Here is a 40,977-nt window from a genome sequence, read left to right on the forward strand (position 1 = left end):
CCACTCCCCACTCCCCACTCCCCATTAGGACTAAATTTGTGTTTACCATTGCAGTTCAACAGCAACAATACAAAACCTACATTCTTTCAGATGAAACCGCTAGTTCTCAACTGGAAGTTGTGCCAGAACGTGGTGGGATCATTACCCGTTGGCGCATACAAGGACAGGAAATTTTCTACTTAGACACTGAACGCTTTACTCATCCTGATTTGAGCGTTAGAGGTGGGAATCCGATTTTGTTTCCTATTTGCGGTAACTTACCGGATAATATTTACACCTACAATGGGCAACAGTATACGCTCAAACAACACGGCTTTGCCCGTGAGTTGCCTTGGGAAGCAACTGAGTCAAAGACTGAAGATAAAGCTAGTCTGACTGTTGTTCTAAATAGCAATGAGCAAACAAAGGCAGTTTATCCTTTTGATTTTCGGCTGGCTTTCACTTACGAACTCCAAGGAAATACCTTAGAAGTTCGTCAGAAGTATGAAAACTTGTCATCAACACCAATGCCGTTTTCGGCTGGTTTCCATCCCTATTTTTCGTGTGGTGATAAAACTCAGTTAAAGGTTAACATTCCATCTAGGCAATATCAGGACAATAAAACCAAGGAAATTCACTCCTTTGACGGCAATTTTGACTTTAGCCAAGATGAAATTGATTTTGTCTTTGGACAGCTAACTAGTCGGTCTGCTAGTGTAATCGATAACAGCCGCAAGTTAGAGCTTCACTTAGAATATGATGATTTTTCTACCTACCTGGTATTTTGGACGGTCAAGGGCAAAGAATTCTACTGCCTAGAGCCTTGGAGCGCCACCCGCAACTCCCTCAACACTGGTGAAAATCTGACTGTGTTAGAACCAGGAGCTAGTTACTCGGCATCTGTAAGATTAAGGGCAGATTTTTTCTAAAATGCTTTACAAATCTACAGATGCCTGTGCTATGATGGCAAAGTTGCAAAAAACAACGAAAGGGTCGCTAACTCAACGGTAGAGTACTCGGCTTTTAACCGATTAGTTCCGGGTTCGAATCCCGGGCGACCCATATAGACTTTTGTATTTGATCAACCGCAACTTAGATTAGTAGCTTGGCTAACAAAAAATTGAACTTTAGACTGGCGACAATTATTAAGTTCCAAGTCTACAATTAGTAAAATTGTGTATAGTGTCTACCGCCATGAAAGTATATGCGCGTTTCTTGCTGCCAGTTTTTTTACTGACCTTGGCAGCAGCCTGTAACCAGACTCGCGCCTTTTCAGATAATTCCATACCTTCTGCCCAATTGGCACAGAATCCCACACAGGCAAAAAATATTGTCCGCACTGAAGCACTTTCACCCACACCCATCCGAATCAATCTAAAGAATTTACCAGCACCCTTCGCAACAGAAAGTGCTTCTAAGCGACCTGATGTTGTGTCCATTCCACAAAACCCGGTCTTGCGCGTACCATCAGGCTTTACAGTTAATGTCTTTGCCGAAGGTCTAGATGCCCCACGCTGGCTAGCTTTAACTCCTAGTGGTGATGTATTAGTAACTGAAACTGGGCAAAACCGCATTCGTCTGTTGCGTGACAGCAACGGCGATAATATAGCCGATGTTAAAGAAACCTTTGCTAGTAGGGGCAACGGACTCAATAGACCCTTTGGTATGGCTTTTGCAGGTAATTCTTTTTTTCTGGGGAACACAGATGCTGTGATGCGTTTTCCTTATACTAAAGGTCAAAATCAGATTACAGATAAGGGGAAAAAAATCGCCGAATTGCCCGCTCAAGGTTATAACAACCATTGGACGCGGAATGTTGTTGTCTCGCCCGATGGCAATAAATTATATGTTTCAGTTGGTTCAGGAAGCAACGTTGACGAGGAACCCCTACCACGGGCTTCGGTACAGGTGATGGATTTGGATGGTTCCAAGCAGCAGACTTTTGCTTCTGGCTTGCGTAACCCTGTTGGTTTAGATTTTCATCCTGTAACTAAGGAACTTTACGCTACTGTCAACGAACGGGATGGAATCGGTGATGACTTGGTTCCAGACTATCTCACACGTGTTCAACAGGGGAAATTCTACGGGTGGCCTTATGCTTATCTGACACCGAGCAACCTTGACCCGCGCCAAACGACGGATGGGAAAAGTAAACGCCCCGACTTAGTAGCCCGTACCCAAAGGCCAGATGTGCTGTTTCAGGCGCATTCAGCAGCATTGGGTTTGCAGTTTTATGATGGGAAAACGTTTCCAGAAAAATACCGTAACGGTGCTTTTGCTGCTTTTCGTGGTTCTTGGAATCGCGATCGCGCCACTGGTTATAAAATTGTATTTGTTCCCTTCGATGGTAAAGGGCGATCGCTTGGATACTACGAAGACTTTCTCACAGGATTTTTACTAAATCCAACTGTACCAACCACTTGGGGAAGACCTGTAGGTTTACTTGTGTTACCAGATGGTAGTCTTTTAGTAACAGAAGAAGCCAATAATCGGATTTATCGGATTCAGTATACAGGGGAGTAAACAGTTCAAAATCACCCAAGCCTCTACTTAGACTTGTTTGGAACTAAGATAAACGTCTCCTGCTCTGCTCAAAATTTAAAAATTTAGGGATAGAATTTGTTACCTGGGGTAAAGTTAAAGCAGTTGTTATCCATAGAGATTTTGTGAGTGCATCTCCGTTATCCAGATTCATTCTATTTACAGTAAATTTTTAGAAATATTAATAATCATTGGGTTGAAAAATTAGTTATGACTCAGAATGAAAATAATACTCAGTCAAATATCAATGTATCTTCTGCACATTCGGGTACACGATACTGGGGTGAAGTGGAGGTGATTGAAGAGGGAGAAACCTATAGAATTAGTCGTGTTGAAATCAAGCCCAGGCACGGCATTAAACCACAAGTCCATTATCACCGCAATGAACATTGGGTTGTAGTTTCCGGTGTAGCAAAGGTGACTTGTGGAGAACAGGAAGTATTATTGAATCGAAACGAATCAACTTATGTTCCCGCAGCAACATTACATAAGGTAGAAAATCCTGGACATATTCCGCTAATTATTTTGGAAATTCAAAATGGTGAGTACTTGGGAGAAGATGATACGGAACGTCCCTATGAGCTAAATTTGGTCAAGTCTGTAGCTGAAACGGAGTGAGGGAGTGGGGAGTAAGAATTTTAGATTTTAGATTTTGGATTTTGGATTAAATTTCAATCTAAAATCCAAAATCCAAAATCCAAAATTGAATTGCCCAATCAAAACCACCCTTCTTGTTCCAAGGTTTCAATCAGCTGCAAGCCACGGGGATCACCTACTCCTAAAAGTGAGGCTTTAGCGTCTTCCCGTACTCCTAAATCTTGGTCTTCAGCAAAGGCTTGAATTAGGGCATCGATCGCAGTGGCATAAACTACATTAGAAGGTAGTTCACGGCACAGTTGACCAATTGCCCAAGCACTGTTACTCCTCACTGCTGCTACGGGATCTTGAACTAAGGCTTCAATTAATGGTGGTATTGCCCCTATAACTGCTTCATAACCCACTTCTGCCATCTGTGCTAGGGCGCTAGCAGCCCACAAACGCACTGCGGAAATGTCAGTTCTTAAGGCGTTTGCTAGGGGTGCTAAAGAACGGCGATCGCGACAGTTTCCTAAAGCCCAAACAACACCTTTACGCACGTAGCCATTCCAATCATTGTTTAGTTGAGCAATTAACGGACTCACTGCCTCTGAACTAGGATTGCGTCCTACACCATAGGCTGCACTTACCCGAACTAAGGGACAGGTATCGCTTAACAGGCGAATCAGATGGGGGGTAGCAGGCGCATATTCCATATCACAAAAAGTACGCGCCGCTAACATTCGTTGCTGGGGCTGGGGATTTTCTAGCAGGGCTAGCATCACTTCTGGATCAGGCTTTGCCACAACTGAATCGGCAGTTAGCGGCTCTATTTTATCTAAGGGGCTTTCTAGCTCCTCCTCAATATCGAGTAGGCTTAGATCATCTTCGTCATACATAATTTCATTTCAATCGCTTTTCGGGATCAACATAATAATCCCCTACACCAATAAGTTAAAACTTTATAAGTATTAGTTACGTTGTTATCCACTTTCCCTTCTTCCTCGTTGAGTTTTATCTAAACGAGAACTGCCATAACTCAGATGCTAAAGTATGTTACCCCTATCCTCTAGTTTATTTTTCTGCATTTAGGAATTTTACCATCCACAGGGATTGGGTTTGATAACCTAATTGATCGTAAAGATTTAATGCGGGTTTGTTTGATTGAAAAACTTGCAGTCCAATCTGGCGATCGCCTCTTTGAGTCGCCCAATTTTCCACATATCGCATCAAGGCTGTACCAATACCTCGCCGCCGATGTTCTGGCGCAACGTAGAGAATAAAGATGTGAGCATGACGATTACCATGCACTTGGTCTATTGCATTACCCACCCAAAGACAAGCAATGGTGGGTAGAGGGGTACAGAATAAAGATTCTTTATTACTCCCCTGCTCCCTCTCTTCTTCTACCCACCACAAAGGTGTATCGCTAGAAAAGTATTGCTTAACTGTTTGCTCTAGGTGAGAAAAATCCTCGTTGGGAAAGAGATCCTGGTAAGTTTGCTGCATGAATTTAAGCAGCAGCGATCGATCCAAAGTTGAGCCACGACGAATAATATATCCCGGTAGTAGTTGCTCAGACACTTCTGACGTTTATTAATTTAGCTAGCTGAGTTATACCAAACTGGAAAAGGATGTCTTGTTTGACTCCCACAGAGTAACGGACTCGAAACCTCTTGTATCAAACATTTATTCTGTGTATCCTAATTAGCGCGATGTGCGACTTATTCTTAAAACCCCTCTCCAAACCTCTCCCCGAAGCGGGGAGAGGCTTTAAGTCTTGCTCCCCTTCCCTTGTAGGGAAGGGGCTGGGGGTTAGGTTTGAGAGAAAGTTGCACACCGCGTTAATTACGAATTACGAATTACTCTGTGCTGCTGGTGGTAGATCAGTTGCAGTAGGTTGATAACTCACTTCTACCTCTTGAATTGGTGCGGGTGCTGCCATATCGGAAGGTAAAAAGATACGGGCGCTGACTGCCACTAGGGCAAAGAGAAATACCAATACCGCAAGAAGCGGAGCGATGTACTGACGAAATATAGCCATATTTAGATTGTAAATATCTAGGAACTTTTATGAGAACTTAGCTGAATATTTGTGAAGTATTCTTGATTGATTTTAGCGATTTTCTAGGTATGGGAATGGGGCATTGGAAAAATTCTCCCTACTCCCCACTCCCCCTGCTTCCGCAGAATTTATTGGCGATCGCGCTCCAAGTCCTTAAGCACTTTCTCGTAATACCAATTCTCCGCCTTACCAGGAGAAGTCTCCTTTGCCTGTTTAATTAACAGTTCGGCAGCAGCAGTATCACCAGATAACTTCTCGATTAGCTTTTCTTTGAGATAGCTGTCAGATAGACCTTCGTCTACCTGGCTTGGTATCCCTTCATCTATAGTTGATGGTCGGGACTGCTCTCTCCGTAATTGCCAAAATAAAACGTAATAAAGTGTACCAAAAATTAAAATTAGGCTGAGTGTTCCGAAAAAAGTTAGTAGGTTAAATGCTAGAAATCCCAAAACTAACTGCGAGAGAACATAGCCAAGTAATAAACCGGTGAGTAAGAGGATGAATGTGCCGACAGCGATTACTACTTGATTCCCCATATATCCTCTTCTTCGTCCTCAAGTCCTGGTCTAGATAATGCCACTGGCTGAGGGTTCCAGGGGGCAACTAAGGGTAAAAGTAGCAATCCAGGTAAGGCTGCTACTAGGGTTAGCAAGAAAAATGAAGGCCAGCCTGTGGCCTTAGCCCAATCTCCGGCAGGAGCGGAAAGAACATCTCTACTAATAGCCATTAAGCTAGAGAATAAAGCGAACTGAGTAGTTGTAAAGCGGTGGTTACAAAGGTTCATTAAAAATGCCACTGTAGCAACTGTGACTAATCCAGCACTGAAGTTTTCGATGTTCACTGCCAACACTAAAAGCGAATAATCTTTGCCAGCAACCGCTAACGCATAATAACCCAAGTTACTGAATAATTGCAGTATGCCAAATATCCATAAGCTTCGATTGAGGTTGATTCTAGTCATAATGACGCCACCAGCTAATACGCCGACTGTTGTCGCTAGAAAACCCATTCCGGCTTGAATTGTCCCAATCTCAGTTTTGGTAAAGCTGATTTCCCGCAGAAATAGATTCGCCGTGATTCCCACCAAGGAATCACCTAGCTTATACAGGACGATAAAAACTAGGATGACACTAGCTTGAGTCAGCCCAAATCGATGAAAAAATTCCTTGAATGGCAGAAAAATTGCTTCTTGTAAATTTTGGGGCGGACTATTTTCTCTTACCTCACCTAATAACTCTGTCGGTAATAATAAAGATGTGACTATCCAGGCTAATATCAAAGTTGCTAATAGCCAATAAAATACAGGTAGGGAGATAAAGCCGACAAATACACCTCCGATTAATCCAACTACCAACATAGTTATAAATAGCAGAAAAATGACATCTTTAAAAGATAGGGGCGGAGCTTTTTGGATGTTGTCGCGTACCTTTAGTTCCTGTGGTGCCCATAAGGTTGTGATTATACTCCCTGCCATTAAAGCTGCCATGAGTAAGTAAACACCATTCCAAGGGATGTGATCTGCTAAAACCAAAGCTAAGGAACTAGTAATAAATAGCGCTAGGCGATACCCTAGAACCCAAACTGATGCACCTGTTTTGGATTCTATTGGGTTTAAAATGTCAGTGCGGTAGGCATCACCGGCAATGTCCTGGGTGGCACTCAAAAAAGTGATGATTAGACAGTTGATTGCGAGTACTTGCAGTACTTGGTCATTTTGGGCAGGCTGTTGTAATGCCAGAAGTGCGATCGCTAATGTTAAACCCAGTTGTGTCAATACTAGCCAACCCCGCCGTCCTCCCAGAATTGGTGGTATAAATCTATCTAATAAAGGTGCCCATAAGAATTTCAGGGAATAGGGCAAAGCCAGCAGACCAAATAAAGTTATTTTCCCGATATCAACTTTGGCATCTTGCATCCAAACCTGCAACGTTCTACTAGTTAAGAACAACGGCAACCCAGATGCAAAACCTAGCAATAACAAAGCACCCATCTTACGACTTTGAACAGCGTGCCGCAGTGCTTGAACTTCTCTCATCGTTTAAACATTCCTTCTCACCTTGTACTTTGAGGGTTTGTAGTCTAATGGGTTCGGTTAAGGCAAGAGACGCGATAAATCGCCGTCTCTACAATAATCAATCTTTCGTCGTGACAGCGATTTATCGGGTCTTTCCGATTAAACTTGACAGATTACTAGTACGCAGTTCCTTAACTTTCTTGAATTGGATAAACCTGATGCCCTCTGATTTCTACCTCGTGTACGGCAAGGCATTTTTCCCAACCTTCACGAGTTCCGATGTCGCTTTTGTGCTTGAGCAATCCTAATTGGTCTTCTTGTTGGGTGAGTTTAACAAATTCTTCGTAGCGTGGGTATGTGCTGGTAATAAATGTTTCCTTACGGTGCAAAATTGGCGGATTTTCCCTATTTGCATAGTCTCGGTGAGTGACGACTAAGGTTTTTAAGTCAATATTTATACTAGCTTTTAACGCTGGGTGGGGATCATTGTCGAAGTCAGGGTAACACAGATAGGATATTTGCGGTTTATCAGTGTGATATTTGATTAATGTGGCTTCATCTACACGCCCAATGGTACGGCTAGCGCAACCTTCACAAATTCGCAGCAAGGGATCAAGTGCAGCAAGTGCCGAAACATGGACGTAAAGGGCACCGCGCGTATGTTTACCAATTTTGCTTTTTTCGCAAGCAGTTTTAATTACCCCAGGTTTGCCTAAGCTGAAAAGCTTTTGATCGGCTACTTGACAAGCTTCTTCGTAGCTACTAAAAAAGGCTTTGATGTCGTGACGCATTTGGGCTGCTAGCTTGTGCCATGCAGGGCGTTGATCAAAATGGGTCAAGGCGAGATAAACTTGGATATCTAGAGAACGACGGTAAGCGATCGCATCCCATTCAGCCTCATCGGTAGCTTGCAAAACTACACCAAAGGCGCGGCGAAAGTTCCCAAATTCGCTCAGTAATTCCTGTTCATTTTCCAATTCGCCTTTTACAGGTAGTCTACCGCGCTTGGTAAAAAAAGCCATGAGTGGTTGCAGTTGTTCTTGATAGTCTTCAAACCGCTTACTGGGGATGCGGACTCGTGGTGTAGAAGTGGTGGAAAAGAAGCGGATAGCTTTGAAACTTTCTTTTTGGGCGTCATCTCGAAAAACAAAGTAGACTCCTAACGCCACCGGGACTGCATCTACATTTAGCACCTGATCAATATAAGTTTTGAGTTCTTCTTGTTCGTAATATTTTTGAAAAGTGTTGCGGCGCGTCACAATGCCATCGTTGTAAGCAAGTTGGGTTTTGCTGGGAGCGTTAATCAGTATTTGAGCAGCGACAATTAAAACTTTGTGGGTGAGTTCCCAAGCTTGGATAAGGCTTTGACGGCGTTCTTCTGGATCTTCAATGACGTTGAGGATGTAACCCAAGTTCACTACATCGGCGGCAGTATGTAGTACATCGGGATAGTAGTAAGGGTCCCAGCCTGCACTGGTGTAGCCTAAGTTACTTACTCGTTGCACATCACCACCGTAGCCGCAACCGTAGTCAAAAAAAGTGGTGTCTTGATTTAGGATTGCCCATTCTATTGCCAATCGTACAGGGCGAGATAAATCAGTGCGAGCGATCGCAGCTCTGTGACGCTCGATTTCTAACGCTTCAGGCATAATACTAATTCGTAATTAAGACACCCAGCACCTAATATTCTTTCAAGGTTTAATGGCCAGTTCAATTAAATCTTCAATTTTCTTGATATTTGGATCACCTGCTAAGTAGCCAATACCGCGATGCAAATGTAAGCGGAATTGGGTGGCGAGGGTTTCTTTGTCGGTGGGATAACCGTCATTGTGACAGCGTTGCTTAAGGGCGAGGAGGAGAATATCGGACATTTCGCCACCAAAGACACGCCAAGTCATTTCGACATTGCTATCCTGAGGAATTGGGACGGGGGAAGGTGCGGTTGATTCTGCTAGGGAGCGACAAAATGCCCAACGGCATAAGATATTCCATTGGTCGATTTTGGTGTTGCGCTTAAGTTTGGTAAGTTGTTCTTTGGCTGTTTGGGAGAGTTTAATTCTTTCGATTGGGGATTCCATAATCTTTCTAAAAATTGAAGTAGTTTTTGCTTATAAACCCAAACAGTAGCGAACAGCAGTTTCAACTTCAAGCATCTTGGAGTCAGAAATTATGCCAACTGCGTCAGCAGGAAAACGATTTGGATCTAAAGAACGAATTTGAAAACATAAAAACACTGTTTCTATAAGCAATCCACTGTCACTTGCAGAAACTCGTATATTAGTTGGATAATCACGCTTAATATTTGTTCCTTTCGTACCTACAACTACAGTCACAACCAAAGGTAATTCATTGATAGTGTTTATAGATAATACTAAAACTGGTCGTGTACCTGCCTGTTCTCGTCCTTGCACTGGATTAAGATTGATAAAATAAATTTCCCCTCTCTCAATACTCACAACTTTTCTAAACTATCCATTTCTGTTACACCAAATTCATGATTGATCGAGGAAATTTCTGCCTGTATATCTAAATCACTAGCCATTGCAGCTAGTTGTCCCTTCATATATTTAACATCAGTAAAGTTATTTGATATTTGCTTTTTTTCTTGCACTTGTTTTGTCATAAGTTCTAAGAGCCATTCTAGTTCTTCTAATGACAAAGCACGTAGATCACGCTCTATTTTTAGTAAATGTGGTGAGTTCATCATTGCTTATCTACTTTACAAAGGTTGTTATATATATTGTAAATATCTTTTTTAGACAATATCTACTACCAAAAATATTGATTTTCTAGCACTGTCGTTTGGCGGGTGGAGGAATCGTATTTTAGGAGGTATTCACGAGCGATCGCTTCGTTTTCTCGCAGTGTTTCTACTTCTTTCTTTCCAATCTCCGTATCCGTAGAAAGCAAAATTACTTGATGACTGGCGGATGGGAAATAACGCTCAACTAAGTTACTGCGGTGAGAGGAGTCTAGTCTACCGAGTGGCGTGTCGATGGCTACTGGTAGGCGGTGTCCAGAGACTTTGGCTAAACCCCAGAGGAAGGCGATCGCAAGTAATTGTTTTTCGCCAGCCGAGAGGCGATGTTTAGGCACAGGTTTACCATTTAAATCGTAAAGCAAAAGGCTGAAAGTCTTAGTATCAATAGTGATGCGATGCACTAAGTCTGATTTATGGAGAAGATAAAGGAAGCAATTTTTAACTTCTTCTTCTAATTTATTGAGTTTTCGCAGAGTTAATTTTTCACGAAAAATCTTGAGTGTGTTTTGAACTTTAGCCGCAGAGTTAATAATATGTTCACTATTTTTATGTTTAATATTTTCTACAGTATAATCACTTAATTCCTTTTTTGATTTGGCAATAATAGTTTCTAACTCAGCTAAACGGCGGCGGATTGTTTCGTAATTTGCTTTAGCTTCAACAACTTGATTTTGTGCTGCTTCTAGTGCTTGACGCAGCTTTGTATAATCTTCTGGTGCTGCTGCTGTTTGCACCTGTCTTTCTAGAGTATGAATTTCTTCTTCTTTATTTTTGAGAATAGCTAATTTCTCTTTGGCAGAAAGTTGAGAATTTTGTAAGTGATAGATGAGATTATCTAGCTGACTTAAAGTTTCATCATCAGCTAATAGCCAAAGTGCTTCTATCTGGATAGTCTTTGCATATAAACTATCTACATCTTGGATTAAAAATGATTGAATTTTCTCAATTTCTATCGGAGAAATTTCTACTTGATTTAGCCAAGTGAGTAAACGCTGATCTCGTTCAATTAACAAATCTTTAGAAATTTGTACTTGTTGATGGCGAAATTCCTTTTCCCCCTGTGTCTGCGTCTGATTAAGCAAATTAGGAATTAATGCCAGAGGTAAAACATCAGCCGCCAATTCAGACATTGACTGACGCACTTGTTCAATTTCCGCAATTTTTGTATGCTGTTGTAATTCTAGTTGATTGCGTTCAGCTGCAATCTTCCCACCTTCAGAAATAAATTTATCAAAGGCTTCTTGCTGCTTTTGTTCTAACTCTTCTACCTGATTTTTGAGAATTTCTACTTTGTCTCCTGTTGTTTGATAATCTTCTTGCTGTTGGGTTAACCTAGCTTCAATTTCCTCTATATTTGCTAAGTCCTTACTATTACCAACTTCTTTAAGTTTACGGTTAACTAAAATATCTAAATCAACTGCTAAACGATCTGCTAACTCTAACCCTAAAAGTCCACGAATTGCATCTACTACAACTGGTGGTGGTGTTTCCTGTTCTGCAAGTTCTTTAACTTGTTCACCATCAAAGAGAAATAAGTTAGAAATTCCTAAAGGCAAAAGATTTTCAATATATTCATCCCAGATATTAACTAAAGCATCAGGCCAGGTATCACTGTCGCCTAAAATACCTAATGTATCTTTGCCATCTTTAGGATTTTTTACCCAACTACGGACAACACGGTATTTTATTGGTTTATCGTTTTCAATATGTTCAAAAAGCAACTCAATCCGGGTGTCTGCAACTGGATCAATTTTATTGTTAACACATTGATTGAGAAAATCACTATAACTTAAATTACCACGGGTAGAACATTGGGCGCGAGCGCCATAAAGGGCGAGACGAATGGCATCCATAAGGGTAGTTTTTCCGCCGCCATTCATCCCACCTAATAAGATAATTGGGCGTGAGGTTTCCTCATCAATTTTTGGGTTAAGGTTGATTACCTGTTTTCCACTGTAGGGGCCAAAGTTTTGTAGAACGAGTTCAAGAAATATCATTGATTTTTAAGATTAACATGAGTTCGACAGCGATCGCAGAAGCAGAAAGTTTGTGATGAAAGGGATCAGATAAAATTAATTAGATGGTTTTGTCTGACGCATTGAGAAAAAATATTGTCTATGAAATATAGATAATACCATCACTAACTGTTAAGAAATGCGATCGCATCTGTCTCGGTGTTGGTAAGCGTGGCTAGATTTGCACACCTCCAGCTTGAAAAATCTGTTCGGCGGTTAAATTAAATTCTGGGAAAGTAGGCGAGACAATATGGGTATCGCCTTTAAATTGAGTAACTTGGTACTCACCATCAATTAATTGATAAATAGATATAGTAGGCAGTTTAGGATTGCCAATAAACTTCCTAGCACCATAAGCCGCATAATCTATAATCCAATATTCGGGAATACCTATAGCTTCATAATCAGCTAATTTTTTGTAGTAATCATCCCGCCAATTAGTACTAACAACTTCAATAACTAAGGGAATAGATGCAGCTTGAGATACAGTTGATTCCCTTTTCCATAAAGGCTCATTCACTAAATTTGGTCGATTGATTATTAAGATATCTGGTGAATAAGCTGATTCACCTTCAAAGGGCTTGACTAATACAGTTTTTGGAATGTAATAAGGTAAATTTAAACGCTTGATATCAACCGATATTTCTAGTGCCAAAAAACCAACAACATCCTCATGATCTCCCACTGGTTGTGCCATTTCAACAATCACACCATCATGTAATTCGTATCTTCCACCCTCAGGCCGCCAAGCTGCAAAATCTTCAAAAGTTACTAATTTGTGTGTGGCTTGAATCATAGAACCTCGCTTATTTTAAGATAACCCAACTTTGTCAAGCGTTCTTTAAGTAGTTTGGTTGACTCACTTCTTCTATTATTCTGAGTTTTCCTTTTTAAATTTCATACTTGCCCAAGCTACCTGCTCATCGCTTTCAGCTTCATCTACTTCATTGATTGCTGCAACATCGCCTAAAGTCATCTGCTTGACTTTTGCAACGTCACCTTGACTAACTGCTTCGCTTAATTCGCGTTTCAAACGAGCATTTTTAATCGCATCTTCTGGAGAACGAGAACTCGTATTAAAACATTTTTCTAAAGTTTCGTATATTCCCACGCGACGAGTCTTTTTGCGATACTGGCGTTCTGTGTCTAACAATTTCGCCATGAGTTCCAAGTGCATCGCGTCACCTTCACAGATTTCTTCTAATACTATCCATTCATCACGGCCTAGTAGGCTATAGTCAGCACCAGGACGGGGGTCTTGAAATTCTTCACCTGTCACTTCTTGATAAATCCGGGGTAAGCTATCATCAAATTCGTGTTTTTCTTCTAGCCAAATGCGGCGGATTTCGCTCATTTCTTCTAAAGTAATTAGGGTGATATCGCGCATATTTTCTGGCGCTGTCCGACGGGTTTTTGTTTGCGCTTCTAATAATCGTCTCAGCCAATGTTCCCGCCAATATTTGGTATAGGGGCCAGGTATTGGTTCAATGGAGATTTCCCCGTTTTTATTTCGCTCAAAAAGCTGAACTTCTCCCCAAATTCTTCTAAAGTCTCTCTTGTCTCGGTCATCTTGAATATCTAGTTCATTACGAATATCTAATAGAGGCTGCATCCATTCTTTTTCTTCATCATTTTGGATCATCGCTTCCATTGATTTATCCTTATTCACTAGTGTGCAAACCCAGCAGCCAAATCGGGAATCACCACAACTAGGAGTAGAAGTATCAACAACTAGAGGACATTCATTATCGGCTGTAGCACCTCGATACATAGCAAATAATTCTTTATTGCTTTGTCCCCAAGGATTATCACATTGATTAAGGTATATCCAGACATCGTTATTACTCCAATCTTCTATAGGGGTATAGATTAGGGAGTTGGGTAGGCTGGCATTAGGACTTAGGCGATCGCGTACTCGATCGACTTGATGCTTTTTCATTGTGGCAGCACGTTTGGCGCTTTCTGCTTTGCGAGTACCCAATACAAGAATTGTTTCACCGTTAGCTCTAACTATTTCACGGATGAATTGATTAGCAGGATTAATTTTTAAGCGTGGTGTACACCAGCGAAACTGGTTACGAGGTGCTGGATATCCTTTACCAATAAGATTTACCCAAAATGTATCTTCAATTACTGGTTGTAGTAGATGTGGATCAATTGGCATCCCCTGTTTCTTAGCAGCTACCTTGAGATTCTGCATGGATTTGTGAACCCAAGCAGACACTACAGGATTTTCCACCTGAGTATCGGTTGTAATTACATATATAGTTTTAGTTCTTTTTTCTGGAGAAAGAGCAGCGATCGCATTCCATACAAGCTGCAATACTGTACTAGAATCTTTTCCCCAAGACACGCCTAAAACCCAAGGTATCTCATCTAAACAATACAATTCTTGAATTTCAGTGTTGAGAACTTGGATATAGTCCACTAACTCTGCTACAGTACGTGTTTGCTGAACTATTTTTTCTGGTTGTTGTGCTGTAGTCATTTCTCCTTCTCTCTGGAAACACTGGCGTAATATCTGGGCAAATAGAATTCACGTCTACATAGACAAAACCCGCCGACCTGGGTTGAAAAAAAGTTTTTAAAAACTTTACTACTAATATCCAAATTTTTGGATAATTAAACGACATAATCCTATTCTGTTTTTAAAATTTAACATGAAAGATAGTGCATCTGACCCAACGGCTGACATTGCTAGAGAGTACCTGGAACGAGAAAACAAGGAAAAACAGGTACTAGCTTTACTCCTAGAGAAGTTTGTAGGGAGAAAAGATCAGATTCTTGTTCAGAAAACCGAGATGGGTGGTACGGAGGCTTATGTTAGTTCTGTTACCTTGGAATGGTTTGCAGGTCGGGTTCACTTCGCCTCTGGCTTACCTCTGTTTCAAAAAAAGTATAATCCTGAAACTGATAATGTCGAGATTGACGCGGATAGTATTGATGAAATTCAGCAGCGTCCTCTTGATTGGTCACGTCAAGCACCTCTAGTGCAATATTTAGCGGCTCGACAAAATCATAAATTTCCGCCAGTGTTAGTAGTAATTAATCAACCGTGGGTGGATAATCCCAAAGCTGCTGAGTGGGATAGTGAAGGATGCGCCACAAAATCTACTACTGATTTCATCCCCCTAGATAAAGACGCTAAAGTAGGTCTGCTAAATATTTCTGAAGATGATGTAACTATTTATGCGTTAGATGGTCAACACCGATTAATGGGTGTACAGGGGTTGATGGAGTTAATTAAAACTCGTAAACTCCAGCGCTATAAAAAAGATAAAGGTGCTGATGACAGTTTTATTACAGTCAATGATTTGATAGAAAAGTATCAAGTAGACCTTGCTTACTTGCAAAATTTACCCAAGGAAAAAATTGGTATTGAGTTCATCTGTGCGGTAGCGGCTGGGGAAACTCGCACCCAGGCAAGGCGGAGAGTGAGATCGATTTTTGTTCATGTCAACCTGATGGCTGCACCCTTGACTAAAGGGCAGTTAACACAGTTAAATGAAGATGATGGTTTTGCGATCGTTGCGAGAAAAATTGCAGTTACACATCCACTATTAGAACAACGACAAGAGCGGAATCCTCGTGTTAATTGGAATAGTGCAACAGTGGCTTCCAATTCTACAGTTTTGACGACTTTGCAAGCTCTGCAAGATATGTCTGAGCGATATTTGGCTCAAAAGTTCCCTCATTGGAAACCCTTGGAGAAAGGTCTAATTCCAATGCGTCCAGAGGATGAAGAACTTGAGCAGGGAATTGAGGAATTTAGAAAGTTATTTGATTCTTTGGCTAGTCTTTCCAGTTATAAAATTTTAGAACACGAGGGTACACCAGCTTTACGGCGCTTCAGCTTTGAGAAGGATGGAGGTGAAGGAAATATGCTTTTCCGTCCAGTTGCTCAAGTTGCATTAGCGCAAGCTATCGGAATTTTGGTTTTTAAAAAAGGTTTCTCCCTGGCAGATATTTTTAAGAAACTGCGGAAGTTTGACCAGCAAGGTGGTTTTAGTGGTATGGAATATCCTCAATCTCTCTGGTATGGGGTTTTGTATGACCCAAATAAAAAGCGGGTGCAGGTTGCTGGACGAGATTTAGCGGCGAAATTATTGCTATATATCCTGGGTGGAATTCAGGAACAGATGGAACGTGCTGAACTTCGTAAGGCTTTGGCGGATGCTAGGACTGTGGAAGATAAAACTATAGGTTTTGATGGCAAGTTTGTTGATCCAAAAGCTGTAGGACTTCCACATATCCTGAATTAGCAAAGTTAAGTATAGATTTTTCAGTGTGGTTTTTACCGATGCTACAGTCCATAAGGGTTGTATATCATGTTTGCTAACATCTACTAATTTATATTAGGTATTTATATGACTCAACTAATTGAAGATGATAATAATAGTATTTCTCCTCAGATGAAAGCTCAGTTTAGCTCCTTTATTGAGCCATTTTTCTCACAATATCATCGTGATCGCTGCTATCCGGGGCTGATTTTTCAGCAGGGAAAGCGGACAATGCTGCAAATTAATGTACCTGCGAGTGACTTTTCTGGTCTTCTCCAAGCGAAACCATCCACTGGGAATGATCCTGATTCTGGTAAAAATCGTCCAGAGGTTAAAGGTCATGCTGATGAAATTAAAAAATATATTGTTGACCGTTCTCGAAAAGCAAAACCTTGGATTATAGGAACTCTGACTGCTAATGTAGCTCCAAAAGACATAACAATTCTTGAACTGGCTAGGGGTATTTGTCTAGTTGTTATTCGTCGTGGAGTCAAGTTGGATATAACTGATGGACAACATCGTAAACGTGCAATTCATGAATTAATAGAAAGTACTGAAAGCCACTTAATTAGTGATGATGATTTTGCAATTACTCTAGTTTTAGAGGGTGATTTTCAACAGTGTCAGGCAGATTTCAGAGACATGGCTCAAACAAAACAACTAGATAAATCATTGTTATTATCATTTGGTGAGTTCTCTGGTCGAGTTGGTATCACTAAAGAATTAATAAAACGAGTGCCAATGTTTCAGGGTAAAACGGAGAAGATTAAATCAAGTCCTGCAACCAAACAAAAGCTGATTTACACAACTAATTTTATAGCTAGGTTTGTAAGTTGTGTTTTTACGAACGATCCAAGTAATCAGCTTCGAGATTATGATGTTTATCAAGCATCTGATGCTTTGGTTATTTGTCTTAATAGATTTTTCTCAGAATGTAGTAACACTGAGTATATTGCTGATACGACTGTTGAAGAACTAACACCAGATCAAGTAGGCACATTTAAAGAAGATTGTATTCTAGGTATAAGTGTAGGGCTGGAAGTTTTAGGGCGTTTATTGCACTATATATATGATCCAGAAAACAATTATTTTAATGAAGACAAAATTTCACAACTAGCACAGTTAGATTGGTCAAGAGAAAACCAACTTTGGAAGGATAATGTAATTAGAATAGATGCCCAACCTAAAAATCCAGACAAGCCATATAGAATATCTGCTACTGTTAGTGCAGTAACAGATGCAGTCAAAACAGTAAAAATTACACTGGGGTGGATGTAAAGTTATTGCTTTTAACCATTGCTTAAAAATCAAGATAGGAATTTGCTTAGATCAAATTCCTCATCTTGCTGCTCTGCATTCGTTCTTTCATAACTAAGAATCAATAAAAGTCGCTCTGAATAGTCTACTGCTCCACGCAGTTCATTTTGTATAATCTCTAAACCAGCATTAGCATACTCTTCAAAAATGTGAATGCGTTGCTCGTCAGCTACATTATCATCACCTATAACCTTAATGTTTTCTGTTTCGGTGATAGCCAACAAATTAATTAATAGAGTGAAGCTGCTAGTAAAATAATCTTGTCGCAGTGGGGATAAATCTTTAGAAATTATGTCTAAAGGAATGCGCTTTTTATTTTTAACGCCTAATGCTGCTGCAAACACCATAACTTCTACATAAGTTTGAAAAGGCCCAGTTGTGTCTTTTGATGCTACTAGAGATTTCACCAACTCAGCCTTATCTTTAGCAACCCTGATTCTGTTTGCAGCCATTGTTCTAATATATACATTGTTGCTATATTAACCGAAAACGATGCCTACGGCGGGCTACGCCTACGCACTTATTACCGCATTATTTTATACTAGTATAGATGTGATCGCTTAAACAAACAAATTATCCACTAACATAGTCCATGCTGGCACTGTGGGTTCAGCATATTGGTATTTAATTTCTTGGCGTTCTTCCCATTCCAAATATTCCTCTCTTTTTCTCAACTGTAACTAAAAAACCTTTGCGTCTTTGCGCCTTTGCGTGAGACATTTACCCCTCCGTTCTCACCGTCAAAACCTGCGGCGGCCTAGAATCTGGAGGATACAAAAATTCCACTTGTACTTCTCGCTTCCCACCCCCCAACATCTTCAGCGTCACCAACGGTTCACCCATTTGTCCCCGACGCTGTACCAAATGCACATAGCGCGTCTTTTCCACACCATTATCATCGATGTAACGCACCCGCACCGTTCCCCGAAAGAATATCTGTTCTACATCTGGCTTTAAAAACAGCAATCTATCTGTTCCCCCTTCATCCTTCACAGGAGTCTGGATTGATACATTCACCGTCTGAGTTTGATTAGTAATATTTCTGAGGGGTAAAGTCAGATTGTATTCAACACCATAGTTACTGTGAGCAAAGTACGCCGTATCAGGATAGCGTTTTAACATGGCTGCACTTTGAATTTGTCCAGTGCTGAGAGTAATTAAATGTACAGTTCCCAAAGGATAAGAAAACGCCTTTCCTGGTTCGGGTATCGTTAACTCAGACACGTTGGGATTATCCGTAAGCCGTGTTTGCCATTGCGTTCCTTGGGAGACACCAGCGACGCGACTAAATACTGTTGGTTCTCTGGGAGGGTCGAGAGGTGTCGGAATGGGGTCACGCTTTCCTGCTAAACTGCCTGTATTCAGAAGCTTTTGCCACTCGGCTAAAGTGGGTGAAACATTACTATTTTTGACTAAATTTGCCAGATAAACTGGGCTACTACTTGCCAAGCGCATCATCGTAGTGCGACCGTTAGAAGCAGGAGCCTGTACGGGAATGAGTAAATTCGCTAAGATTTGAGTTTCTTTTGGTTTTATCACCAGCTTTTCAGGGAAAATTCCTTGCCTAACTCCCCGCAACACATCATTCATTGTGCGATCGCCTGGTCTAGAGTAAACTGTACCTTGGGGATTTTCCACCATATCAGGTAAAGCGATAAATGGCGCTTCTCTGGTGAGGTAACTAGCTGCTTGTAATACTTGCAGTGTGACAGGTTCATTCCCTGGATTATGTACAATTATCCCTTGGTAAACAGTGCGGCTTTGGGCTGGTGTTTCCGCCCTGACGATATGATGAGCAAATATATCAAATCTGCCTTGAAAGAGATAATTTAAATGTGCTTCCTGTACTTGTTTCCCATCTGGGGGGAAAGTTGATAGTAAAATTCCTTCAGTTGTTACCAGTTCGGGACTATTGCTGTTAAAGGTGGGAATAATATCGAGTTTTCCTGGTAAGGGGCGTACTTCTTGCGGATGTACTTCGATTCCAGCAATGTATTGTGGAGGAACCGTGTAGATATTTAATGCCCGACATATCAAAACTGCAACTTCGCCTCTAGTAGCGTTTTGCAATGGTTTTAGCTGTTTGACATTGGGATAATTGACGACAATACTATTAATAGTCCCAGATGCGTAGGCGAAGCCCATCGAAGATATCGCATTTTGGGCATAGTTAGGAATTTGTCCCGCGTCGTTAAAATATTGTTGTAATATCTGCGTCGGGTTGGATACAGGGCTGTAATTTTTCCCACCAGCTACGACACCAATGATTTGGGCGCGAGGAATTGGCTGGTTAGGCTGGAAAATCCCACCGGGATAACCAGAAAAAAATCCTTTTTGGTAAGCGGTAGAAATTGCTTTATTTACCCAATAATTACTAGGTACATCTTTAAATGTCGTAGCAGCGCGTTTTACCGGTGAATCAGGAAAAGCATTTAGCATCAACACTGCGGCTTCAGCGCGTGTCACTATTGCTTCTGGGCGAAAACTACTATCAGGGTAGCCTGTAATAAGTTTACGCTCTCCTAGTTGCTGGACACAATTTTTTGCCCAATAGTTTTGGGTGTCAGAAAAGGCTAGGGGGTTGGGGGTTGATAGAGTTAAGAGGAAGACGACAACTGTATATTTTCGGAGGTGCATTAAAATAATTGGTAATTCGTAATTCGTAATTTGTAATTTGTATAGAACTTAATAAAGGCGGTTATAAACCGCGTCTACAGAGACAAAACCCGCCTGCGCGGGTTCAAAACCTTAATTTTCTCTTAGCCCACGGAGGTGTAGCTCATGTTTGTGTAGCTGCGAATTCCATTCGCCCTGGCTTTTTGTTGACACGCTTAATTACCCATCCCGTTCAACTTCCATAATTTCCGTATACTCAAACTCGTTCGGACTTTGTTTCACCAAAGGATACCTTTCCCCACCCAATTCAATATAATCTTGTTCGCAATCCGGCTTAGATGAATAATACGTAAGCACATATTCTCTACCGATTCTGTCTGTCATTTCTGCTTCTACTTCACCCCGCCACTGAGTCTTAGTTACTAAAACTATCAACTGATTCGCTAATTGGGGAATTGTCTTAGCAATGTGTCGCCGCGAACTTTCATCCAAACTACCAAACGGCGAATCCATGACAATTGGGAAAGTGCTACTATCGGGAATCATCATCATTTTCCGCTTCTCACTCCATTCGCGCACTTTGTCAATAATGCTGGCAATAAAGGATAAACTGAGAATTTGATTTTCCCCCGTAGATGCTGCAACTAGCGCTTCTATCCCTGTAGTATTTTCTACTAATGTCAGTTCATATTTATCACTAATTTTAGGAATGTACGGAGTCACAGAAATCTCCATGAATATCTCTTGTACTCGCTTTTCTAGTTGCAGGCGAAATTGTTGTTCTTGACGATTTTTAACTTCTGTTAACCGTTCGATTGCATCCTGAGCGGCGTTAATCCGTCGCTGTGCTAAAGTTTGCTTGTCTTCATTCAGCTTTTGTTTAGCAATTTGTTTATTTAAACCTTCAATTTCAGTTGTCAGTTGAGCAATTTGCTGCTGATTTGCACCCTGTTCTCGATTCAATTCATCAATTTTACTTTCAATTTCGTCTAACCGTTTTTGCAAACTGCTAATTTCTTCATTAGCATCTTTTCGCAACCGTTCTTGAATATTATCTAAATCGCCTTCAATTTGAGATATACTTTGCCTTAATTGATTAATCCTAGTTTGTTCTCTATCAACTTCTTCCCAAAATCCTATAGCTTGCTTATCAATTTCATCTACTTGAGCTATCATGCGAATTGCAGTTTCTTCCACCGCCGAGGAACCTGCCCTATTTAACCAGGTACTCACATGAGTATGAGAATGATTACCCTCGTGTAATTCTGCACCACAAATACAGCGCTGAGAATTGAGTAAATCATTGACAAATTCCCGCGAAATTCCTGATGTTAACTCGCCTCGCTGCTTCAAATCATTGATAATTCCGCGAAACTGGGATGTAGTTTCTGACAGTAAAACGGTATAACCCCGCGCGGAAATAACTTTTTTCAGCGCTTCCTTGTTTTTTTTATATTCTTCTTGATTTGCCGCTTTCTGCGATTCTAAATGCTGCCATCTTTCTTGCAATTCCTTAGCAGCACTAAGTTCTCGTAAACGATTACTTGTCTCTTTTTTAAAAGTTTTTTGATATTCTAACTCTTCTTTAATTTCTGTTTGCCGTTTGGTGATGCGTTCCCGTTCCCGCTCTATCTTTTCTTGCTGTCGTAAGAGTTCTTTAATTTGGGAATCACCAATAGCTTTTAAATCATTTTCTAAAGCTTTTTTAGCATCTCCCAAATGTCTGATAGAACGATTGATTACTTCCACACCCAAGAAAATTTTTGTAGCTTCGGCAATTTCAGCTTTTTTATCAGAACGAACTATTTCTTCAATTCGTTCGCCGTCAAAGAAAAAATATTGATGTAAAGTAGCGGGTAAAATTTGATTAATGATTTCGTCTGCTGGCTGAGTTGGTAAATTCCATTTGCCATCGTCTCCACCAACCCACATGGTTAATTGAGTTTTGCCAGCGTCAAAATCACTTTCGTTTTTATAACCCCGACAGGTGCGTTTAACTCGATAACGTTTACCTTCATGTTCCCAGCCAATTTCTACCCAACATTCTATAGCTTGACCTTTTTGAGTTTCTGCGATCGCACGCTTATTAACTAACTGCTCTATCGATGCAAATGCTGCACTAAATTTATCATACAATACCCATGTAAAGGCATTCAGCAAGCTGGTTTTTCCAGAGCCATTATTGCCATGAATAATTGTTGTGTTGTGAACATCTCCACCAGCCAGAATCATCTCTGGTGTCTTACCATAAAAGGAGCGAAAGTTGCAGAGCTTGATTGAAGTTAGCTTCATCGCACCTCTTCCTTAATAATGTCCAAAATATGATCATTTATATGACTGTTAATTTTTTTATCTAGCCTGCCTTTTTCCAGCTTCCATACCCGCTCAATAATTTGCCGAACTTCCGGTGGAGCGCTGCTTATTGGCTCCTGCACATCATCGATATTCGCCTCTTGTGACATATTGGATTTTTAAATATACTTTTTCTATAGTTTAACTTTCTCTAGTGCCATATCTACCTCTGTAAAGCTACTGTTAGCGTTATCTTTAATTTTGCAAAAACCATTTTTTCAAATTTATAGTTTTCTTTGAAAAATGCTTTATTATTTAATGGCTTTCTGTTATTATTAATAAAGCATCTTGATCATAATGGGATGTAAGTGAAATTTTTAACGCAGCTTATATTCCATTATGATCAAACTCATAATTTTATTATTTCATACTTAATGCTTCTTTTTTCAAAACTCGAAAAATTTTACAAAAAAAATACAACTATTCTCTGATTCATCAAATATCTAATAAACCATATCGCTTTTGTAAATCTAGTAATTTCATTCTGGCAACGCCCGCATTATCAGCCAAATCAGCAAACTCCACAAAGCGACGCAATTCCTTTTTCAACAGATTGCGTTCAACTTCTATAGTTTCTCTATCTAAATCTGGTGGCAAAACAATCATGTCAAATATAGTGGCGCGTTCCTTAGCTGGATGAGGACGCAAAACTCGCCCCCGTCGTTGAATGAATTGGCGGGGATTACCAGAACTTGATAAAATCACCGCAGTTTGAATTGCCGGAATATCGACACCTTCATCTAAACAACGAATTGCCACTAAACCTTGTAATTCACCGCTTTCAAATTGACGACGTAATATTTCTCTTTCTTGTAAAGATGTTTGGGCTGTATAGGTGCTTACCTTATACCCTAAATCCACTCCCAGAATTTTAGCAACAGCTTTAAGTTGGCGTAGGGATGAACGTTGTCCCGCTTCTTGAGAACCATCACTACAATAAAAAAGTGTGTGAGTAGTTTCGCGGCGAGTTGCCATTAATTCATGCAAAGCAGTTAATTTATTTTCCGCCGCACCAATTAATCTTGCTCTTTGCATCAACAACGGCTTTAAATCTTCATTGTCTTCAAAGTTTCCGCCATTATCTCGATCTCGATATAGTAGACATCGCCCAATTCTTTTAGTTAACTTTAAATAGGCAATGCTTTCTGCTTCAGTTAACTCCACTAACACAGGATAATACAGATAATGTACCAAAGCACCTTGAGCGATCGCATCTCTCAAAGTAAACTCTGGCTGGAGAACTGGGCCAAAATAATCAAATAGAGATTGCGTACCAAAATCATCAAAATACCTCTCCGGTGTGGCAGATAAAGCCAGTCTCAACCCAACACTACGCGGTAAACTTTCTTCTAACTTAGGTGCGCCTAAATTATGCGCTTCATCCCCAATAATTAAAGTTTTGGCAGGAAAATATTTAAGTTGAGACTGAAACCCATCTCCAATTAAAGTCGAGTTTGTAGTAATCACCGTGACAAAACGTTGAGAACCAGAACGCAGATTATAAATTTGCGTCGAAAGTTGACTTTGCCAAGTGCGTAAATTCTCGAAAGCTAAAATGGGTTGCAAATTAAATTTTTCACATTCTCGCGCCCATTGGGTGACGAGATGGCGGTAAGGACACACCACCAACAACACTTGTAAATTAATCTGCTGATATAATTCACAAGCGATCGCTAATGCGGTAATGGTTTTACCACTACCAGTAGCCATTTTCAGCGTTCCTCTGCCATTATTAGTAAACCAGCTAGCGATCGCTTGTCGCTGATATTGCCGCAATTGCAGAGATGGAGGCATTCTTGGGCATCCTGGTAATGGTTGCGGAGTGTAATAACTGCCCTTACTTTCCCTTGCAATTGGTAATTTCAACCGAAATGCGCCACGGAGATTATCCCCGTGGTCACTTTTGCGGAAAGCGGGCAGTTTATGAACTGGATTTGGCGTCAGGTACATAGTGGGAGTTAGGAGTTAGGAGTTGGGAGTTAGGAGTTAGGAGTTGGGAGTTAGTAATTTAGAACTCATCACTCATAACTCATCACTTTCTTATTACTCAGTTGTAACCGCGCCAAACACCGATGAGAGAACCTTGCACCTGCACATTGATGGCGGCTACTTCAATAGGATTGTACTTAGGATTTGCTGGTTTGAGGGTAACGCGATCGCCTTGGCGATAAAAACGTTTTAATGTGGTACCGAATCCATCAACTCTAGCGGCGACAATAGTGCCATTTTTCAAATGATTTGGTTCTGCTACTGGATGCAGGAATACTACATCGCCATCAGCAATTAAATCTTCAATCATGCTATCGCCAGCTACCCGCAAAGCATAAGTTTGGGCAGGTAATGAGAAATTAGAAAAGTCTAAATGATCTACAGCATCAGTAAATGGTTCTATTAAACCACCAGCAGCGATCGTTCCCAAAATTGGTACACCTTGCTTCACAGCATGCAAAATCCGAATCGTTCGCGCTTGACCTTCAGTCCATTCTATATATCCTTTGGTGCGTAAATGTTCCAAGCGACTTTGGATTGGTGCTGGTGACTTCAAGTTCATCGCTTGCATCATTTGCCGAATTGAAGGCGAATGCTGGTGCGATCTGATGTATTCTGTTAACCATTCGTAAAGTTCTTGTTGAGCTTCTGTTAGACGTTCCATAAAGAAAGCGGGAAGTAATTATAAATGTCTCTAGAACATTAGTACTACAAAAAACTCCCCATAACAAGAGAAAAGTAAAAATATAAAAAGCAAAAGAAAGAATATTCTCTTTTCTTTTACCAATTTATTTTGGATTTTTCACAAATTAAGTAGTCAAGAGCCAGCCACACACTTGCCATTCTGACTCTTAACTCTGCCAATTTTAGATTTTTCTTTCAATCCAAAATCTAAAATCTAAAATCCAAAATTGAATAACTTCTTTCATTCTGCCCCTAAGACACTCGCAAGCAAAGCTTTTTGGGCGTGTAAGCGATTTTCGGCCTGTTCCCAAACTCGTGATTGAGAACCTTCAATCACTGCCTCAGTAATTTCTTCACCACGATGGGCTGGTAAGCAGTGTAAAACAATTGCCTCTGGATCAGCAAGGCTCAAAAGCTGCTCCGAAATTTGGTAAGGCTGGAAAATTGGCATTCGGTTATCTGCTTCTGCTTCTTGCCCCATACTCGCCCAAACATCAGTGTAAAGTACAGCAGCTCCCTTAGCTGCTAATTCTGGATCATGAGTCAGGAGAACTTCAGTTTTGTTATTAGCGATCGCTCTTGCTTGTTCTACAATCCTAGAATCTGGCTCATATCCGCTAGGGGTGGCAATTCTGACATTCATCCCCACCAAAGCACAGCCCAACATCAGAGAATTAGCCACATTATTCCCATCACCTACGTAAGTTAAAGTTAACCCAGCTAGAGTGCCGAAGCCTTCTTGAATCGTCAGCAAATCAGCTAATACCTGACAGGGGTGTTCTGCATCGGTAAGCGCATTAATTACCGGAATCTTGGCATAGTGAGCAAAAGTTTCCAAATCCTGCTGTGCAAAAGTGCGAATTGCCAAAACATCCAGATATCGATCTAACACCCGCGCTGTATCCTGCAAAGGTTCTCCGCGACTCACTTGAGTGACATTGGGGTTGAGATCGATTACCTGTCCACCCAGGTGGTACATCGCCACAGTAAAACTTACCCGCGTGCGAGTTGAAGCTTTGGAGAACAACAACCCCAAAACTTTATTACACTGTAACTTCAGCTGTTGTGATTTAAGTTGAGTTGCCAATTCTAGAAGTTCTTGAACTTCCGTTGGACTGAAGTCCGCTAGACTTAATAAATCTCGTCCGATCAACGCTGCCATGCTTATAATCTGTAAAAAATAATTATATATTTCTGCTCCTTTATTCAGCCGTGTCAAGAAAATACAGTTTTAGAACTGTACCAGATATTTTTGCGCCCAACCGAGGATTTGAGTTAGCTTTTGCCAATACTAAGTTATCAACTTTATCAGTGAGCGGAATTACTGATTTTTTTGATTAATCACAGTTGCAATGCCAATTAAACCATCTAGGGGCAAAAAAGCAGCGATGTTGCCAAAATCTCTAGTTTTCTAGCCTTTTTTCTGAAGAGACATATTTTTTAGCAATTACAACTAGACAAATAAATTGATTATGGTACAATAATAACTTGTGGTTGCTAATTGAGATTAAGCAGCAAAATTGCCAGCATAGCACAGTGGTAGTGCATCCGACTTGTAATCGGAAGGTCGCAGGTTCAAATCCAGCTGCTGGCCTTAAGTATACATAAAAATTTGAGTTGTCGATTGTGTACGGTAATTCAGCCAATTGGCGATCTACTAAAGTGCATCATGTCTTAAAACTTCTGGAAGGAAGCGAAAGGAGAAATTGAACGGGTATCTTCCAAAATATCTTCAAGTTCAAATGACACAACTTAAACTTTTATGCAAAATTAACCTAATCTTTATACATATATACTGAAACAGATTAGAATAGTAAATCTTTTGTGTAGATCGAGCCTATAATAGGCATCACTACATTTTTTGCCCTCTTATATCATTAAGTATTGTGAGCTTACTTTATGGTATAAACACCTCTAATAAGACGAAAGTAAAATTTAGTTTTTTAGATTGATGAAAACAGAGGTTTCTGTATCAAATACAATAAGCCACATTTAATATTTGAGAATATTAGGTTTTCGAGCCTAAATGTATAAAAAAAGGTAAAATTACTGTCGAATTTTAGACGATCGTAATTAAATAAATTGTGTCTTATTTAAGCCATAATAAACAAAGTGATTGTTATCATATCTCTATTTTACCATGATTCAAACTAGTCTAAATCTGAAACATTTTGAAAATACAGTAAATCCTGTATTTGCTAACCATGAAACTTTTCACCCTCGTTTTGGTTGGTTGAAAAAAGGATTTGATACAGCCAACAAAAATCCAGATATCTTCTCACAGGATGATGCTCCTGTACGTTTAGGTGTTGGGAAAAATATGGTACGTGCTATTAGTTATTGGTGTAGCGCATTCAAAGTTCTTGATAAAAATAATTTACCAACAAGATTTGGGGAAAAACTTTTAGGGAATAATGGATGGGATGTTTATTTAGAAGATCCAGCATCATTATGGTTATTACATTGGAATTTATTAAAACCCACTTGTGAAGCGGCTGCTTGGTATTATGTTTTTAATGTTTTTAATGTTTTTCGAGATTTTGATTTTACAAAAGAAGATATTTTGGCGGGTTTGAAAGATTATATAAATAATTTTAACAAAACTATTGCTGAATCTTCTTTTATCAAAGATGTAAATTGTATTTTAAGAATGTATGCAACACAAGATTTGATTAGAGATAATAGCCCAGTCGAAGATTCTATCGATTGTCCTTTTAACGAACTGGGTTTAATTCGTCATTTTGGAAAAAATTATCAGTTTAAAATTGGTGCAAAAGCGAATTTCCCTCCATCAGTTATAGTCGCAACTTGTTTAGAATATGCTAGTTGGGCAAGTCAGGGAAGACAGACTATTAACATTCCCAGTTTACTTTATGATGAAGGTAGTCCAGGGATGGTCTTTAAACTGACGGAAAGTATTTTATGTGCAGCTATTGAGACAGTTGCTAAAGAATTTGATACGATAGTTCTTTCCGACACCGCCGGATTAATTCAGTTATCTTTCCCTGACAGCCCAGAAATATTAGCAGAAGAAATTTTAGATAAATATTATAATTTTAAATAAGAATAAAGGAAATTATGACTAATAAAAAGCTATCCCATTATTTCAGTCTCCAGCGCCGCTATTCTCGTTCTATTAACCTAGAAAGAGATTTAGATAGTGTGGAAGCTTTAGAGGGTTATGTTCTGACTAAAAGAGCAATTGATTCTCTCTCACGGATCTTAAATAGTTTTAGTTCTGACGAAGGAAATAGAGCTTGGACATTAACCAGTGTTTATGGTACTGGTAAATCTGCTTTTGCTCATTATTTAATTTCCCTATGTGCTAATTCTCAAAACAAAATGCACATTAAAGCTTTATCAATAGCTGAAGAGAAATTAGGTAAAAATAGTGACATTTATCAATTAATTCAAGGCAAAATTAACTCGGTAGGATTAATGAGGGCTGTGGCTACGGGACAAAGAGAACCGATTAGTCATACCATTATCAGAGCTTTATTAACAGGTGTTGATACTTTTTGGACTGCTACCCAAAAAAATAAAATCAATGTTGTTCGTCAGTTGGTAGATTTAGAAGCAGAAATTAATGATGGGGGAAAAATTGATAGTAAAGAGATTCCTAATTTGGTGTTAGAAGTTGCCAAGGAATCTAAAACTGGTATTTTCTTTGTTATTGATGAACTGGGTAAGAATTTAGAGTATGCTGCTCATGCTCAAGGTGCTGAGGATTTATATCTTTTACAACAATTAGCTGAATTACCAAAAGATAGCAAAAATCCTATTTACCTTTTAGGTATTTTACATCAAGCATTTGCAGAATATACTCAAAGATTAGCAACTTTTCAAAAAAACGAATGGGCGAAGATTCAAGGACGATTTGAGGATATTGCTTTTACTGAATCATCTGGACAAATGATGAGTTTAATTGGAGAAGCAATTGATTCGTCGGCAGCAGACAATATAAGTTGTGCTATTCGTAGTGACTCTGAGGAGTGGAGTAAATATTTAGAACCAATAATTGTTGATGAAGAAATAACCGATCAAGTTATAAAAAAACTTTATCCGCTACATCCCTTATCTGCGCTTGCTTTACCAACTCTCTGTCAACGGTATGCTCAAAATGACCGTTCTTTATTCACATTTTTAACGAGTGTTGAGCCTTTATCATTCCGTAATTTTCTAGAAGAAGTCACAGTTAAAGATAATAATTTACCAAGTCTTAAGTTAGATCGAGTTTATGACTATTTTATTGAAGCTGCGGGAATGGGTTTAGCCTCTCGCCCTAATTTGCAAAGATGGGTAGAAATTCAAGATTTAATTAATGATGCTAAACGCTTAGAAGAAGATAGTCTGAGGGTACTAAAAACTATTGGGATTTTGAACCTCATTACAATTACAGGTTCGATGAGGGCGACAAGAACTTTAGTATCTTTAGCAATGTGCGATCGCCCCTCAGAAGCACAGATTAATTATTGGCAACAAATTATTGATAAACTACTAAAACAGAATCTAATTACTCATCGTCGTCTATTAGATGAATTGCGGATTTGGCAAGGTTCTGATTTTAATGTTGATAGTGAATTAAGTACATATATAGAACAAGAGCGATCGCCTTTAGTTAAACTGTTATCTCTCCAGCGTCCTTTAAGACCTTTAGTAGCACAACGTCACAGTTATCAGACGGGAACTTTACGTTATTTTGAACGCCATTATTTAGATAATTCCCAAGATTTGAGTCAATTACGTTGTAGTAGTGTGGATGCAGATGGTTTTGTTGGGTATTGGGTAGATGACGAAACGCCTAATTCTGTTCCTTCCACAACTAGCGATGGTAAACCATTAGTTATTTTGAGTGCAGCTAACTTAGATATTTTGCGAATTCGTACTCTAGAATTTGTGGCTTTAAACAATATCAAAAAAACAGCCAAAGAGTTACAAACTGATGGTGTAGCGAGAAAAGAAGTAAATTATCGTTTACAAGAAGCTGAAGAATTTTTAGATGAAACTCTCAATCAGTCATTTAGTATAGGTATAAATCAGCAATGTTGGATTCAAGGAGAAGTCGAAAGACTCAATAACATTACTGACTTTAATAGTAAGCTTTCTGATATTTGCGATCGCGTTTATTATCGCAGTGCGATTTTATGGAATGAATTAATTAACCGTCGAGATTTAACCTCTCAAGGGGCAAAGGCTAGACGAGAATTAATTCAGGCAATGTTGGAACATCAAAATGAAGAAAGATTAGCTTTAGAAGGTTATGGTCCCGAAGTTAGTATGTATTATTCTCTGTTAGAAGAAACAGGGATTTATCGCCAAGAAGATGATTATTGGGATTTTTATCCACCATTAGAAAATTCGGGGTTGAATTCTCTCTGGGAAGCAGTTGAAAATTTTTGTCTAGCAGCAACAGAAACAAGCCAAACTTTTGATTTACTTTATCAACATTTAGCAGCACCTCCCTACGGTGTAAAACAAGGTGCAGTACCGATAATTTTAGCGGCATTACTGTTGTATCACGCTGATGATTTGGGACTTTATCAAGACGGTACATTTATTCCTATATTAGGAACAGAACATTTTGAATTATTAGTTAAATATCCTGAACGCTTTGCGGTTAAGTATTTTGCAGTAGTCGGATTAAGGGCAGAAGTTTTCAAAGAATTAGAAGCAATTTTACGCAATCCTCAGTTAAAAAAATTGGGTAAAGTTCGTAATGCCACTCTGTTAACGGTAGTTACTCCTCTTTATCAATTTGTTAATAAACTGCCTAAATATACTCAACAAACCCGGCGGCTGCCAGATGAACCAAGAGCAATTTTAAAGGCATTAAAAACTACTGTTGAACCTGATGAATTGTTATTTAAAGCTTTACCAGCAGCTTGTAATTTACCTTCTATCGGCACTGAAGCCGAGGATGATGGTGTCACTGCGAAAACTTTACGCACTAAGTTAGTTCATGCCCTCAAAGAGATTCATACAGCTTACGATCGCTTATTGAGTGATTGTCAAAAACTGATTTATGAAGGCTTTGGGGTCAGAAGTAAGGAAACAAAACTCAGAGAAGATTTGCGGGTAAGAGCGAATTATTTAGCCGGAAAATGTATTGAATCCTCACTAAAACGCTTTATTCGAGCAGCCTCCGATGAAACCGCAAGTGATTCTCAGTGGTTGGAAGCTTTGGTGATGATTGTTGCGGATAAACCTGCTGAATCATGGACAGATGATGATGCGATCGCATTTGAGATGAAATTAGCGGATTTGGCACGACGATTTAACAATCTGGAAATTTTGCAAAAGGAAGTCGCCGCCAAAGGGGAAGGTTTTGAAGCCCGACGAATCACCATAACTCGTCCTGATGGTAATGAATTCAATCGAATGGTATGGGTAGATCATGCGAGAGAATCGCAGGTTGAGCAGATTGTTGACAACATTCTGGCTGAATTACCTGACGATCAGCAGTTACGACAAGCGGTTTTGGCAAAGTTGAGTGAACGGATTTTAAATGCTGATTTGCCAGAGACGGTTATTAAAATTGAAGAAAAGCAATCTGATGAAAATATCAAGGGGAAAAACTTCGGCTGACACAGGCATTATGATGCTATTTAAATGATAAAGAATTGGCGCGATCGCACCAACTCTTCCACTTTTTATCCTTATTATTGGTTTAACCAAATTTCCAAGTCAGCAACATTAGAAAAGTCTAATAATGCTTCTCCTAGATTTTCTAATTGTTCAATCGATAAACCTTTAATTCGCCCGATTAATGATTCATTAATTTCCCCAACACGGCGATTGATTTGACGTATAATTAAATATTGTTCTCCTTCTTGTCTTCCTTCCTGTCTTCCTTCTTGTCTTCCCTCTTGTTTGGCTTGTTCCCTGTCTCTTTGATAAAGCGGTTCTAGTCGCATAACTAACTCCCTATCATCTGCTTCTAATTCTTGATTTACTCTCAAGTTTTCGCGCAAGTTGTAAACTAATTCGAGCGTTGCTTTTTGGTATGGATGATTTAATGGTAACGCTTGCAATTCGATAATTGCCTGCGACTGCACACTTCCCCTACCCAAAAGCCTCAACCATAAAGTTTCCGGTATCTGTGGTAATTGATGTATTGCTACAATTACTGTCCGCAAGGCATCTGCGAGAAAATATACTCCTGATAACCAACCTTCTTTTTGTATAGTTCCAAAGCTAGACAATCTAGTTTCAGATATCGTTGGGGTAAGAATCCACAATTTGGGAATTTCTGAGTCTTGAAGTTTGGTTTTATTTGCTTTAGCTTCTCGTCGTAAAAGAGCTTTTACTTCTAATAATTTGAGAATACAGTCGCATATTTCATCGGTAGAAGCTGGATTACGGAATGGTTCTATGAGTGCAGGATTCTCAGCAAATCTTCCTAGTAAACCCAGTATTTGTAAATTAGAGCTTTGCTGTTTGTCAGGAGTGAAGAAAACATCTATTTCTTTAATCTCTCCTGAGACTTTTTCTGATGACTTGACTTCTCCGTAATCTTTTAGCAATTCCTCAAGATAGTCTTTGGCAAATTTGTCATGTATGAAACGTGTCATTCAATTAGTTCTCTAGTTATTTAAATTATCAAAAGTTGGTGCAATGCGCGATGCCTTTGGCGGGCGTAGCCATCGCGCCAACTCCCTACACCTTTTAGTTCCTAGACTTGCTATCTAATTAATAGACTCACTACATCGCCTGATTCACCTAAACTACCTGCTATTACAGGTTTAGACCAAGAACCTACTTCTGCATAACCTATAGTATGCAACCGATGGATAGTCGTCTTCACTACATTAGGACTACCGATTAGCAGGTGTTTTATCTTTTCTCTACTTACCTGAACTTGATTGCTGCTGTTATCTTCTAATGTCACAAATTCTTCTGCCATAACTCATGTACTCAATGTTTTCTCTGATTTTGTTATCATATATGATAACAAAATCAGAATATAAATTAATATAAAAGTTAACAGAATTATATTCCCTGCCCTGTGATAATGGAAATCATGGGAAAAGCAGGACAAGCACTAAGACAGGTTTTAGAGTCTTACAACATTAGCCAAAGCCAGTTGGCAATAGGTTTAGGTGTTGAACGTCCGATTGTCTTCCGTTGGTATCACGAAAAAATTGACCCCACTGCTGAAACTGTTGCAGACATTGTTAAGGCATTAAATAAGATTAATAAATCAGCCGCAAATGATTTCATTCAAGCATATTTAGGAGAGTTGGCATTATTTAAAAATCAACTTACGAATCAAGACTTACCACTATCAGACAAAGTTAATGTTACGGTTTTAGCTCAAATATTTAACAATATAACTAACTCTTACAAATATCTTTATTTTTTATCATTATTAGATATTTTAAAAAGGAGAAGTTTTGATACTTTATCGCCTATTACTTTTCAAGAAATTATTGTCGAAATGTTAGCTAATGCTTGGTATCCTCACAAATATTTTAAACTCTCTTTTGGAACACAAGATCAAATTGCTAATAAATTAGATGATCTTGAGCTAGAAATTATAGAACCAATTTTAAAGTTTAGAGATACAGATAAAAAGCTTTTGCGTGCAACTATTAACAATCAAAATCTAGATGATATTCTTATTTCGATTAATCGCTATGTTTCTTATCGTTTAATTCGTCCTTTCTTTTCTCAAGAAACTAGAGGATTAAAAGATTATGATGTTAATCCAGCTATGATTAATTTAGCTAACGATCAATTTAATAGTAAAAAGCCTTTATACTGTTTTAACGCTGAAGATCAGAAAAATTGTAACGCCATTATTCTACATCCAGATTGGATTCAGTATTTAGAGGAAAATTACACAATAGTTAGGGGCTGGGCATCTTGGGAATGGTTAAATTATATGCAGCAAAGAAACCCAAGCACTCCCAATGTGGTTAATAAATTATTTATGCCACACCAAAGAGATTCTTTAACTAATCAAACTAAATATTGGAAAACTATTTTACAATATCGAGATATTAAATGTATTTATTCTAAAGTGAAATTGGATAAGGATGAAATTTCATTAGATCATTATCTGCCTTGGTCATTTGTAGCTCACGATCAACTATGGAATTTAATTCCAACTACAAAATCTGTTAATTCGTCTAAATCTAATAACTTGCCATCTGAAGAATATTTTAAGGCTTTTTTTGAATTGCAACATATCGGTTTGACTATTTCCTATGAAAACATATCAAAAAATCAATGGTTAAAATATACTGAGTCATTTGTGTCTGAATTAAAAGTTAGTCAAGCTGATGATTTATTAAATTTAGAGGTTTTGAGTAAAGCTTATAAAATAACAACTCTACCTTTAATTTCTTTAGCAACTATACAAGGTTTTAGCCCTAATTGGGTTTACACCTAAGAAATAATGAACCTACTTTAATAATTTGGTTGGCATATAGTGAAGAACTTTGTGAACAAGCAGTTACAGAATTTCAAAAAGCCTGGGACAGTTTAGGCGATCGCACCACCACCAGTTACCGCTTCTGGGGCAACCATGAGTTAGACTTAGCACAAGCGCAAGATGGCTTAGTCGTAGCAGGATTAGCGAAAGTCTATCACGCCGCCAAAAAGAGTATTCGCTTTATTAATCAACTGGGTGTCCGTTGTTCATTGGTAATTATCGATGAAGCCCATCAAGCAGTTGCCGAAACCTATAAACTCGTCTTAGATGCTTTAGTCATCCCCTACGAAAAAACCGCCTTATTAGGTTTAACCGCCACACCGGGAAGGACTTGGGCTGATATTAACACCGATGCACAACTAGCAAAATTCTTCGCCCAACAGAAAGTTACCTTAGAAATCCCAGGTTATGACAACCCCATTGATTATCTCGTCGATCGCCAATACCTAGCAAAAGTTAACTATCGTTCCTTATTTTATGAAACAGGTATTGAACTAACTCCCCAAGACCTGAATCGGATTAATACAGAATTAGACATCCCCCAATATATCCTCAATCGGTTAGCAGCAGACGAACAACGCAACCTCCGCATCATCCTAGAACTAGAAGCACTAGCCCAACATCATCAACGGATTATCGTTTTTAATACCTCCGTTGAACACGCTAGACTCATCGCTTCAATATTGCGTTTCAGAAGCTTTAATGCTGATGCTGTTACAGGTGATACCCCCAAATCAGAGAGAGAAAGGCTGATTCAAAGTTTTAAAGACGAACAGCCCCAAACCAAGATTTTATGTAACTACGGCGTTTTAACCACTGGATTCGATGCACCCAAAACCAGCGCCGCCGTTATCGCCCGTCCTACCAAATCCCTTGTCCTCTACAGCCAAATGGTAGGACGCGCCATTCGTGGACTCAAAGCTGGGGGTAATGCGATCGCCGAAATTGTCACCGTTGTCGATAGCCAACTCCCCGGTTTTGGTTCAGTTGCATCAGCCTTTCACAATTGGGAAGACGTTTGGAGGAAAAACCCATGAATGCTAACGCCCATGATATCGTGCCAACTCACCTCGCAGTTCAAGCAATGCGCGATAACGGTTATAAAAACGCCGCTTATGCGATCGCCGAATTAATGGATAATGCCATTCAAGCCGGTGCATCGCAAGTAGAGTTACTGTGTGGTGAACGAAAACAACAAATAGAGGGGAGGAAGCGATCGCGTATTGAACAAATCGCTGTGTTAGATAATGGTCGAGGTATGGATGCTAATGTTTTGCGTCTAGCTCTGCAATTTGGCAATGGTACATATTTAGACCAAGATAAACATACTGGAATTGGTCGTTTTGGAATGGGTTTACCATCTTCATCTATTTCCCAATGTCAACGGGTTGATGTCTGGTCATGGCAAAATGGCATAGAAAATGCACTCCACAGTTACCTTGACTTAGATGAAATCAAAAATCGGCGGATGACCGAAGTACCAGAACCTACCGCTAGGCCAATTCCAATGACTTGGACAAAAATCGGTCAGAAATTTGGTGACAGTGGCACATTAGTAGTGTGGTCAAAAATCGACCGTTGTATGTGGCGAACAGGAAAAGCGATTATTGATAATTCTGAATTTGTGATCGGGAGAATGTATCGCAAATTTCTGAATAACGGTCAAGTAAAAATCCGCATGGTGGCATTTGATTTAGATGCTTTATATAACCTGATTGTAGAAAAATATGCCCTTCCCAATGACCCAGGTTATCTAATAGAAAATACTTCCTGTCCTAGACCTTATGATAATCAGGCAATGTTCCGACCTTGGGAAGGAGATACATCTTACGAAGTTCCGTTTGAAATTAATTTTAAAGATAAAAAACATGATGTAAAGGTGCGTTTCTCTTACGCCAAAGAAGAAGCTCGGCAAGCCGAACCAGGAAAAAATCCTGGTGATTTACCTCATGGAAAACATGCTGCTAAAAATGTCGGTATTTCTGTAGTTCGTGCTGGACGAGAATTAGATATGGATACAGGAATAGTAATTGCTTATGATTCAAGAGAAAGATGGTGGGGAGTAGAAGTAGAATTTCCACCTTCTCTTGATGATATTTTTGGAGTAACTAATAATAAACAATCAGCTCGTAATTTTGCTGAACTTCTACAATTTGAGATTGAGTCTTTATTGGAAAATGGAAAAACTATTATTCAACTAAAAGAAGAACTCCAAGAAGATGAAGATCCAAAAGCTTCTCTTTTAGATATAGCCCATAGAATCAAGACTCAATTGAGTGTTATTCGTCGTTTGCTACAAGCACAGACAAAAGGCACTCGTACCACTGAAAAACGCCACGGTCACGACCCCTACAAACCTGAAAAAGTAGCTACGACTGTGACTCAAGAACGTAAATTACAGGGTTATAAAGGTAAAAGTGATGAAGATGAAGAATTGCCAAAAGAAGAACGAAAACAAGTCATCAAAGAAACTTTAAAAGAAGAGGGAGTTACTGAAAATCAAGCAGAATTACTAGCAGCAACTACAGTAGATGATGGCTTAAAATATACCTTTGCACAAGCTCCTATTGATACTCCTGAGTTCTTCACTGTTCAATCAAGAGGAGGAGCAATTATTGTGACTTTAAATACCAATCATCCTGCTTATCAAAATTTAGTAGAAATCTTAGAGGAGGACGTAGATAAAGCCGATATAGATACTTTACGTTCTCGGTTGATTAACTCATTAGATGGATTGAAGCTACTACTAATGGCATGGGCAAGGTATGAGGATGAACAACCAGATGGTAAACGTAAAGAAAATGCTCAAGATACCCGCATTGATTGGGGGCGAGTCGCCAGAAGATTTTTAGAGAATGAGTAGCAAAGTGATAAACTGCGATGTCGATTAATTGAGGCACAATAGAATCAAAGACGCTATCAACACACAATGACTACTCAATTGATGGTTCAGCCCTCATCTTTAATATCTTCTGGTATCAAGATGAGTGAATTTGGTGACATTTATCTTTTTAAATTTACTGATGAGCTACAGTCTCGCTTTGAAGAACTGTTAGAGAAGAAAAAAGCTGATGCGCTCACTCCTGAAGAAGAAGCCGAATATGTAGGTATCTCTGAATTAGAGAGAATCTTTACCTTGATTAACGCTCAACTAGCGGCGAAAACTAAATGGTGTCCGAACCAACTCGAAAACTTGTAAGACAACGAGCTAAATATCTTTGCGAATACTGCCACTCTCCAGAATACTTAAGTCCAGACCGTTTTACCATTGACCATATTATGCCGCAGTCTTTGGGCGGCTCTGATGAACTGGATAATTTGGCTTTAGCTTGTCATCGCTGTAATGAGCGTCACTATAATTTTACAACGGCTACTGATCCTAAAACCCAAGAACAAGTCCCTCTATTTCATCCCCGTCAGCAAAAATGGTCTAACAATTTTATCTGGACAAAAGACGGTATAAAAATTTTAGGTACAACTTCTACAGGGAGAGCTACTAGTGAGAGATTTGATTTCAATGATGAGCGTCGAGATGAGCCTTCGATTCAAGTGGCTCGTCGTTTTTGGGTAGAAGCCGGTTGGCATCCCCCACAATCAGATCCACGTCAAGGATAAGAGGTTGTTTGAAGCCTTAAAAAAATATGTAAAAAATTTCAAGCGGACAATTTTGACAGGTAATGACTACACAAGAAAATATAATTTACCTCGATTACCACTCAACTACTCCCGTTGACCCTAGAGTAGCAGAAAAAGTCATGTACTATATGACTACTGCTTTTGGTAATGCTAATAGTGTAGATCATGGTTATGGCAATCAAGCCGCACAAGCAGTTAAACAAGCGCGTCAACACATAGCTGAATTAATCAATGCTTCTATCAAGGAAATTATTTTTACATCTGGTGCAACAGAAAGTATTAACTTAGCAATTCAAGGACATATTAATCAACAAAATACTCCCGCCAAAATAATTGTTTCCCCAGTTGAACACAAAGCAGTTTTAGATACCTGCAAAGTATTAGCCAAAAAAGGACTTGCTGAAATAATTTGGTTAAATGTCAATCAACAAGCCCAAATTGATTTAGAACATCTAGAAAAAGTATGCTCTGGCAGTGCTTCCTTACTCTGTGTGATGGCTGCTAATAATGAAGTGGGGACAATTTACCCAGTAGAAAAAATTGGAGCGATCGCTCAACAATACCATATCCCTTTTTTATGTGATGCTTCCCAAGCAGTCGGTAAAATTTCCCTCAACTTCCAAGACTGGGGTATTACCTATCTAGCTATTTCTGGGCATAAACTTTATGCACCCAAAGGCGTTGGTGCATTGGTAGTAAAAAAAGGTTATTATCTTGAACCACTTATTTACGGTGGTGGACATGAACAAGGACTTAGATCGGGTACACTCAATGTCCCCGGAATCGCTGGCTTAGGGGAAGCTTGCAGATTGAGACATTTGGAAATGGAAGCAGATGAAACAGCGATGCCTACGGCGGGCTGCGCCTACGCACTTTTACGAGATCAGCTACAAAATCTACTCAAGGCTCAAATTCCTAATTTACTGGTGAATGGAGACTTAAACAACCGTTTATCAGGTAGCTTACATATTTCTATCCCTGACATCCCTAATAGTGCCATTATTGCTAGAGTTCGCCATCAATTAGCTATTTCTACAGGTGCGGCTTGTTCATCAGGTATTGTCGCGCCGTCTCACGTTCTGCAAGCGATGAATCTTGCGGAAAATATAATTGAGGGAGCGTTAAGAATTGGTATTGGGAAATTTACAACCAAAGAAGAAATCGAAAAAGCATCTTCTGCGATCGCCAGTGCGGTAAAGGCTATTTTGAGCCTAAAATAATAAAACCCTTGTTAGGGCTTTAAGAGTAATATTTTAACTTACACAAATCTGTCAAATTGTCAAATAACTTGGCAAGTGACACTTATGATTTCGCAAGTTGTCGGTAGCGTTCCTGAACTTCCTGAATCGAAAACAAAGTTTCAAACTTCAACCCTGCTGACTGGTACAACTCTCCTCCCCCTTGTTCACGGTCTACCAGTGCAATTACTTGATTTACGGTATAACCTGCTTCTTTAAGACGCTCAACTGCTTTTAGAGCAGATTGCCCAGTTGTGACGACATCTTCCAAAACTATTACTTTTGCACCTTCTGGTAAACTGGGGCCTTCTATATAAGCTCTCGTCCCATAACCCTTGGCTTCCTTGCGAATAATCAGCGCTGGTATCGGTCGATTTTCATAAACAGAAACTACACTCACTGCTGTCACAATTGGGTCAGCCCCCAGTGTTAAACCACCCACAGCCTGTGTATCTACAGGTAATAAAGGAAACAGCAAACGTCCAACTGCCAAAACACCTTGGGGGTGGAGTGTTACCTGCATCTTATTCACATAATAAGAACTACGTAGCCCAGAAGCGAGAACGAAATCACCTTCTTGATAAGCCAGTTGAGAAAATAAATCTAGCAACTTGTGGCGCAAAATAGTCAAATCAGTAGTGGTTGCCCAAATATCTGCGTGGGCAAGAGTTTCAGTAGGATACGTCATTACAAAACATTAAAAGTTGTGCTACACCAAAGATTGAACTCATCAGAGTTCTGAACTTAAGCATAAATTAAGATTGCCCAAAAATTGAGGAGTCACAAAGGTGCGTATAAAATTAAAAACTTTTAGTGGTTTATTGGTGTTGCTTGCTGCTAGTATTGCTTTTCCCTCTGTTGCATCTGCCCAAACGGAGACACCCAATTATGAAACTACGAATGATGTATTTGAACGAGCTTTTTTTCGGCACGATCGCAATTTCTACGAAAATGGCAGCCTCAAGCGTCAGCTTGACTCATTTCTAGGATCTGGTTCCAGTTTCGGTGGTTCCTTCCCAGAAAATGAAATTGCCCGTGATGCTGAGTTGGTTAACACTTTATATCATGATGTCCTGACTCAACAAGTTGGCAATGAACCGTATATTCGCACCCCTGATTTACCAAATCCTTATGACACATCGCTAATGATGTCTCCTCGCGTAAATAGCAACACACTCAAAGTCGGAACTGAATTCAGGTTTGAAACTTTACCACCTCGTTAATAGTCCTACCCTATGGAGTCATTAGTCCTTAGTTCCTGGTCATTTGTCAGCAACTAGTAGACTAATGACTAAATCATAGTTGGAGGAGTTGAACCAAGATGTCAAAAACAAGGGTGTTGGGTGTAGGGGGTAGGAAATAAATCAGTGGGGGCTTGTACCCTATTGGTTCCGGGGCGGGGTGTACATAAATAAGAGAGTTTTTTCTTTTGACCCTACACCCCACACCCCACACCCTACACCCTAGTTTCGGTCAAT

36 protein-coding genes and 2 tRNA genes are annotated in these 40,977 nt (G+C 39.6%); 16 read left to right on the forward strand and 22 right to left on the reverse strand.

Translation table 11 applies throughout. The features are described from left to right. Positions 1–38: 38 nt before the first annotated feature. The 4 genes from F8S12_RS07695 to F8S12_RS07710 all read left to right on the forward strand — a co-directional run bounded on the left by F8S12_RS07695 (position 39) and on the right by F8S12_RS07710 (position 3,138). Positions 39–908 carry an aldose epimerase family protein gene (locus tag F8S12_RS07695; RefSeq protein WP_196515725.1) on the forward strand — a complete coding sequence of 290 codons (870 nt, stop codon included), beginning with the start codon at positions 39–41 and terminating at the stop codon, positions 906–908. Between the two features lie 61 nt (positions 909–969). Continuing rightward, positions 970–1,041 (forward strand) — tRNA-Lys (locus F8S12_RS07700). Positions 1,042–1,173: 132 nt separating this feature from the next. Beyond that, positions 1,174–2,502, forward strand: a complete 1,329-nt coding sequence (locus F8S12_RS07705) for a PQQ-dependent sugar dehydrogenase (RefSeq protein WP_196515726.1) — start codon at positions 1,174–1,176, stop codon at positions 2,500–2,502. Between the two features lie 228 nt (positions 2,503–2,730). Beyond that, a complete protein-coding gene (locus F8S12_RS07710) occupies positions 2,731–3,138 on the forward strand; it encodes a phosphomannose isomerase type II C-terminal cupin domain (protein WP_196515727.1) in 408 nt (135 codons plus the stop codon). Between the two features lie 98 nt (positions 3,139–3,236). Here the strand turns inward: F8S12_RS07710 and F8S12_RS07715 are convergent, their stop codons facing one another. The 12 genes from F8S12_RS07715 to dndC form a co-directional block, all read right to left on the reverse strand. After that, complete coding sequence (locus F8S12_RS07715) at positions 3,237–3,995, reverse strand: HEAT repeat domain-containing protein (RefSeq protein ID WP_196515728.1); 759 nt, start codon at positions 3,993–3,995, stop codon at positions 3,237–3,239. 175 nt (positions 3,996–4,170) lie between these two features. Then, the gene (locus tag F8S12_RS07720) at positions 4,171–4,680 is read right to left on the reverse strand and encodes a GNAT family N-acetyltransferase (protein WP_196515729.1); all 510 of its coding nucleotides are present in this window, start codon (positions 4,678–4,680) and stop codon (positions 4,171–4,173) included. Positions 4,681–4,951: 271 nt separating this feature from the next. Beyond that, on the reverse strand, positions 4,952–5,140 hold the full coding sequence (locus tag F8S12_RS07725; protein WP_196515730.1) for a hypothetical protein: 189 nt from the start codon (positions 5,138–5,140) through the stop codon (positions 4,952–4,954). Positions 5,141–5,289: 149 nt separating this feature from the next. Next, a complete protein-coding gene (locus tag F8S12_RS07730; RefSeq protein WP_196515731.1) occupies positions 5,290–5,697 on the reverse strand; it encodes an ABC transporter permease in 408 nt (135 codons plus the stop codon). Beyond that, positions 5,682–7,196, reverse strand: coding sequence for an AmpG family muropeptide MFS transporter (locus F8S12_RS07735; protein ID WP_196515732.1), 1,515 nt, complete (start codon positions 7,194–7,196; stop codon positions 5,682–5,684). The genes F8S12_RS07730 and F8S12_RS07735 overlap by 16 nt, the downstream gene beginning before the upstream one ends. A 170-nt stretch (positions 7,197–7,366) precedes the next feature. Beyond that, entirely contained in the window at positions 7,367–8,824 is a 1,458-nt protein-coding gene (locus F8S12_RS07740; protein ID WP_196515733.1) for a DNA phosphorothioation-associated putative methyltransferase, read from the reverse strand. 42 nt (positions 8,825–8,866) lie between these two features. Continuing rightward, positions 8,867–9,253 (reverse strand): DNA sulfur modification protein DndE, encoded by a 387-nt coding sequence (dndE, locus tag F8S12_RS07745; RefSeq protein WP_196515734.1) that lies wholly within the window; start codon positions 9,251–9,253, stop codon positions 8,867–8,869. A 30-nt stretch (positions 9,254–9,283) separates the two neighbouring features. After that, positions 9,284–9,631: a type II toxin-antitoxin system PemK/MazF family toxin gene (locus F8S12_RS07750; protein WP_196515735.1), complete on the reverse strand. Its 348-nt coding sequence runs from the start codon at positions 9,629–9,631 to the stop codon at positions 9,284–9,286. Further along, positions 9,628–9,882 carry a hypothetical protein gene (locus F8S12_RS07755; RefSeq protein ID WP_230967870.1) on the reverse strand — a complete coding sequence of 85 codons (255 nt, stop codon included), beginning with the start codon at positions 9,880–9,882 and terminating at the stop codon, positions 9,628–9,630. The genes F8S12_RS07750 and F8S12_RS07755 overlap by 4 nt, the downstream gene beginning before the upstream one ends. A gap of 62 nt (positions 9,883–9,944) precedes the next feature. Next, entirely contained in the window at positions 9,945–11,933 is a 1,989-nt protein-coding gene (gene dndD, locus F8S12_RS07760) for a DNA sulfur modification protein DndD (RefSeq protein ID WP_196515736.1), read from the reverse strand. A gap of 193 nt (positions 11,934–12,126) precedes the next feature. Continuing rightward, entirely contained in the window at positions 12,127–12,747 is a 621-nt protein-coding gene (locus tag F8S12_RS07765) for a Uma2 family endonuclease (RefSeq protein ID WP_196515737.1), read from the reverse strand. Positions 12,748–12,822: 75 nt separating this feature from the next. After that, a complete protein-coding gene (dndC, locus tag F8S12_RS07770) occupies positions 12,823–14,439 on the reverse strand; it encodes a DNA phosphorothioation system sulfurtransferase DndC (RefSeq protein WP_196515738.1) in 1,617 nt (538 codons plus the stop codon). A 172-nt stretch (positions 14,440–14,611) separates the two neighbouring features. Here dndC and F8S12_RS07775 point away from each other — a divergent pair, with 172 nt between their 5' ends. Together F8S12_RS07775 and F8S12_RS07780 are read left to right on the forward strand one after the other, a co-directional pair. After that, complete coding sequence (locus tag F8S12_RS07775) at positions 14,612–16,213, forward strand: DGQHR domain-containing protein (protein WP_196515739.1); 1,602 nt, start codon at positions 14,612–14,614, stop codon at positions 16,211–16,213. 105 nt (positions 16,214–16,318) lie between these two features. After that, entirely contained in the window at positions 16,319–17,509 is a 1,191-nt protein-coding gene (locus F8S12_RS07780) for a DNA sulfur modification protein DndB (RefSeq protein ID WP_196515740.1), read from the forward strand. A 29-nt stretch (positions 17,510–17,538) separates the two neighbouring features. On the opposite strand, the gene F8S12_RS07785 is transcribed toward F8S12_RS07780, so the two are convergent. The 7 genes from F8S12_RS07785 to argF form a co-directional block, all read right to left on the reverse strand. Then, positions 17,539–18,000 carry a DNA phosphorothioation-associated protein 4 gene (locus F8S12_RS07785; protein ID WP_196515741.1) on the reverse strand — a complete coding sequence of 154 codons (462 nt, stop codon included), beginning with the start codon at positions 17,998–18,000 and terminating at the stop codon, positions 17,539–17,541. Between the two features lie 268 nt (positions 18,001–18,268). Then, positions 18,269–20,185 carry a DUF3370 family protein gene (locus tag F8S12_RS07790; RefSeq protein WP_196515742.1) on the reverse strand — a complete coding sequence of 639 codons (1,917 nt, stop codon included), beginning with the start codon at positions 20,183–20,185 and terminating at the stop codon, positions 18,269–18,271. A 198-nt stretch (positions 20,186–20,383) separates the two neighbouring features. Further along, entirely contained in the window at positions 20,384–22,456 is a 2,073-nt protein-coding gene (locus F8S12_RS07795; RefSeq protein WP_196515743.1) for an AAA family ATPase, read from the reverse strand. Then, entirely contained in the window at positions 22,453–22,626 is a 174-nt protein-coding gene (locus F8S12_RS07800; protein ID WP_196515744.1) for a hypothetical protein, read from the reverse strand. Before F8S12_RS07800 ends, F8S12_RS07795 begins: the two co-directional genes overlap by 4 nt. A 325-nt stretch (positions 22,627–22,951) precedes the next feature. Then, entirely contained in the window at positions 22,952–24,466 is a 1,515-nt protein-coding gene (locus tag F8S12_RS07805) for a DNA phosphorothioation system restriction enzyme (protein WP_196515745.1), read from the reverse strand. A gap of 97 nt (positions 24,467–24,563) precedes the next feature. Next, positions 24,564–25,169 (reverse strand): transcriptional repressor LexA, encoded by a 606-nt coding sequence (gene lexA, locus F8S12_RS07810; protein WP_196515746.1) that lies wholly within the window; start codon positions 25,167–25,169, stop codon positions 24,564–24,566. A 261-nt stretch (positions 25,170–25,430) separates the two neighbouring features. After that, positions 25,431–26,351, reverse strand: a complete 921-nt coding sequence (argF, locus tag F8S12_RS07815; protein WP_196515747.1) for an ornithine carbamoyltransferase — start codon at positions 26,349–26,351, stop codon at positions 25,431–25,433. A 360-nt stretch (positions 26,352–26,711) separates the two neighbouring features. Here argF and F8S12_RS07820 point away from each other — a divergent pair. The 3 genes from F8S12_RS07820 to F8S12_RS07830 all read left to right on the forward strand — a co-directional run bounded on the left by F8S12_RS07820 (position 26,712) and on the right by F8S12_RS07830 (position 31,774). Further along, positions 26,712–26,783, forward strand: a tRNA-Thr gene (locus F8S12_RS07820). A gap of 546 nt (positions 26,784–27,329) precedes the next feature. Beyond that, the gene (locus F8S12_RS07825; protein ID WP_196515748.1) at positions 27,330–28,253 is read left to right on the forward strand and encodes a DUF4007 family protein; all 924 of its coding nucleotides are present in this window, start codon (positions 27,330–27,332) and stop codon (positions 28,251–28,253) included. Between the two features lie 14 nt (positions 28,254–28,267). Continuing rightward, positions 28,268–31,774, forward strand: coding sequence for a hypothetical protein (locus F8S12_RS07830; protein ID WP_196515749.1), 3,507 nt, complete (start codon positions 28,268–28,270; stop codon positions 31,772–31,774). Positions 31,775–31,848: 74 nt separating this feature from the next. Here F8S12_RS07830 and F8S12_RS07835 read toward each other — a convergent pair whose 3' ends face one another. Both F8S12_RS07835 and F8S12_RS07840 read right to left on the reverse strand, forming a co-directional pair. Further along, complete coding sequence (locus tag F8S12_RS07835; protein WP_196515750.1) at positions 31,849–32,760, reverse strand: DUF4351 domain-containing protein; 912 nt, start codon at positions 32,758–32,760, stop codon at positions 31,849–31,851. 110 nt (positions 32,761–32,870) lie between these two features. Next, positions 32,871–33,092: a hypothetical protein gene (locus F8S12_RS07840; protein WP_196515751.1), complete on the reverse strand. Its 222-nt coding sequence runs from the start codon at positions 33,090–33,092 to the stop codon at positions 32,871–32,873. Positions 33,093–33,200: 108 nt separating this feature from the next. Here F8S12_RS07840 and F8S12_RS07845 point away from each other — a divergent pair, with 108 nt between their 5' ends. The 6 genes from F8S12_RS07845 (at position 33,201) to F8S12_RS07870 (ending at position 39,481) form a co-directional block, all read left to right on the forward strand. Beyond that, the gene (locus F8S12_RS07845; protein ID WP_230967871.1) at positions 33,201–34,583 is read left to right on the forward strand and encodes an HNH endonuclease domain-containing protein; all 1,383 of its coding nucleotides are present in this window, start codon (positions 33,201–33,203) and stop codon (positions 34,581–34,583) included. A 29-nt stretch (positions 34,584–34,612) separates the two neighbouring features. Further along, a complete protein-coding gene (locus F8S12_RS07850; protein ID WP_230967872.1) occupies positions 34,613–35,662 on the forward strand; it encodes a DEAD/DEAH box helicase in 1,050 nt (349 codons plus the stop codon). Continuing rightward, on the forward strand, positions 35,659–37,488 hold the full coding sequence (locus tag F8S12_RS07855; RefSeq protein WP_196515752.1) for an ATP-binding protein: 1,830 nt from the start codon (positions 35,659–35,661) through the stop codon (positions 37,486–37,488). The genes F8S12_RS07850 and F8S12_RS07855 overlap by 4 nt, the downstream gene beginning before the upstream one ends. Before the next feature lie 66 nt (positions 37,489–37,554). Next, positions 37,555–37,824 carry a hypothetical protein gene (locus F8S12_RS07860; protein ID WP_196515753.1) on the forward strand — a complete coding sequence of 90 codons (270 nt, stop codon included), beginning with the start codon at positions 37,555–37,557 and terminating at the stop codon, positions 37,822–37,824. Further along, positions 37,794–38,240 carry an HNH endonuclease gene (locus F8S12_RS07865; protein WP_196515754.1) on the forward strand — a complete coding sequence of 149 codons (447 nt, stop codon included), beginning with the start codon at positions 37,794–37,796 and terminating at the stop codon, positions 38,238–38,240. The genes F8S12_RS07860 and F8S12_RS07865 overlap by 31 nt, the downstream gene beginning before the upstream one ends. Positions 38,241–38,302: 62 nt before the next feature. Next, positions 38,303–39,481 (forward strand): cysteine desulfurase family protein, encoded by a 1,179-nt coding sequence (locus tag F8S12_RS07870; RefSeq protein WP_196515755.1) that lies wholly within the window; start codon positions 38,303–38,305, stop codon positions 39,479–39,481. Between the two features lie 82 nt (positions 39,482–39,563). On the opposite strand, the gene pyrE is transcribed toward F8S12_RS07870, so the two are convergent. Beyond that, entirely contained in the window at positions 39,564–40,187 is a 624-nt protein-coding gene (gene pyrE / locus F8S12_RS07875; RefSeq protein WP_196515756.1) for an orotate phosphoribosyltransferase, read from the reverse strand. Between the two features lie 100 nt (positions 40,188–40,287). Between pyrE and F8S12_RS07880 the strand changes: the two genes are divergently transcribed. Beyond that, positions 40,288–40,722, forward strand: a complete 435-nt coding sequence (locus F8S12_RS07880) for a hypothetical protein (RefSeq protein WP_196515757.1) — start codon at positions 40,288–40,290, stop codon at positions 40,720–40,722. Positions 40,723–40,977 lie beyond the last annotated feature (255 nt).

It is taken from the genome of Nostoc sp. WHI (genome assembly GCF_015714725.1).
Lineage (GTDB): Bacteria > Cyanobacteriota > Cyanobacteriia > Cyanobacteriales > Nostocaceae > Nostoc.

Coding starts and splice junctions, on each gene's coding strand:
- F8S12_RS07705 (WP_196515726.1), top strand. CDS start 1,174: ATGAAAGTATATGCGCGTTTCTTGCTGCCAGTTTTTTTACTGACCTTG.
- F8S12_RS07710 (WP_196515727.1), top strand. CDS start 2,731: ATGACTCAGAATGAAAATAATACTCAGTCAAATATCAATGTATCTTCT.
- F8S12_RS07715 (WP_196515728.1), bottom strand. CDS start 3,995: ATGTATGACGAAGATGATCTAAGCCTACTCGATATTGAGGAGGAGCTA.
- F8S12_RS07725 (WP_196515730.1), bottom strand. CDS start 5,140: ATGGCTATATTTCGTCAGTACATCGCTCCGCTTCTTGCGGTATTGGTA.
- F8S12_RS07730 (WP_196515731.1), bottom strand. CDS start 5,697: ATGGGGAATCAAGTAGTAATCGCTGTCGGCACATTCATCCTCTTACTC.
- F8S12_RS07735 (WP_196515732.1), bottom strand. CDS start 7,196: ATGAGAGAAGTTCAAGCACTGCGGCACGCTGTTCAAAGTCGTAAGATG.
- F8S12_RS07740 (WP_196515733.1), bottom strand. CDS start 8,824: ATGCCTGAAGCGTTAGAAATCGAGCGTCACAGAGCTGCGATCGCTCGC.
- dndE (WP_196515734.1), bottom strand. CDS start 9,253: ATGGAATCCCCAATCGAAAGAATTAAACTCTCCCAAACAGCCAAAGAA.
- F8S12_RS07755 (WP_230967870.1), bottom strand. CDS start 9,882: ATGATGAACTCACCACATTTACTAAAAATAGAGCGTGATCTACGTGCT.
- dndD (WP_196515736.1), bottom strand. CDS start 11,933: ATGATATTTCTTGAACTCGTTCTACAAAACTTTGGCCCCTACAGTGGA.
- F8S12_RS07765 (WP_196515737.1), bottom strand. CDS start 12,747: ATGATTCAAGCCACACACAAATTAGTAACTTTTGAAGATTTTGCAGCT.
- dndC (WP_196515738.1), bottom strand. CDS start 14,439: ATGACTACAGCACAACAACCAGAAAAAATAGTTCAGCAAACACGTACT.
- F8S12_RS07775 (WP_196515739.1), top strand. CDS start 14,612: ATGAAAGATAGTGCATCTGACCCAACGGCTGACATTGCTAGAGAGTAC.
- F8S12_RS07780 (WP_196515740.1), top strand. CDS start 16,319: ATGACTCAACTAATTGAAGATGATAATAATAGTATTTCTCCTCAGATG.
- F8S12_RS07785 (WP_196515741.1), bottom strand. CDS start 18,000: ATGGCTGCAAACAGAATCAGGGTTGCTAAAGATAAGGCTGAGTTGGTG.
- F8S12_RS07790 (WP_196515742.1), bottom strand. CDS start 20,185: ATGCACCTCCGAAAATATACAGTTGTCGTCTTCCTCTTAACTCTATCA.
- F8S12_RS07795 (WP_196515743.1), bottom strand. CDS start 22,456: ATGAAGCTAACTTCAATCAAGCTCTGCAACTTTCGCTCCTTTTATGGT.
- F8S12_RS07800 (WP_196515744.1), bottom strand. CDS start 22,626: ATGTCACAAGAGGCGAATATCGATGATGTGCAGGAGCCAATAAGCAGC.
- F8S12_RS07805 (WP_196515745.1), bottom strand. CDS start 24,466: ATGTACCTGACGCCAAATCCAGTTCATAAACTGCCCGCTTTCCGCAAA.
- lexA (WP_196515746.1), bottom strand. CDS start 25,169: ATGGAACGTCTAACAGAAGCTCAACAAGAACTTTACGAATGGTTAACA.
- argF (WP_196515747.1), bottom strand. CDS start 26,351: ATGGCAGCGTTGATCGGACGAGATTTATTAAGTCTAGCGGACTTCAGT.
- F8S12_RS07825 (WP_196515748.1), top strand. CDS start 27,330: ATGATTCAAACTAGTCTAAATCTGAAACATTTTGAAAATACAGTAAAT.
- F8S12_RS07830 (WP_196515749.1), top strand. CDS start 28,268: ATGACTAATAAAAAGCTATCCCATTATTTCAGTCTCCAGCGCCGCTAT.
- F8S12_RS07835 (WP_196515750.1), bottom strand. CDS start 32,760: ATGACACGTTTCATACATGACAAATTTGCCAAAGACTATCTTGAGGAA.
- F8S12_RS07840 (WP_196515751.1), bottom strand. CDS start 33,092: ATGGCAGAAGAATTTGTGACATTAGAAGATAACAGCAGCAATCAAGTT.
- F8S12_RS07845 (WP_230967871.1), top strand. CDS start 33,201: ATGGAAATCATGGGAAAAGCAGGACAAGCACTAAGACAGGTTTTAGAG.
- F8S12_RS07855 (WP_196515752.1), top strand. CDS start 35,659: ATGAATGCTAACGCCCATGATATCGTGCCAACTCACCTCGCAGTTCAA.
- F8S12_RS07860 (WP_196515753.1), top strand. CDS start 37,555: ATGACTACTCAATTGATGGTTCAGCCCTCATCTTTAATATCTTCTGGT.
- F8S12_RS07865 (WP_196515754.1), top strand. CDS start 37,794: ATGGTGTCCGAACCAACTCGAAAACTTGTAAGACAACGAGCTAAATAT.
- F8S12_RS07870 (WP_196515755.1), top strand. CDS start 38,303: ATGACTACACAAGAAAATATAATTTACCTCGATTACCACTCAACTACT.
- pyrE (WP_196515756.1), bottom strand. CDS start 40,187: ATGACGTATCCTACTGAAACTCTTGCCCACGCAGATATTTGGGCAACC.